Origin of the sequence: Baekduia sp., from assembly GCF_035685985.1 — a bacterium.
In the GTDB taxonomy this organism is placed as follows: domain Bacteria; phylum Actinomycetota; class Thermoleophilia; order Solirubrobacterales; family Solirubrobacteraceae; genus Baekduia.
This window is the reverse complement of sequence record NZ_DASRZV010000008.1, coordinates 1-55,614: the sequence shown is the minus strand read 5'-3', so window position 1 is coordinate 55,614 and position 55,614 is coordinate 1. Positions and strand designations below refer to the sequence as shown.

The following is a 55,614-nucleotide window of genomic DNA, read 5'->3' as shown; positions in this document are numbered from 1 at the left end:
TCGACTCCACGAGCAGCGCCGATCGCGCGCCGCAGCGCCGGGACGTCCGCGTTGGGCAGGCGCATGATCGCCGCGACGAGGTTGCGCAGCGCCTCACCGGACGGAGCAAGGCCCAGCACATGCAGCCCGTCGCGCACCTGCAGGTCCTTGACCTCGCACAGGTACGTGTCGAGGTGCTCGATGACCGTGTCGATCTCCTCGGCGTGGTCCTCGGTCAGCGACAGGTCGTGCTGGAGGTTGGCGGCGTTGACCGCCTCCCAGATCCGCCCGCCGAGCGCGGGCAGCTTCGACGGGTCCAGCGCCTCCATCCGCGCGTACTCGTCGAGCAGGTCCTCCAACACGGCCAGCTCGTCGTAGGTGCCCGCGCGCGCCATCGGCGGGATCAGGTGGTCGACGATCGTCGCGTGCATGCGGCGCTTGGCCTGCACGCCCTCGCCGGGATCGTTGACCACGAACGGGTAGACGACCGGCAGCGAGCCGAGGGCCGCGTCCGGCGCGCACGCCGCACCCAACCCCACCGCCTTGCCCGGCAGCCACTCCAGCGTGCCGTGCTTGCCGAGGTGCACGAGCGCGTCGGCGCCCCACACGCGCTCCAGCCACCAGTAGGAGGCGAGGTAGTGGTGCGACGGCGCCAGCTCGGGGTCGTGGTAGATCGCGCTCGGGTCCTCGCCATAGCCGCGCGGCGGCTGGATCGCGACGAAGACGCCGCCGAGGTCGACGCCCGCGAGCACGAGGTCCTCGCCGTCGCGCCACTGCGTGCCGGGCGGCGGGCCCCAGGTGTCGACGATCGACGCGCGCAGGGCCTCCGGCAGCTCCGCGAACCACGCCTCGTATTGCGCGACCGGCAGGCGCGCGACCGCCGCGGCCAGCTGCGCGTCGGTGAGGTGGTCGGGGTCGTAGCCGCCGGCGGCGATCAGGCCGTGGATCAGCGCGTCGCCGTCCTCCGCGATCTCGTCGATCCGGTAGCCCGCCTCGCGCATGGCCTCCAACAACGCGACGCCCGACGCCGGCGTGTCGAGGCCGACCGCGTTGCCGATCCGCCCGTGCTTGGTCGGGAAGGCGGAGAGCATCACCACCACCTTGCGATCGGCGGGCGGCGTCGTCCGCAGCTTCGCGATCCGCACCGTCAGCGACGCGACGTGCGCGCAGCGCTCGGTGTCGGCCGCGTAGAGCGAGACGCCCTCGAACTCCGCGTGCGGCTCCTTGAAGGACACCACGCCGCCGAGCAGGCGCCCGTCGAACTCGGGGATCGCGACCTGCATCGCGACGTCCATCGGGCTCAGGCCCGCGGGCGACTCCTCCCACGCGGCGCGCGAGCGGGTCACGCAGACGGCCTGGATCACCGGGACGCCGAGCGCGGCCAGCGCGTCGGCGCGCCACGCACCCTCGTCGGCGGCGGTCGAGCCGCCGCTCGCGAGCACCGTGACGATCAAGGCATCCACCTTGCCTCGCAACGCGCGCAGCACCGGCACGTCGTCGTCGGCGTCCGGCCGCAGCGACTGGGTCCAGACGCACTCCGGCCGGCCGCCCGCCTCCGCGACGGCGCGCGCCAGCGCGTCCACGAACGCCGTGTTCCCCGCCGCCAGGTGCGAGCGGTAGAAGACGATGCCGACGCGCGGGCCCTCGTCGGGCACCTCGACGCCGACCGGCTCGTAGCCGCCGTGGTCCTCCAGCGCGCGCGGGTCCTCGAAGCCGTAGCCCTCCAGCAGGAACGTGTCGGCGAGGAACTTGAGGAAGTTGGTGGCGTTGTCGACGCCGCCGTGGCGCAGGTACTCGAAGGCCTGCGCCAGCGCCCCCGCCGGCGCGTGGCTCAGCTCGGCCAGCTCGGCGTCGGGCTGGGGCTCGCCGCCGAGCAGGATCAGCGAGAAGCCGCCCTCCTCCGCGGTCGCGCGGGCGCGCAGCGCCTCCACCCCGTCCTCCCACGCGCGGCGGCCGCCGAGCAGCCGCACGACGACGACGCGCGCGCCGTCGAGGATCGGGTCGAGCGTGCCCGCGTCGAGCGCCGCCGGGTTCGCGACCCGCACCTCCGGGAAGCCGTCGGGCAGCTCGGACAGGGCGCGGGTGACCGCGAGCAGGTCGGTGTCGGCGTGGCTCAGGACGCGGAGCACGCGGTCCTCCGGAGGTCGAGGGTGGGAAGGCCTTCAGGAACGCCGTCGGCCAACAACGTGTCGAGGACGTCGCGGTCGACGTGCTCGTCGATCAGGTCGCCGAGCACGTCCAACCGCCGCTCGCGGACGTCGGCGAACGCGACGTCGCCGGGCCGCCAGTCGCGGCCGCGCTCGGCGGCGACCCAGGCCAGCAGCGCGCGGCGGAACGCGTCGCCTTCGAGCAGCCCGTGCCAGGACGTGCCGATCACGTTGCCCGTGACGCAGCCCTCGCCGTCGATCAGCGTCTCGGCGCCGTCGTCCGGGCGCGGGTCGCCGTGGCGGATCTCGTAGCCCGTCGCGGGCGCGTCGCCGAACCGCGCGGAGCGGCCGGACACGCGGCGCAGCAGCTTCTCCGGCGCGAACACGGTCTCCACCGGCAGCAGCCCGAGGCCGTCGACCACGCCCGCGCGCGACTCCACGTCGTCCTCGATCCGGCGCCCGAGCAGCTGGTAGCCGCCGCAGATGCCGAGGATCGGCGCGCCCGCGGCCGCGCGGCGCGCCAGCGCGACGTCGAGCCCGTCGCGGCGCAGGCGCTCGAGGTCGGCGACCGTCGCCTTCGTGCCGGGGACGACCACCAGGTCGGCGCGCTCGACGTCGACCGGCGAGCGCGTGAAGCGCACGCCGACGCCGGGCTCGGCGGCCAGCGCGTCGGCGTCGGTGAAGTTCGACATCCAGCGCAGGCGCAGCACCGCGACGTCGAGCGTGTCGCGGCCGACCGGCGGCGCGGGCGCCGGCGCCGGGGCCTCCAGCGCCAGCGAGTCCTCGGCGTCCAGCCACAGGCCCTCGCGCCACGGCAGCACGCCGATCGCGCGGCGCCCGGTCAGGTCGTACAACATGTCCAGGCCGGGCGCGAGCACGGTCGCGTCGCCGCGGAACTTGTTGATGAGGAACGCGGCGACGTGGCGCTGGTCGTCGGCGTCGAGGACCGCGAGCGTGCCGACCAACGACGCGAAGACGCCGCCGCGGTCGATGTCGCCGACGAGCAGAACCGGCAGGTCCGCCGCGCGCGCCAGCCCCATGTTCGCCAGGTCCCGCGCGCGCAGGTTGATCTCGGCGGGCGAGCCCGCGCCCTCGCAGATGACGGCGTCGAAGCGCTCGCGCAGCGCGGCGAGCGCGTCGAGCACCGGCTGCTCGAGCTTGGCCTTCAGGGCCTGGTAGGAGCGCGCGGTCGCGTCGGCGAACGGCTTGCCCATCAACAAGACCTGCGACGACGTGTCGCCCGCGGGCTTGATCAACACGGGGTTCATCGCCGCCTCGGGCTCGATCCCGCACGCCGCCGCCTGCATCGCCTGCGCGCGGCCGATCTCGGCGCCCGACGGCGTGACCGCCGAGTTGTTGGCCATGTTCTGGGCCTTGAACGGCGCGACCGACACGCCGCGCCGCGCCAGCGACCGGCACAGGCCGGCGGTGACCAAGGACTTGCCCGCGTCCGACGCGGTGCCGCAGACGAGGAGCGCGCCGCCCATCTACGACCACGCCCCGCTCAGCGCGACCAGCGCGAAGATCTCCACCAACTTGCCCGACGCCCCGAGCGTGTCGCCGGTTCGCCCGCCGAACGCGCGCCGCTGGACCGCGAGCGCGACGAGCAGCGCGACCGCCGCGGCGGCCGCCGCGACCCACGCGCCCAGGCCGACCGCGACCGCGACGGCGACAGCGATCGCGACGACCGCGGCGAGCGGCGCCACCGTGAGCGACCGCCCCAGCCCCTCGCCGACCCGCGCGTTCGGCAGCGCCGCCGCGACGACGACCATCGCCGCGCGCGACAGCACGTGCGCGACGATCAGCGCCTTCGCCGCGTGCTCGGCGTCCAGCGACGCCAGCGCCAACGCGGCCGGCAGCAGCGCGCACGCGATGGCCAGCGCGCCGTGGGCGCCGACGGCCGAGTCCTTCATCGCGGCCAGCCGCCGCTCGCGCGTGCCGTGCACGCCGAGCCCGTCGGCCGTGTCGGCCAGCCCGTCCTCGTGCAGCCCGCGCGTGACGACGATCGCGAAGACGATGGCCAACGCGCCGGCGACCGCGTGCGACAGCCCCGCCCAATCGCTCAGCAGCACGACGCCCGCCGCGCCGCCGCCGACCAGCGCGCCCACGGCCGGGAACCACACGGCCGCGCGCGACAGCCACGCGTCGCCCGAGGCGGTGCCGCCCGCAGGCACGATCGTGAGGAACGACAGCGCGAGCCGCGCGCCGTCGAGCGGGCCGCCGCCGGGCTCCGAGGACGCGGCCGCCGTGGCCTCGCCGCGCGCCGCGCTCACCGCGCCGCCCCCACCCGCTCCACGCGCGGCCGCGGGTCGCGGTACAGCGCCGGCTCCCAGTTGATCCGCGCCACGCGCCAGCGCGTGCCGCGGCGGCGCAGCTCGGTGACCGACGTCGGCGCGACGTCGATCGTCCAGAACGCCTCCTCCGGAACCTCCAGCCCGCAGACGACCGCGGCGCGGATCACCGACGGGTGCGTGACCGCGATGCGCACGCCGTCGCCGTCCAGCGACTCCAGCCACCCGCGCACGCGCGCCAGCAGCTCCCGCAGCGACTCGCCGCCGTGCGGCTTGCCCGCCGGGTCGGCGCGCCACGCGCGGATCGCCTCCGGCTCGTCGCTCTCGACGTCGCTCAGCGACCGCCCGCGCCAGCGCCCGAAGTCCCAGTCGGCCACGCCCGCGTCGACGGACGCGTCGTACCCCAGCCCCAGCGCGACCGCCGTCTCCAGCGTGCAACGCGCGTCGGAGCGCAGCACCGCGCGCGCCTTCGGCAGGTGAGCGGCCAGATCGCCCACGCGCCGCACGGCCCCGTCCAGCAGCGGGCCGTCGCCACCGAACGCGGCGCGACGGGTGTCGGCCGTCGCCGCGTGGCAGACGAAGAGGACCCGGAGGCTCACGCCGTCCGGCGCGAGAGGGGTGCTGCGGGGTCGACCAACGAAGGAACCTCCTCGGGATTTCGCGTCCCGGAGTCAAAGGGAAAAGGGGAGGCGAAGACCCGAGTTAAGTTCCTGGCTTCCGGAGTGCCTGACCAACATGTAGGCCTCCGGTCACAGTGGCGCGACCGCGTCGGAATCTCACCGACTTCCCGTGCCTTCGCGGCACGGCGCTGACAGTACCACGCACCGTGCTTCTGACAAGGTGCCGTTCCGATGAGCGAGCAGCGGCGGTATCCCCAGCGTGCGTGGTCCCTTCCCGACACCGCGACCGAGGTTCTCCTGGTGCGCCACGGCGCCTCGCAGGACGCGGTCCCGGGCGAGCCGTTCGAGCTGCTGGAGGGCCACTCCAACCCGCCCCTGTCGGAGATCGGACGGGATCAGGCCGAGAAGGTCGGCGCGCGGCTGGCGCAGTCGCCGCCCGACGCGCTGTTCATCACCACCTTGCGGCGCACGGCGCAGACCGCCGCGCCGCTGATCGCCGCCACCGGGCTGGAGGCGACGGTCGTCCCGGAGCTGGCCGAGGTCAACCTCGGCGAGTGGGAGGGCGGCGAGCTGCGCTTCCGCACCGCGCACGGCGACCCGCTCGTCGCGCGGATCTTCGAGGAGCAGCGCTGGGACGTCATCCCCGGCGCGGAGCCGGCCGAGGCGTTCGCCGCCCGCTGCCGCGCCGGATTGGAGCGCGTCGTGGCGCTGACGGGTCCGGGGAAGGTCGCCGCCGCCGTCGTCCACGGCGGCGTCATCGGCGAGCTGGCCCGCCAGGCGACCGACGCGCCCCGCCTCGCGTTCGTGCACGCGGAGAACACGTCGGTCACCCGGCTGGTCGTCTTCGCCGACGGCCGCTGGCTGCTGCGCGGCTTCAACGACACCGCGCACCTGTACGGCTAGTGTCGTGATTCACCAGCGCGCCTGCCGTCCGGGCTCAGCCGCGCAGCGTCTGCCCCGCGAGCACGCGGCCGTCCGCCGCGCGCTGGCGCAGGCGCACCGGCCCGGTCCCCTTGGCCGGCAGCGCGACGACGAAGATCCGGTGGCGCACGGCGAAGGACCGGTGCGGGCCGTGGCGGCCGTCGACGGTCACCCGCCGCGCGCCGGGCACCGCGATGCCGGTGGAGATCCCGTCGCTGCCGCCGGACACGACGCCGGTCGGCAGCGGGCGGCCGTCGAGCGGGATGCCCGTGCCGGGGCCGGCGAGGCCGGGCCCGGCGCGCAGGGTCATGATGTTGAGGGACTGCAGGCCGGGGATCGTGTCGCGGTAGCCGCGCACGATCGCCTCCGCCCGCGCGCGGCGCTCGCCGGAGGCGTGCGCGGCCAGCCACGCCAGCCGCGCCGAGAGGCACGCGCCGGGGTCGCGGAACGACAGCGGGCCGGCGCCGAGGGCCAAGAACACCAACACGCGCCGCCCGCCGGGCAGCGCGACGCGCCGCACGCTGCCGTCGACGATCGACCCCACGTAGCGGCGCGCCAGCAGCGCGCGCTGGGCGGCGGCGTCGGGCGCGGTCCCGGCCAGCAGCGGCCGCGCGGCGCGCGCGGGCTCGACGCGCACGGCGCGGACCGGCGTGTCGGCGTCGGTCAGGGCGCACGCGGGCTCGTGCAGCGTCGCGCGGACGGCGCGCGACGCGAGGCCGGCGGCGGTCCCGCCGCCGTCGTCGTGGCCGACGACCGGCAGGACGCCGGTGGCGGCGGTCGCCACGCCGCCGCCGACGACGACGGCGCCGGCCAAGGACAACAACAACCCGCGCCGCGCGCGGGCGCGCACGCTGTCGCGCAGCTGGTCGAGCAGGTGGTCGTGGGCGCTCATGCCGTTCCCTCCAGTCCGCTTCGCAGCCGCCGCAGCCCGCGGTGCACGCGCTGGCGCACCACGGCCTCCGAGCACGCCAGCTCGGCGGCGATCTCCTCGTAGGGCCGTTCGTCGACCACGCGCGCGAGCAGCGCCGCGCGCTGCTCGGCGGGCAGGTCCTCCAACAACGCGGTCAGCCGCCATTCGTCGGCGGCCGACGCCAGCGCCTCGACGCGCTCCAGGTCGGCGTCCTCGAGCGCGATCGGCTCGTGGCGCAGGCGCTCGCGCGCCGTGGCCTCGACGCGCCCGCGCCGCAGGCTGTCGCGCAGCTTGTGGGCGGCGATCGCGAACAGCCAGCCGGTCGCGCTCCCGCGCGCCGGGTCGAAGCCGCCGCAGGACACGACGACCGCCGCGAACGTCTCGGCGGTCAGGTCGAAGGCGACCTCCGGGCGGCCGGTCCGGCGCAGGTGGAAGCCCGTCACCGCCGCCAGGTGGCGGCGGTAGAAGGCCTCGAACGCCCGCTCGTCGCCGTCCGCCGCGGCGGCCAGCAGCGTGGCGTCGTCGCGTTCGCTCACCCGGCGCATCCTCGGTCATTCGCACGACCGGGGCGCCGTGTGACAGCGCCGCGGAGATCAGACGCGCTTGCGCAGGATCACGTCGCCGACGATCGACCCGACCGGGCCGCCGGTGACGAGCACGATCGCCGGGAACCACCAGCCCCAGAGCTTGCGCAGCGCGCCGTCGGCGGTGAGGAACAGCAGGGCCAGGAAGCCGAGGCCGTGGATCGGGCCGAGCACGTGCACGGCGTTGTCGGAGCGGTCGATCCACGCGAAGTACACGAGGACGACGAGCAGCACGGCGTCGGCGATCCCGACGGCCAGCACGCGGTTGAGGAGCTGCTTGGGGGACGTGGCGGTCACGCGCGGGATTCCACCAGGCCCGGGCGCCGCGCGGTGTGCGCTTGCTCCGCGGATCGATGGCAGCTGGAGGGCGCATGACGCCCCCGAGCTGCCATCGATGGTGAAGAGGCGCTTGGAGTCGTGCTCTAGAGTGGCGCTCCACTCCGTGCCCGCCGCCGACACCCGCACCGCCGTGCTCGACGCCGCCGCCCGCCTGTTCGACGCGCGCGGCTTCGCGGCGGTCTCGATCGGCGAGCTGACCGCGGCGTCGGGCGTCAGCAACGGGTCGATCTACCATCACTTCGGCTCCAAGGAGGGCGTGCTGGCGGAGGTCGTCGCGGGCGCGCTGGAGGGCTACCACCGGACCCTGCTGGCGGCGCTCGCCGCGCACGAGGGCGACGGCCCGGGCGGCGTCCGCGCCGCGGTCGCCCACGAGCTGGCGTGGTTCGCGCGGCACCCGCGCGAGGCGCGGCTGCTCCTCGCCCACCGCGACGCCGTCGCCGCCACCGGCCGCCTGCGCGCGCCCAACCGCGCGGTGCTGCGGGCCGTCGACGCGTGGGCGCGCGCCGCGATCGGCCCGGAGATCGACCTCGACCTGCTGCACGCCGTCGTCTTCTCCCCCGCGCGCTCGATCGGCGCGCTGTGGGTGGCCAAGCGCATCGAGAACGACCCCACCACCTACGCGGCGGCGCTCGGCGACGCCGCGTGGGCCGGACTGAAAGCGACCCGATGACCATGATCGTCGACGCCTGGATCCAGCACCCGACCGCGCGCTTCCTCGCGCACGACATGCTCGACTCGCTGCGCCGCTGGACCGGCGAAGCGATCCCCGAGGGCGAGATCCCGCTGAAGCTCACGCTCGACGCGCTGGCCGAGGCCGACGTCGACCGCGCGCTGATCGCCGCCTGGCACGGCCCGGCCGGCCCGCTGATCGCCAACGACGAGGTCGCGCGGTTCGTCGCGCAGGCGCCCGACCGGCTCGTCGGCCTCGCCTCGGTCGACCTGCGCCGCCCGATGCGCGCGATCCAGGAGCTGCGCCACCGCGTGGCCGACGAGGGCTTCAAGGGCCTGCGGCAGCTGCCGTGGCTGTGGGAGGTCCCGCCGACCGACCGCCGCTTCTACCCGCTGTACGCGGCCTGCGTGGAGCTGGGGGTGCCCTTCTGCACGCAGGTCGGCCACACCGGCCCGCTGCGCCCGTCCGAGGTCGGCCGCCCGATCCCCTACATCGACCAGGTCGCGATCGACTTCCCCGAGCTGACGATCGTCTGCGGCCACGTCGGGTACCCCTGGACCGAGGAGATGGTCGCCGTCGCGCGCAAGCACCCCAACGTGGTCATCGACACGTCCGCCTACACGACCAAGCGGCTCCCGCCCGAGCTGATCGCCTACATGAAGACCGGCTCCGGGCGCCACAAGGTCCTGTTTGGCTCCAACCACCCCATGATCCGCCCGGCGCACGCGCTCCAGGGCCTGGACGACCTCGGCCTCGACGACGAGACGCGGGCCCTGTACCTCGGCGGCAACGCCCAGCGGGTGTTCGGCCTGTGAGCGACGGGACCGTCCGCGTCACCGACGACGGCGCCGGCCTGCGGACGTTGACGCTCGACCGCCCCGAGAAGCGCAACGCGCTGTCGATCGCGCTGCGCGAGGCGCTGGCCACCGCGCTCGGCGAGGCCGTCGCCGACGACGCCGTCCACGCGATCCTGCTCACCGGCGCCGGCAGCGCGTTCTGCGCGGGCATGGACGTCACGCAGTTCGGCGGCGACCGCGAGCACAAGGAGCAGCTGCTGCACTCCAGCGCCGCGGCCTTCGGCGCGCTGGCCCGCTGCGCCAAGCCGACCGTCGCCTACCTCAACGGCCCCGCGATCGCCGGCGGCTTCGCGCTGGCGCTGCTGTGCGACGTGCGCGTCGCGGCGCCGACCGCGCGGATGGGCTTCCCCGAGCTGGGCCGCCACATCCCGCCGTCCTACGCGGCCGCCCGCGCCGCGCTGCCCGACGCGCTCGCGCGCGAGCTGTGCCTGACCGGCCGCGTGCTCGACGCGCCCGAGGCCGAGCGCCGCGGCGTCGTCACCCGCCTGGGCACGCTCGGCGACGGCATGGCACTCGCGGCCCAGATCGCCCAGGCGCCGCCCGCGGTCACGCGCGAGGTCAAGCGCCGCGCGCTGCTGGCGGGCGAGACGACGTGGCTGGCCCTGCTCGACGACGAGCTGGACCGGCTGCGCGCGGCGTTGTTGGGGTCCTAGATCGCCTGGCTCGGGACGGCCGCCGCCGCGTACATCGCGGTCAGCTCGTCGGGCGGCACCGGCCGGCTGAACAGGAAGCCCTGGCCGTGCACGGCGCCCAGCTCGCTCAGCGCGATCCGCTGCGCATGGGTCTCGACGCCCTCGACGACCACGTCGAGGTCCAGCGTGCGGGCCATGTCGAGCACCGCGCGGACGATCGACCAGCGCTGGGACTCCGGCCGGTGGTCGGCCAGGAACGCGCGGTCGAGCTTCAACGTGGACAACGGGAAGTCCGAGACCGACGACAGCGACGAGTAGCCGGTGCCGAAATCGTCCAAGGCGATGCGCACGCCGAGGTCGCGCAGCGCCTGCAGCGTCGCCTCGGCCGCGGCCGGGTCCTCCATCAGCGCGGTCTCGGTCACCTCGACCGTGAAGCGCCCGGGCGCGATCCCGTGCTCGCCGAGCACGCGCGCGACGTCGTCCACGAAGCCCGGCGCGCTCAGCTGCAGGCGCGACGCGTTGACGCCGACGATCAGCCCCGGCCAGCGCGCGGCCTCCCGCGCCGCCTCGCGCAGCACCCAGCGGCCCAGCTCGGCGATCCGGCCCGTGCGCTCGGCCAGCCCGATGAACTCGTCGGGCATGATCGTGCCGCGCTCGGGGTGGTGCCAGCGCACGAGCGCCTCGGCCGCGTGCAGCGCGCCGTCGCTCAGGCGGACGATCGGCTGGAAGACCAGCGCCAGCTCGTCCTGGGCGATCGCGCGGTCCAGGTCGTTCAACAACGCGACGCGGTCCAGCGCCAGCTCGCGCATCGCGTGCGCGAAGACCTCGTAGCGGCCCTTGCCCGCGAGCTTGGCGCGGTGCATCGCCAGGTCGGCGTCGCGCAGCAGCGCCTCGGCGTCGACGTCGGCCTCGGCGCCCTGGGAGAGCGCGATGCCGATCGACGCCGTCTGGCGGATCGTGTGCCCGGCCAGCGTGCACGGCGCCGCGGCGGCCTCCAGCAGCCGGTCGGCGACCGCCAGCGCCTCCTCGGGGTCGTCGAGGTCCTCGCAGACCACCACGAACTCGTCGGCGCCGAAGCGCGCGAGCGTGTCGTTGGCGCGCAGCGCGCCCTGCAGGCGCGGGCCCAACATCCGCAACAGCTCGTCGCCGCCCTCGTGGCCGTGGCGGTCGTTGACGTCCTTGAAGTCGTCGACGTCGATGAACAACGCGGCGACCGACCGGTGCTCGCGGCGCGCGCGGGTCAGCGCGTGGCGCAGGCGGTCGACCAGCAGCGCGCGGTTGGGCAGGCGCGTGATCGGGTCGTGCAGCGCGCGGTGGCGCAGCTCGCGCTCGGCGGCGTCGCGGCGCACCGCGGCGGTCAGGACGTGGCCCGCGGAGGCCAGGAACGCCAGCTCGCCGTGGTCGAAGCGGCGTGCGCCGACCGCGGCGTGGACGGTCAGCACGGCGAACGGCGCGTCGCCCTCCCCCGCGACGGCGACCGCGACGCCCGCGACCGCGCCGGCGTCGGTCAACGCGCGCGTGGGGAAGCGCAGCTCGGTCTCGGGGTCGTGCAGCTCCAGCGGCCCGACGCCGTCCAGCGCGGCGCGCGCGTGCTCGATCGCCGCCGCGCCGTCCCAGCCGTGGGCGGCCATGACCGCGCCGGAGTCGGCGCCGACGACCGTCGCGAACGGGACGCCGAGCGTCTGGGCGATCGCCCGGACCGCGGCGCCGAGCAGCTCCACCGGGTTGGTGGCCAACGCCAGGCGGCCCAGCTCGGCCAGCGCGGACTCGCGGCGCTGGGCGGCGTCGCGGTCGGTGACGTCGAGCAGCTGCAGGATCGCGTGGTCGACCGCGCCGGAGGCGTCGCGCACGACCGCGCCGGTCAGCGCGACGTGGATCTCGCGGCCGTCGTCGCGGACCATGCGGCCGTCGCGGTGGTAGGCGTCGTTGCCGTCGACCATCACCGAGCGGACCGCGGCCTCGCCGGCCTCGTGGTCGTCGGGATGGCGCCAGTCGCGGATGTCGGCGCCGAGCAGGCGCCGGAGCGTGGTGCCGAGGATCTCGGCGGCGGCCGGGTTGGCCTGCAGGACCTGGCCGCCCGCCGAGATGATGACCATGCCCACGCCGGCGTCGCGGAACATCCGCTCGAAGCGGCGCTCGCTGGTGCGCAGGCGCTCCTCGGCCTCGCGCTGGGCGGTGATGTCGGTGTACTCGGCGAAGAAGCCGGTCGGCATGCCGCGGTCGTGCAGGACGACGGCGTGGACGGTGGTCCAGCAGACCGTGCCGTCGGGCCGCACGAAGCGCTTGTCGTAGACCACCGTGTCGAGCTGGTCGGCCTCGGCGTCGGCGAGGTTCTCGTGGGCGGTCGCGTGGTCGCCGGGGTGCGTGACCTCGATGACCGGGCGGCCGACGAGCTGCTCGGGCGTGCGGCCGATCATCGCGGCGAACGCGCCGTTGACCTGCGTCCAGCGTCCGGAGAGGTCGATGAACGCCTGGCCGAGGAGGCCCTGCTCGAAGCCGGCGTCGAGCTGGCGCTGGGTGCGCTCCAGCGAGTCGAGGATGACGCGCGCGACCGCGCCGACGATCGCGGCGGTCGCGACCGCCGCCACCCACGACGAGACGTAGGTCCCGAACGGGAGCGGGTGGTCCACGCGCAGCGCCTGCAGGCCGAAGGCGACCGCGAGCGCGACGCCGGAGGCCAGCGTGTGGGCGATCCCGACGCGGCGGCCGGCGGCGTAGGCGAACGGCGCGGCCCAGGCCAGCGCGAAGCCCGAGCCCTCGGGCGTGTCGCGGCTGGCGGTGACGAAGGCGACGATGACCGTGGAGGCGACCGCGATCCAGCCGACCTGCGCGAAGCTCAGGCGCTCGCGCCGGGCGTGGATGCCGGCGCCGAGGGCGAAGGCGACGATCCCGCCGGCGGCGACGGGCACGGTGCTGCCGACCAGCGCGCCGCGGGTCAGCGTGATCGCGCCGGCGGCGACCAACATGATCCCGAACGCGGCGGTGAGGCGAGGGGGCGCGGACCGGTGCACCATCAGAAGGAAGCTCGGCCCCGAACCACCGGAACTTGAAGAACCCGCCGCGACCATGTCCGCGTCGGCACCGCGACCGACACCACCCGACCGGGTGTTTCACCCGGCCGCCGGGGTCGCGCGCGAGACGACCACCCATCAGGGTGGATTCCGGTGCCCGCTCACATGGGATCTGGTCAGGACTCCCGCCGGCCTCGGGACGCCGGCAGCCGTGAGCGCGTTCCTTCTCCTCTGGTGGGCCGGGCGATGGCGCCCGGCCCATCGACCCTCGCCTAGCCTGTTCTGCGATGAGCACCGTGGGGCCGCCCGAGCCGCAGCAGTTCTCGCCGATCTCGGCCCTGCACGTCTTCGTGTCGCTGCTCGGCGAGGTCGAGCAGGCCACGCCCGACGCGCCGGGCGCGTTCTACAACCGCCTGGCCGAGGCGGTCTGCCGGCTGGGCCAGATGCCGCGCGCGGTCGTGTTCATGTACGACGACGTCGCGCGCCGCGTGCGCGTCGTCGGCTCGCACGAGGTCGACATCGAGCTGTTCGACGGGCACATCCTGGCGATCGAGTCCGCGCCGATCGCGGGCCGCGCGCTGGACCTCGACACGGTCGTCGAGGGACCGTCGGCCGAGCTGACCGCGCCCTACGACACGCTGCTCGGCATCGACCACCTGGTGGTCGTGCCGCTGGCCGCGGGCGGGCGCGGGTTCGGCGTGATCTTCGCCGACGGGACCGACCGCCACCTGACCGACTCCGAGCGCGAGGTGCTGCGGTCGCTGGGCAAGGTGTGCGCCTTGGCGCTGAGCGCGCGGCTGGCGACCCGCCAGCAGGTCGACGGGCGCCACCTCGCCGACCGCATCGACCTCGCGCGCGACATCCACGAGCGCGTCGTGCAGCGCGTCTTCGGCGTCGTGATGGCCTTGCAGTCCGGCGCGCTGCTGGACGAGGTCGACCAGCGCCGCGCGGCCGCCGAGCTGGGCGCCGCGCTCGACGACCTGCGCGAGGCGATGGCGCGGCCGCTGGCCGCCACGCCCAAGTTGGTGACGTTCACGCTGCGCGAGGAGCTCGACCGCCTGGTCTCGCAGTCCGCGGAGGTCGACGTGCAGTGGCAGGACGACGTCGAGATCCCCGCCCTGTTCGAGCCCGTGACCCAGTCGGTGCTCGCGGAGGCGATCCGCAACGCGCGGCGCCACGCGGCGCCCGGCCGGATCGGGGTCGCGGTGCGCGGCGACGCCGATACGGTGGAGCTGGAGATCACCAACGACGGCGTCGGCCCCGCCCAGCGCGGGGGCGCGGGCATGGGCCTGCGCATCGCCGCCTTCGAAGCCCTACAACATGGGGCATCCTTGACCTTCGGGCCGGACGGCGCCGAGCACTGGCACGTCCGACTCGTCCTCCCACGACCAGAGCACGCCTGATGCAGCAGATGACCGATCGCAACCTCCGAGTCCTCGTCGTCGACGACCACCAGGTGGTCCACTGGGGGCTGCGGCTGATGTTGGGGCGGTTGGACTGGGTCGAGCGCGTGGTGCCGGCGGCCAGCGGCGACCAGGCCGCGGAGTTCGCGCGCCGCTACGAGCCGCACGTCGCGCTCGTCGACCTGTTCGTCGGCGAGGAGTCGGGCACCGAGATCGTGGGGATGATCCGCAGCGCGTCGCCGACGACGCGCGCGCTGCTGTACAGCGGCGCGGGGCGCCTGAGCGCGAAGGCCGCGCGGGCGGCGGGCGCGCACGGGTTCATCACCAAGGAGCGCGACGCGTCCGAGCTGGCCGACGCGATCCGCCGCGTGGGCCGCGGGCTGACGTTCTTCGACGAGGCGACGCCGAGCGGCATGGTCCTGACCGACCGCGAGCGGCAGGTGCTGGAGCGGGTGGCCGGCGGGATGACGAACGCCGAGATCGCGACCGAGCTGCACCTCTCGCCCAACACGGTCAAGCAGCACGCGTCGGGCATGTTCCGCAAGATCGGCGCGCGCAACCGCACCGAGGCCGTGCAGCGCGCGCAGCGGCTCGGGTTGATTTCCTGACAGCTCCCCCCACTCGGGTGCACTGAGCGCCGAATCGATGGTGGCCGGCCGGCCGGGTCGGGAAGGTCCGCTGCGATGCGCTACTCAGCCCTCTTCGCCATGGACGATCCCGAGCCGCTCGTCGGCGCGAGCCTCGCGTGCCCGTCCTGCCTGAGCGAGGCGACGCGCGTCGTGGTCGGCGCCGACCTCGACGGCCGCAGCCACTGCATGGCGTGCGGGACGCGCTGGTCGTTGACGCTGGAGCCCCAGCAGCTGCTGCGCCTGAGCCTCGATCCCCCGGTGACGGCCGACGTGCGCTTCAGCCGCGCGCTGCCGGAGTCGCTGCTGCCGCCGCCGGACTAGTGTCGTGATTCATTCATTCGGTCGCAGCATTCCGGGATGCTCGGCCCCGTCAGGCGGTCGTCGATGACCGCAGGCGACCCCTTGGGTCGTTGAGGATCAGCGACGAGCGCATGGCGGCGGCGAGTGCCCGGAGGCGGCCAGCGAATGAATGAATCACGGCACTAGGCCCCGAGGGCCTCGGAGCGCATGTAGGCGACGAGCAGGCGCGTGATCTGCCGGCGCGTGGCCTCGTAGTGCTCGTGGAAGCGGGCGGCCTCGCGGAAGCTCATCGTGTGGTCCTGCCAGTGGCCGCACGCGCCGCAGCGCAGGGTGAGGTGCACGTGGCCGGTGATGGTCTCCTCGCGCGTGGAGGCGATCGCGAACGCGTCGGCGTCGCACGCGTCGCACGTCACCGGGGCGTCGGGCTCGAGGCGGTCGTGCATCGCCGTGGGGTTCGACGCGGGTGCGCCGCCGCCTGCCCGCGTCTGCGACGCTGCATCGGCGCATGCCGAGCCGGACGACCATCATCGCCATCGCCGCCGTCCTGGCGATCCCGCTGATCTTCGCGGCGCTGGGCGCGACGCGGGCCGCCGGGCTGGTGCTCGGCGTCGTGCTGGTCGTCATCGGCCTCGGCTGGACGCTGCTGGGCTCCCGCACCAGCGATCCGGGCGACGACTAGCGAACGGCCACGGCCGCGAGACCTCGTCGGCCCGCGGTCCCCTGCCGACCCGCTGGTCGGCGTCCAGCTCCAGCACGCCCATCTCCACCATCCGCGCCAGCTCGGCGGCGAGCTCGCGGGCGTCGTCGGGGTCCAGCTCGGCGGTCAGCTCGTCGATGAGGTAGCCGGCCAGCTCGTCGTCTTCGGGGCGAAGCGGATCGGGCATCTCGATGGTCCTCTCGTTCTGCGTGAGATCGATGCCCGTTCTCGCCATAGCTTCTAGGGCGAGAACGGTGCGATGACGGTAGAGGCGACGCCGGACGGAACCGCGAAGCGAGAGCGAGGAGGCGGGTCCTCTCGCTCGCGCGGTTCCGTGCCCGACGCCCCGGAGAAGGACCGTGCGTTCCCGCGCCGATCTCGCACCGCGCGTGGAAGTTCGCTGTGGACAACGGAGAAGTCCCTGCACGTTGCGGGAGATTTCGCGGCGTGTGGACCGTCCTGTGGACAACTCGGCTACCGGATAGCGCTAGCGCTCGCGGGTTGTCCACAGCGCTCCACAGCCCGAACGGCCCGGGGCCGGCGATCCCTCCGGTCGGATGGCTATTGATAGAGCCCGATGGCGACCAGCACCCCACCCCACGCGTCACTCGTCCGGGCCGCGGCGGCCGAGGAGGAGCGCGTCGACCGCGCCCTCCAGCGGCTCGCGCACCGGCGCGACACGCTGGCGGCGGAGCTGAGCGACCTCGAGACGCAGATGGGCGAGCTGCACGAGCGCCGGCGGCTGCTGGCGATGCTCGTCGACGGGCCCGAGGCCGCCGAGGGCCTGGCGGCGTCCGCGTCGGCCGTGCCGTCGCCCCGCGCCGGGGTCACGGCCGTGCGCGGCCGCGAGCTGCGCCGGGTCGCCGCCCGGCTGCTGTGGGAGACGTCGGGCGACGGCGAGGTCCACTACCGCGAGTGGTTCGAGCGGCTGCTGGCCGCCGGATACGCGGTCGGCGGGCGCGATCCCCTGGCGAGCTTTTTGACCAACGTCCGCGACTCCCCCGCCGTCGTGCGCGGCGCGCAGCCCGGCTTCTACCGCCTGGACCCCTCACGACGCGCGGCGCTCGCCGCGCGGATCGACGAGCAGCTCGCGATCGTCGAGGACCTGGAGCGCGCACTGGCCGACGCCCGCGCCCTCGGCGACGACGACCGCGTCGAGACCCTCCGCGCCGAGCGCCGCGCCGCGACCGCCGCCCGCCGGCGCCTGGAGGCGCAGGCCGAGGAGCTGGCGGCGGTGTTCGGGGAGGACGACGGCGGCGCGGCCGCCGGCCTCTAGCCGTTCCGCTCGCGGACCCGCCGAACAGCCGGGTTCGCCGTCGACCCACGCTCCGGGCTGTCGCACCGGAGGTCCGTTCCGCTCAGGGCCCTCCCTGGTCGCCTCTCTTTGCACCAATGCCCTGACCTGCGCTAACGTGCGCAAACCTTGACACACGTGCGTGTTTGGAGCCGTGCCCCAGCGTGGGCCTCCAGCCGGCCGTTCCCACTTCCCGCGCACGCGTTCCTAGACGACTAGCTAGTTCTGCTCGATCAGCGATCCTGCAAACACACCACCTCTGTACGCTCCGCCGACATTGCTCTGAAACGCTGAGCTTCAATCGATCCGCACGGTAGAACGCCGCGTCCCCTTCCGCATCGGTTCGTTCGAGCGTTCGGCCTTGTTCTTGTCTGTGCCTACCGTTGGTCCAACCAGCGCCGCGCGTCGCGGCATTCGCATCGCCGCGCGCCTGCTCGTGATGGCGTATCTGCTGGCGATCGTCGTCGCGATCGTCGCCTACAAGATCGCGTTCCTGGACGCGGTCCTGGCCGACCCGTTCTTCGCGATCTACGGCCTGGTGGTCGTGGGCTACCTGGTGTCGCGCTTCGGCATCGCGTTGCTCTACCGGGCGCCCGCCGGGAGCGCCGCCGAGCTTCCGGCGGTCGCGATCGTCATGCCCGCGTTCAACGAGGAGGCGGCGATCGCCACGTCGCTGCGCTCCCTGCTCGCCGTCGACTACCCGGCCGCCCTGCTGGAGATCGTCGCGGTGAACGACGGCTCGACCGACCGCACCGCCGAGGAGCTGGACGCGGTGGCGGCCGCCGCGGGCGGCCGGATCAACGTCATCCACTTCGCGCGCAATCGCGGCAAGCGCGCGGCGATGGCCGCCGGCATCCGCGCGACCTCGGCGGAGGTCGTCGCCTTCGTGGACTCCGACTCGACGCTGGAGCCCGAGGCGCTCGCGCGGCTCGTGCGGTCCTTCGCCGACCCGGCGGTCGGCGCGGTCTGCGGCCATGCCGACGTGCAGAACGTCTCCGAGTCCTGGCTGACCAAGATGCAGGCCGTCCGCTACTTCGTCGCCTTCCGCATCGTCAAGGCGGCCGAGTCGGTCTTCGGCGCGGTCACGTGCTGCTCGGGCTGCTTCTCGGCCTACCGCCGGACGGCCATCCTTCCGCACCTGGAGTGGTGGGAGAGCCAGCGCTTCCTGGGGCGCCTCTCGACCTTCGGCGACGACCGGTCGCTGACCAACTGCGTGCTGCGCGACTGGAGCGTCGTCTACGACGCCACGGCGGTCTCGCACACGATCGTCCCGACGCGCCTCAAGCAGTTCATCAAGCAGCAGACCCGCTGGAAGCGCTCGTGGACGCGCGAGTCGCTGATCGTCGCGCGGTTCATCTGGCGCAAGCACCCGCTGGCGGCGCTCGCCGTCTACACGGGGATCGTCCTGCCGCTGATCGCGCCGATCACGGTGCTCCGGGCGACCGTCTGGCATCCGCTCGTGGGCGGGCTCGGCATGCCGGTCCTCTACGTCGTCGGCGTCTACGCGATGGCCTTGGTCTACAGCCTCACCTACGCGGTGATGAAGCGCCGCTTCGACGCGCTGTGGCTCTACGGCGTCGCGTTCGTCTTCTTCTACCTCGGCTTCCTCGTGTGGCAGACCTACTACGCGATCCTGACCGCGCGCTCGTCGTCGTGGGGCACGCGACCGGCGACCGCGGGCGCCGCCACGGCGTTCGAGCGCGCCGCGTCCCCGGCCCGGGAGGCCGCCTGATGCGCGCGCCGCTCACCGCGGCGTTCCGCGGCGGCCTGATCTGCCTCTCGGTCGTCCCCTTCGCGCTCGTCGGGCCCGCCGTCCTCAGCGCCTATCGCGCCGCCCATCGCGAGACGCCCGCTGCCGCGACCGCCCGCCCCGCGTCCGCCGCGCGCTGGCCGGCGCCGCGGGACGCGTCCCCCTTCCGTCCACTGAACACGCCCCGACACAACCAGAGGTGAAGATGAAACTCCGCCCCCTGAGCCTGCCCGTGGGCATGGCCAGCCTCGCGCTGCTCGTGCCTGCGGCCGCTCACGCGACCACCGACGTCGTCGCCAACCCGGCCCCCGGCCTGGCCTCCGTCCGCCTGTCCGACGAGGACCAAGCCGGCACGATCAGCGTGCGCGTCACGCCGAGCAGCCCGATCGCCGACGGCGACTTCAGCGCGGTCCTGTTCGACACCAACAACGACGGTGCCGGCGATCGCGCCATCGTCGCGACCCGCGCCGCGGGCACCACGACGGTGACCGTCCTGAGGACCACGCAGAGCACGTCCAGCTGCCAGCAGCTGCGCGGCAGCGGCGCGACGGCCATCTCCGGCGCGACCAAGAACGTCGCATCCGACGGCTCCAGCTACACCGTGACGGTGCCCGTGGCGGCCCTGCCCGGGACGTTCCGGTGGAAGGCGCTGGGCACCGAGCCCGACAGCTGCGGCGGGACCGACGCCGCGATCCTGACCGCCGACGTCACGCTCTCCGGCGCCCACAGCTTCGCCGGCAGCGGCGTCGACACGCCCGACACGACGGCCCCGGCCGCGCCCGCCGGCCTGACGGTCGTCGGCGGCGACAAGACGGCGACGCTCGACTGGGCCGACAACACCGAGGACGACCTCGCCGGCTACCTCGTCTATCGCCGCGTGCAGGGCGGCGCGTTCTCGCTCGTCGCCCAGCCGACGGACTCGGCGCTGACCGACACGGGCCTGCTCAACGGCACGACCTACGAGTACTACGTCCGCGCCAAGGACGCCTCCGGCAACCTCTCGCCGGAGTCGGTGAAGGTCGCCGTCACGCCGGCGGCGCCGGTCCCCCCGGGCGGCGGCACCAACAACGGCGGGACGAACAACGGTGGCACCAACAACGGTGGCACCAACAACGGCGGGGGGACCTCCAAGGTCCCGGCCGCGCCCGGTCGCCCCAAGGTCAAGAAGGTCACGTCCAAGCTCGTCGTCCTGACCTGGGCGTCGCGCAAGGGCGTGTCCAAGTACCGCGTGTTCCGCCGGCTGAAGGGCCACCGCTGGTCGAAGACCGCCCTGGCGGTCGTCAAGCGCACCGGGTACACCGACAAGCACGTCAAGCCCGGCACGACCTACCAGTACCGGATCGTCGGCGTCACGGCCGACGGGAAGGCGACCCAGCCGTCGCCGGCCGTGACCGTGACGACCAAGCGGGCCAAGGCCAAGGCCAAGAAGAAGAGCCACCGCTAGCCCGATGCGCGTGCCGCGGCCGATCGTCGCCATGGCCGGTCTGGTGGCGGGCATCCTCGCGATGCCCGCCACCGGCGTGGCCTGCCCCAAGCCCGGACCGGTGACGGTCCGCCAGCACGCGCTGGGCAGCGTCACGGCGGCGTGGCGGCCGCGCGCCGCGCTTCGCAAGGCCCGGACGTCCTACCGCGTGCTGCGCGGCAAGGCCGTCGTCGGCCAGACGCAGCGCACGTCGATGCTCGTCCGGGGCCTCCCGGGCCGCAAGATCACCATCAAGGTCGGCGTGGTCGGCGCCGGCGGCCGTGCCCCGCGATGCTGGACCGCCCGCCAGGTCCGCGTCGCCCTGCCCGCCACCCTCCCGGCGCCGGCGGACCTGGCCGCCCAGGCGGCCGGAGACACCCGGATCACGCTCTCGTGGCGGCCCGTCGTGGGCGCTCGCGGCTACCGCGTCCTCAAGGACGATCGCCCGGTGGGGCAGACCGCCGGCACGACCCTCGCCGCGTCGGTCACGCCCGGGCGCGGCGCACGGTTCGCGGTCGCCGCCGTCGGCCTTCGCGGTCGTATCGGACCGGCCGCGTCGCTGACCTGGGCCGCGGGCACGCGCCCTCCGGGAGCACCGTCGCAGCTGGCCGCGCCGGTCGTCACCACCCGCCAGGTCCGCCTCTCGTGGGCGGCCGCGCCCGCCGGGACCGCGCCGGTGCGCGCCTATCGGGTCTTCCGCAACGGCCAGGTCGTCGGCCAGTTCACCGGGACCCAGGCCACCGTCGACGGCCTCGGCCAGGACCGTCAGTACGACGTCGCCGTCGCCGCCGTCGACACGCAGGGCGTGCTCGGACCGAGCGCGACCCTCACCTTCCGCACCGCGCTGCCGCCCGCGAGCACCGGCCGGCTGCACGCCTACGTCCTCGCCTCGACCGACGACTCCTTCCGCGACCTCCAGAGCCACTACGACCAGGTCGGCACCGCCTACCCCACCTACTTCAACTGCAGCACGGCCGACATGGGCGCGATCGAGGGCCAGGACGACCCGCTCATCACCCAGTGGATCCGCGACCGCCGGATCGCGCTGATGCCGCGGCTCAACTGCCAGCGGCCCAAGGTCCTCGGCGTCATCCTCACCGACCCGGCCGTCCGCTCGCGCGTGATCAACGACCTCGTGTCGCTCGCCCTGACCTACGACTACGACGGCATCAACCTCGACTTCGAGGCGATGCCGCCGAGCTCGCGCGACGGCTACACCGCGTTCGTCCGGGACCTCGCGACGGCCCTGCACGCCGCCGGCCGCCGGCTGTCCGTCGACGTCTCCCCGAAGTACCGCGACGACCTCACGCACCCGCGCTCGGGCGCGTTCGACTACCCGGCGCTGGCGGACTACGCCGACACGCTGTTCGTCATGGGCTGGGGCCTGCACTGGTCGACGTCCCCGCCCGGGGCGATCGCGCCGGCCGACTGGCTGACCAAGGTCTACACCTACGTGGGCGCGCAGCTCAACGTCCGCAAGTTCGTCATGGGCATGCCGATGTACGGCTTCGACTGGGCGGGCAACGGCGGAGCCGCCAGCCCCGCGACGGCGGTCTCGTACGCCGACGTGCAGGCGCTCCTGGCCAAGTACGGCGTCCAGCCGCACGTCGACCCGACGGCGGCCGAGCTCACGTTCTCCTACACCGACGAGCGCGGCGTGCCGCACCAGGTCTGGTACCAGGACGGCGCGACGCTCGACCAGCGCTTCCACATCGCCCTCGACCGCGGCCTCGGCGGCGTCGGCGTGTGGCGCCTCGGCCAGGAGGACCCGGCCTTCTGGAGCCAACCGACGGTCACGGGCTGATCACGGCATGTCCTCCAACATGATCTCCCGGGCCGTCGTCCCCGCGCCGTCCGTCGCCGGTCCCGCCGTCGCGTCCGGCGGCACGGTCGCCGTCGTCGGCCTCGGCTACGTCGGCCTGCCGACCGCGCTGGCGTTCGCCGCGGCGGGCACGCGCGTCCTCGGCGTCGACGTGTCGCCCCGCCGCCTCGCCGAGATCGCCACCGGCGACGTCGATCTCCTCGCGACCGACCGTGCCCGCCTGGCCACGCACCGCTCCGCCGAGCTGACCTGCGGAAGCGACCCGTCCGTGCTCGCCGAGGCCGAGGCCGTGATCGTCTGCGTCCCCACCCCGACCGATGACCGGCGCCGGCCGGATCTGGGGCCGCTGCGGGCGGCCTGCGAGACGGTGCTGACGCACGTCGTCCCCGGACAGCTGATCGTGCTGACCTCCACGACCTACGTCGGCTGCACGCGCGAGCTGCTCGTCGAGCCGCTCCGGCGGCGGGGCCTGGTGGTCGGCGAGGACGTCTTCGTCGCGTTCGCTCCCGAGCGGATCGACCCCGGCAACGAGCGCCATCCGCAGGAGCGCGTCCCGCGGGTCGTCGGCGGCGCCACGGCCGCCTGCGCGCAGCGCGCGGCGCAGGCGCTCGGCGTGGTCGCGCCGGTCCACCGCGTCACCAGCCCCGAGGCGGCCGAGCTGACCAAGCTGCACGAGAACACGTTCCGCGCCGTCAACATCGCGCTGGCCTACGAGCTGGCCGACATCGCCCGCAGCCACGGCCTCGACGTCGCCGAGGTCGTCGACGCCGCGGCCTCCAAGCCGTTCGGGTTCCTGCCGTTCAGCCCGGGCCCGGGCGTGGGCGGCCACTGCATCCCCTGCGATCCCCACTACCTGCTCCACCCGCTGGCGGCGCGCGGCGTCGAGGCGCCCCTCGTCGCGGCCGCGATGCGCGCGATCGACGCGCGCCCCGAGCGGATGGTCCACCGCGCCCTCGAAGCGGTCACGAGCACCGCGCCGGACCGCCGGGCGCCGCGCATCCTCATCGTCGGCGTGGCCTACAAGTCCGGCGTCGCGGACATCCGCGAGTCGCCCGGCATCGAGATCCTGAACGGCCTGCGCGAACGCGGCGCGAACGTCGCCTATCACGACCCGCTCGTGCCGACGGTGGCGTTGGGCGACGGCGAGACGACGCTGACCTCGGCCGCGCCCACGGCCGCGGAGCACGACCTGATCGTGATCGCGTGCGTGCATCCCGGCACGGTGCCGTTCTGGCTGGACGGGACGACCCCCGTGCTCGACTGCACCTACCGCCACATCGCCCCGAGCGACCCGCGCCGCGTGTCGGTCTGAGGCTCCCCCCTCGCGACGCCCGCTAGCTCAGCCGCGCCGCCAGGCCCGAGGCGCGGGCGGCCGGCCGGTCGATCGCCGCGCGGATGGCGTCCTCGGTGCCCGCGACGATCAGCCGGTCGCGGGCGCGGGTGACCGCGGTGTAGAGCAGCTCGCGGGTGAGGATCCGCGAGGCGCCGGGCGGCAGGATCACCGCGGCGGTGCCGAACTGCGAGCCCTGGGCCTTGTGGACGGTCATGGCGTACATCGTCTCGACCGACCCGAGTTGGTTGGGTCGGGCGGTGCGGTCCTCGAAGGCCGCGACGAGCCGGTCGCCGTCGGCGACGACGACGCCGGTGTCGCCGTTGAACAGGTTGAGGTCGTAGTCGTTGGCGGTGACCAGCAGCGGGCGGCCCGGGTAGTCGCGCAGGCGGCCGCCCGCGGCATCGATCTCGCCGGCCAGCCAGCGCTCGGCGGCGAACGTCCAGGTGCTCACGCCGTAGGGCCCGCGACGGTGCGCGCAGAGCAGCCGGAAGCCGTTGAGGCCCTCGAGCGCGGTGGCGGCGTCGCCGGCGCGGGCGGCGGCGATCACCGCGCGGCCGGTGGCGGTCGCGGCGTCGCGCACGGGCGCCAGGTCGTCCGCGTCCGCGTCCGCCGCGTCGACGGGCAGCCAGACGACGTGCTCGCCGCCGTCGCGCAGCGCGGCGATCGCGGCGTCGGCGTCGGCGCGGCGGATCGCGTCGGCCAGCGCCGCGATCGCGCCGCCGAAGCGGTGCACGCGTTCGAGGACGACGACGCGGTCGGACAGCCGCGGCGCGCCGACGACGTCGCCGAGCACCGCGCCCGCCTCGATCGACGACAGCTGGTGCGGGTCGCCGACGAGCACGAGCCGCGCGTCGTCGCGGACCGCGTCGAGCAACCGCGACATCATGGTCAGCGAGACCATCGAGGTCTCGTCGACGACCACCACGTCGTGCGGCAGCCGGTTGCCCGCGTGGTGCAGGAAGCGGCTGCGCGAGTCGCCGCGCCGGCCCAGCAGCCGGTGCAGCGTCGAGGCCCGCAGGTCCCGCAGTCGCGCGCGGACCGCCTCGTCGACCGGCAGCGCGCCCGCCTCCTCGTGGACGGCCTCGCGCAGCCGAACGGCGGCCTTCGCGGTCGGCGCGGCGAGCGCGACGAGCAGGTCGGGGTCCCGCTCGGCGAGCGCCGCGACCAGGCGCGCGACGAGCGTGGTCTTGCCGGTCCCCGGGCCGCCGGCGATGACCGCCAGGCGCCCGTGCGCGACCGGCACGGCGGCGGTGGCGTCGAGCCGGGCGAGCGCGGCGTCCAAGGTGGGGTCCGCGTCGGCGGGCGCGCCGGCGCGCCGGGCCAGCGCGGCCGCGACCGCGCGCTCCTCGCGCCAGTGGCGATCCAGGTAGAGGTGGTCGCCCTCCAGCCGCAGCGGGCGGTCGTCGGCGTCGCCGACCAGCGGGCAGGCCGCGACCGCCGCGCGCCACGTCGCCGCGTCCGGCCACGGCAGCGCGGCGAGGTCGATCGGCTCCTCCGTGTCGACCGCGACGGTCGCGCGGATCGTCGCGAGATCCACCAGCACATGGCCCAGCCGCGGCGCCCGGGCGGCGAGCGCGAGCGCGAGCAGGATCGCGTCGTCGCCCTCGCAGCCGCCCAGGCGCGCGAGCCGCCGCGCGACGTGGACGTCAGCCGCCGACAGGACGCCCGCGTCGTTGAACGCGCGCAGCGGGCCGGGCGCGTCGCGGGCGAGGCGGACGTCGAAGGGGTCCCGATCGCGCAGCGAGGTCACGCGGCACCACCTCCGAGATCCAGCACATCGCTCAACGCCTCCAACAACCCGTCCGGCGGCCGCCAGGCGAAGACGCCGCAGGGCGCACCGTCCTCGCGCGGCGTGTCGGCGCCGAGCATCCCGCGCAGGAACAGGTAGGCGACGGCGATCGGCGGCGCCGTCGCGCCGGGCGCGCGCCAGCGCAGGTAGCGGCGCAGGGCCACCCCGTACAACAACGCCTGCAGCGCGTAGTGCGAGCGCCGCATCTCCTCGGCCAGCAGCGCCGGGCGGTGGTGGGCGGCGGTCAGCGGCTCGCCCGGCCCCGCCAGCCGGTTGGTCTTGTAGTCGACGACCGCGAACGTGCCGTCGTCCCAGCGCGCGACGAGGTCGATCGTCCCGGTCAGGTAGCCGCGCAGGTCGGCCTTCAACATGGGGTCGCTCAGCCGGTCCGCGTAGCCGGCCAGCGGGTCGCCGGCGGGGACGAACGCCCGCAGCGTCGCGGCGATCGCGCCGAGCGTCAGCGCGCCGGACGGGTCGTCGCCGCCGGCCAGCGGCAGCTCGAACGTCAGCTCGTCGAGGCGGTCGCGCGCGCCGAGGTCGCGCAGCCGCCGCTCCCCCAGCAGCGGTCCCAGCGGCGTCTCGATCGCCCGCGCCAGCCCGTCGGCCAAGATGATGGGGTCGCCGACGTCGACCGGGCGCCGGCGCTGGGCGGCCGCGATCTCCAGCGCGAGGCCGCCGGCGAGGTCCTCGGCCGCGAAGTCCGCCGCCTCCAGCACCGCGTGCACGAACGTGCCGAAGCGCGTGCCCGCCGGGGCGTCGGCCAGCGGGACGACCGGCGACGCGCCGTCGGCACCGTCCGGCGCCTCGGGCAGCGGCGCCTCGGTCGCCGCGTCGTCGGCGCCCGCCGCCTCCTCGACCTCGCTGGCCACCCGCGCCTCGTAGGCGCCCGCGGTGATCGAGCTGTAGGACAACCGCCGCCAGCGCTCGTCCAGCGTGCGGTCGAAGACCGCCGCCTCCAGCTCCGCGGCGACCGGCGCGGCCGCCGACCACCGCGCCTTGGCGTCGACCAGCGACCGCTCCAGCCCGATCGCCTCCGGCGCGCGCGCCGCCAGCGCCGCGAAGCGCTCGCGCGCCTCGGCCGCGGTCTCCTCGGCGCCCGGGCCGCGGCGCTCGTCGGCCGGGCGCGGCTCCAGCACCAGGCGGCCCAGCGCCGACTCGCGGCTGCTGAACGTCGAGGCCCACCACACGACCGCCTGGTGCTTGGCGCGCGTCAGCGCCACGTAGGCCAGCCGCAGCTCCTCGCCGCGCTGCTCGGCGCGGTCCTGCGCCGCGTGCGCCGCGAACGCGGCGTCGCGCGGGTCCAAGGACACGTCGATGGTCCGCGCGTCCCCCCGCGCGGCGTCGTGGTAGATCGCGGGCGCCGGATCGTCGGAGATCCAGAACGGGTCCCACAGGAACGGGCAGTAGACGACGCCGAACTCCAGGCCCTTGGAGCGGTGGATCGTCAGCACCTGCACGGCCTCGGCGTCGGACTCCAGCCGCCGCGCGCGGTCCTCGGCGCCCGCGTCGCGCTCGTCGGCCGCCATCCGCCGTCGCAGCCAGCCGGCCAGCGCGGTGATCCCCAGCCGGCCGTCGACCGCGGCCGCGTGCAGCAGCTCCCCGACATGGCGAAGGTCGGTCAGCTCGCGCTCGCCGCCCAACACGGACAACAACCGCTCGGGCAGGCGCTCGCCCTGCGTGACGTGCTCCATCAGCGTCGCGACGCCCGCCGCGCGCAGCACCGCCGCCCACCCGTGGAGCCGCTGCTGCAACACGTCCCAGTCGTCGTCGGGCGCGTCGGCGATCGCCTCGGTCGACCAGCCCACGAACGCGGTCAGCGCCGCCGCGCGCGCCCGCGCCAACGACTCCGGCCGCTCCAAGGCCTCCAACAACCGCAGCCAGTCGCGCGCCGCCTCGGTCGCGAACACGCTGCCCGCGCCGTTGACGACCGCCGGGACCCCGGCCGCCTCCAGCGCCGCCTTCACCGCCCGCGCCTGGTCGTTCTTGCGCACGAGCACCGCGACGTCGCCGGGCCCGAGCGCGCGGTCGCCCACGCGGGCCCGCGCCGCGAGCAGCCGCGCGACGTCGGCCGCGACGTCGCGCGCCACGTGCTCCCGCGCGCCGACGGCCGACGACCAACCGGTAGGCGTTCGCCGCACGTCCGGGTCGTGGCGCGCGACCACCCGGATCCGCAGCGGCGTCGGCACCGGCGCGCCGTCCAGCCGCGTGGCCTCGTGCTCGGGCGCGGCGACGACCGTGCTGTAGGCGATCTCCGGATGGCCGAGCGTCCGGCCGCCGAACAGCGCGTCGAGCGCCGCGACCAGGCCGCCGTCCGAGCGCCAGTTGACGCCGAGCGTCTCGGAGCGCCGCGCCGCGCGCCGCGCCTCCAGGTAGGCGTACACGTCGGCGCCGCGGAAGGCGTACACCGCCTGCTTGGGGTCGCCGATCAACACCAACGTGGTCCCCGAGCCCTCGCCGAACGCCGTCCGCATGATCGCCCACTGATCGGGGTCGGTGTCCTGGAACTCGTCGACCAGCGCGACGCGGTACCGCGTCCGCAGCCGGGCCGCGACGGCGGGCCCGCCCGGCCCCTCGAGCGTCGCGCGCAGCCGCGTGACGAGGTCGTCGTAGGTCATCAGCGCCAGCGCGCGCTTGCGGCGATCCAGCTCCTCGCGCGCGTCGAGCGCCAGGTCGTGGCGTCGCCGCGCGGCGTCCTCGTGCGGCGGCGAGGCCAACGGCGCCGTCGGGTTGGCGATCGCCGCCCGCACGACCTCGCGCGCCTCGTCGCGGCCGAACTGCGGCGCGTGGTTCAGGAACTCCTTGACGTACAGGTCGTCGACCACGTCGTCGGCGAGGTCGCGCGCGTCCTCGCTGAAGCGGTGGCCGCGATCGACGTCGCCGGCGACGCCCAGCCCGCCGAGCACCTCCTGGCAGAAGCCGTGCGTGGTGGTGATCGTCGCCGCGTCGAAGTCCGCCAGCGCGACCGCGAGCCGGTCGCGGCGCCGCTCGATCTCGACCGGCGTTCCCTCGGCCAGCAGCGCCTCGACGCGATCGGTGGGCGCCGGCCCGCCGTCCAGCACGGTCTCCAGCGCCTGGCGCGCCGCGGTCAGCCGCCCGCGCACGCGGTCGCGCAGCTCGCCGGTCGCCAACCGCGTGAACGTCACCAGCAGCAGCTGCTCCAGCGGGACGCCGTCGGCGACGTAGCGCGTCGCGAGCGCGGCGATGGTGTAGGTCTTGCCGGTCCCCGCGCTGGCCTCCAGCACGGTGACGCCGGTCGGCAGCTCGCCGCAGACGTCGAAGCTCACCGGTCGCGCACCTCCTCCCGCACGTCCGCCCAGAGGCGGTGCGCGTACACGCCCAGCCGCGAGCGGTCGTCGGCCCAGGAGGCCTCCTCCGCGTCCCGCGGCGGCTCGAGGAGCAGCTCCTCGAACGGCACGCGCGCGCCGAGGACCAGCACATGCTCCTCGTCGCGGTCCTCGAAGGCCACGCCGCCGAAGGGCGTCGTCCAGGCCTTGCGCGCCAGCGCCTGGCCCGCCCGGCCGCCGGACGCGTAGGCCGCCGACGTCTCGGCGTAGATCGGCAGCGGCTCGCGCATGCCGCGGTCGTAGAGGTCGAGGAGGACCGCGAGCAAGGCAATGGCATTGTCCCGCCGCTCCTCCGCGGTCGCGTCGGGCAGGAGCGCCGGGACCGTCGCGATCGTCGCGTGCCGCGTCCGCGGCGCTCCCCGGCGCGGACGCCCGACCGTCACCGCGCGAAACGGCCGCTCCGGGTCGGTGGCCGTGAGCGCAAGGACCTGCGCCCACGCGCGCAGGCGGCGGCCCGCGGTGACGCGCGAGAACGTCACCACCCGCACGACGTCGCCGACGAGGCCCGGCACCGTCCCGCCCAGCGTGCGGCCGTCGGGCAGCGCCACGCGGACGTCCAGCGACGCCGGCGCGTCGTCATCGGCCGCGGGCAGCTCCCGGCGCGCCTCGGCGACGACCGCCCGCGCGCGCTCGTCGAGGGCCGCGAGGGCCCGCTCGCCGATCGCGCCCGGCGGGAGGTCGCCGCGGGCGCGCTCGGCGCCCAGCGCGTCGTGGCCGCCGAGGTGCGCGGCGAGCAGGCGGTCGCCGACCCGCCACTGCTCCAGGAAGCCCAGCTCGACCGGCAACGCGTCGGCGGTGTCGCGCGCCTTGCTCGTCGCGCCGACCCCGAGGCGCTGGTCCAGGAACGCGCGCACCGGATGGTCGAGGAAGGCGATCAGGTCCCGGACCTCGATCAGGTCGCCGCGCCGCGGCGGCAGCGGCCCCGCCAGGAACGGCGGCCGCGGCAGGCGCTCGCCGACCAGCGCGCGGGCGCCGAGCAGGCTGATGGGGTCGAACGACCACGGGCCGCCCGCGGCGAAGTTGTCCGGGTCGAACGGCTGCAGCGGGTGGCGGCGCACGACCGCGTCGCGGTCGCCGGTCATGCGACCGACCACGTCGAGCAGCTCGCCCACCGGCACCGCGGGCGCGCGCCGGGCGTTGGTGCGCTCGTCGTTGCCGGTGTAGGTGATGATCAACCGGTCGGTCGCGGCCATCAGCGCGTCGAGCAGGATCTGGCGGTCCTCGGCGCGCGCGTCGCGGTCGCCGACGTGCGGGGCCATCAACAGCAGGTCGTCGCCGTCGCGCGGGGAACGGCGCGGGAAGATCGTGTCGTCGAGCCCCAGCAGGGCGATGACGCGATGCGGGACCGACCGCATCGGCCGCAGCGTGCAGACCGTCAGGTGGCCGGTGCGGAAGTTCGCGCGCGTCGGGCGGCCGGCCAGGCGCGGCTCCAGCAGCGCGGCGACGTCCGCGGCGTCCAGGAGCGCGGCGCTGCCCGCGGCCTCGTCGGCGACCTCGGCCAGCACGCGCGCCAGCTCCGCGCGCTGCCACTGGTCGCGCGGGGCGGGCGCGGTGAGCGCGTCGGCGGCCGCGCCGATCGCCTCGACCCACGCGTCGGCGCTGCGCGGCGCGCCGGCGAAGTCCCGCAGCGTCGCGCCGAGCCGGTCGACGTACTCCGCAAAGCGCCCGGCGAGGTCGATCGCCGCGCTGTCGACGTCGTCCAGCGGCAGCACGCCGGCGATCAGCCGCGGGCCCTCCTCGTCCATCGCGACGCCGGCGAGGAGCCGGTCCAGCGCGGCGTCCCAGGTGCCCTGCCGTACCTCGGCGAGGCCGTAGGGCGCGCGGTGCTCCGCGTCCAGGCCCCAGCGCGCGCCGGTTGCGGCGACCCACTCCTCCAACCGCGACATGTCGTCGGTGCCGATCCGGAAGCGGCGGCGGACCGGCTCGCGGTCGGCGAGGTCGAGCACCTCGGAGGCGGTCACGCGCGCGGCGGTCAGCTCCAGCAGCCGGGCGACGACGCCGAGCACCGGGTTGGTCTCGCGCAGCGCGCGGTCGGCGAGGCGGACGCGCAGGCGCGGACGGTCGTCGGCGCCGTCGTCGTCCTCGTCGCGCTCGATCTCCGCGCCCGCGCCGAACGTCGCCTGGATCAGCGGCGCGAACGTCTCGATGTCGGGGCACATGACGATGACGTCGCGGGGCTCGAGCGTCGGATCGTCCTGGAGGGCGTGGAGGATCGCGTCGTGGAGGACCTCGACCTGGCGGCCGGCGCCGTGGCAGGCGTGGACCTGGAGGGAGGCGTCGCCCCCGGGGTCCGGCGCGGACGCCGGCGCCGGCGCCGGCGCGCGGTCGGCGCGGACGTCGTCCTGGAGGCGCTGGAGCAGCGAGGCGCGCGGCGCGGCGGCCTCGTCGCCTCCGTGGTGCACGTCGACCGGATCGGCGACCGTCGCCAGCGCCATCTGCAGCTCGCGCGCGTCGCGGCCCCAGGAGGCCAGCAGCGGATGGCGCGGCAGGAACGTCCGCGGCAGCCGCGCGCGCGTGCGCTCGGGACCGGAGCGCTCGATCTCCTTCGCCAGCGCGCGCCACGCGGCGTCGGAGGGCTGCAGCAGGAAGAGATGGACGTCGCGCGCGTCGGCCAGCGCGCGCAGCACCTCGAGGTGGCGCGCGGGCAGCGCGGTCAGCCCGAACAGCGCGACGCGCTCGGGCAGGTCGCTGAGGTCCGGGTCGGCCAGCAGGCGGTCGCACGCGCCGGCGAGGCGCTCGGCCGGCCCGGGCGCGGCGATCCGCGCGCGCAGCGCCCGCCACAGCTCGGCCTGCCACGCGTCCTGCGCGGCCAGCGTCCCGGCGGGGTCGGCACCGTCGAGGTCGATCCCGTCGCGCCAGGCCTCCAGCAGCGCCGGGCGGTAGAGCGCGTAGCGGTCGTAGAGCGTCGCGAGGTGCGCGACCGTCCGCAGCCGCCGCGAGCGGTCGCCGCGCTCCGGGTCCAGATGCGCGGCCAGGCGCGCCAGCCACGGCTCGTCCAGGTGCGCGTCGACGACCTCCAGCAGCGGCCAGACCATCCGCTCCGGCTGCCAGGGGTCGACGTCGGCGTCGAAGCCCGACGCGGCCGCCACGACCGCGTCGACCAGGCGCCGCGGCGCCGGGAACGCGACGTTCGCGCACACGCCGTCGGCGCGGTCCTCGGCGCTGACCCCGAGGTGGGACGACAGCCGCTGGGTCAGCCAGCGCTCGACGCCGCGCGTCGGAACCGCCACGACCTCCGGCGCGAACGGGTCGCGCGCGGGCACCGCGAGAACCCCGGCGAGCGCGCCGATCAGGCGATCTGCGCGGTCGGCGCGATGGACGTGCAGCACGGCGCCGCGGAGCATACGCCCTGGACAGATACCGCTCCGTTCCTAGAATGCTCCGCCGTGAGCATCGAGGGGGTCGTCATCGCCGCCATCCATGGTCGGGCGCCGTTGTTGTTCAGCTACGAGGGCGATGAGCTGCCCGAGCGGCTCGGGCATCCGCATGCGCTGTTCCTCACGCCGGAGGGCCGGGCGGAGGTCGACGTCTACCAGGTGTCGGGCTTCACGCGGACGGCGACGCTGCCCGCGTGGCGGACGTTCCGGCTGGACCGGATCGTCACGGCCGAGCGGCTGGAGACGACGTTCGAGCCGGCGCCCGGCTGGGATCCGCTGGGCGAGAAGTACTCGGGCGGCATCGTGGCTATGGTCTGACGGGCCGATGGGCCATCAGATCGACGGACAGCTCGCGCCCTGGGAGGCGGTCGCCGACGCGCACCCCTGGCGCAACCTCCTGGCGGGCAACGGGCTCAGCCGCCAGGTCTGGCCGTCGTTCGCCTACACGTCGCTCTACGAGCGCGCGTGCGAGACCAAGGCCTTGACGAAGAAGGACCGCGCGCTGTTCGAGGCGCGCGGCACCGAGAACTTCGAGTTGGTGTTGTCGGCGCTGGCCACGTCGATCGAGACGCTCGCCGCGCTGGGGCGCGGGACCGACGCGCTGGAGAAGCGCTACGCCAGCGTCCAGGGCGCGCTGGGCCGCGCGGTCCGCGACGTCCACGCGCCGATGTCCGACGTGCCCGAGGAGCGCCGCGCGGCGCTGCGCGCGGCGCTGCTGGAGTACCGCTACGTCTTCACCACGTCCTATGACCTGTTGGTCTACTGGGCCGCGGCGCCGGACTTCGCCGACTTCGCCGACTTCTTCTGGTCGGACGGGCGCAACGCGTTCGACCCGGGCCGGACGCGCGTGTCGCCGACCGTCCCGACGCGGATCGCCTACCTCCACGGCGCGCTGCACCTCGTCGTCGACGGCGCGGGCGTGACCACCAAGCGACGCAGCGGCGAGCAGACGTTGTTGGAGCAGTTCGACGACCAGCCGCCGCCCTCGCGACCGCTGCTGATCACCGAGGGCTCGTCGGCCGACAAGCTCAAGGTCATCGTCAACAACGAGTACCTCAACTTCGCGCTGACGCGGCTCCGCCGCCAGAAGCCGCCGCTCGTGGTCTTCGGCCACGCGCTCGGCCCACAGGACCAGCACTTGGTCGACGCCCTCAACGTCCAGCCCGAGCGACCGATCGCCGTCGGGCTCCTACCGGGCCCGGTCGCCGAGGTCCGTGCCCGCCAGGGCGAGCTGCGCGGCGCGCTCACGGCGCACGAGCTGTACTTCTACGACGCCACGACGCACCCGCTGGGGCGGGTGTAGGGGCGGATCTAGAGGCCCCGCGCCCAGGTCACCGCGCGCCGTTCGAGCGCCGTGACGTAGGCGTCCTTGCCGTCGATGTAGGCCAGACGGTCCCGCGGGTGGCGCGCGACGACCTCGCGCTTGAGCGCCGCGTAGCTCGCCGCCTCGTCGGGATGGGCGCGCAGGAAGTCCCGGACGGCGACGTGGTCGACCTCGTGGTCGCTTCCGGTCCGGCAGACGTGCAGGTGATGCGTGCGAGGCCGCTCGGGCGGCTTGGCGAAGAAGTGGTACCCCGGTGACTCCGGCGCCGGCGCGAACAGGTAGCCCAGCCGCTCCAGCGGCGCGACGTAGAGCTCGCGGGGCTCCATGGTGGCGACGGAGAGCTGCAGGTCGATGATCGGCTTGGCCGCGAGGCCGGGCACGGCGGTCGAGCCGACGTGCTCCAACCGCACGGCCACGTCGCCGAGGGCATCCCCGATGCGGCGCAGCTCCGCGGCGGCCATCGCCGGCCACGCGCTGTCGTACTCGACGATGCGCACGGCCGGGTCGAAGCGGTCGTCCAGCGACGGGTGCCGCCGCAACGGGCCTGACGTCGAACGGCGGTCCGGCTCCTCGGCGCTCATCGCTCTCTGACCGTAGCTCGAACGCCTAGCTCAGCCCGCTGAGCCCGGCGGCGACCGCGAAGCCGAGCACGGTCACCAGGCCCGAGACGTCGCCGCCCTTGCGGACGGCCTCCGGGATCATCGAGTCGATCAACATGACCAACAGCGCGCCGGCGGCGAAGCCGTCGACCCAGGCGTGGACGTTGCCGGTGACGTTGTCGGCGATCGCGTAGCCGGCGACGGTCGCCAGCGCGCAGACGACCGCGACGCCGATCCACAGGCGGCGGATCGCGCCCGGCGAGCGGTGCTCCGCGGCCAGCTCGGTCGATGAGCCGATCGCCTCGGGCAGGTTGGACACGAAGATCGCGACGAGCAGGCCGATCGAGACGCCGTCCCCCGCCGCGATGCCGATGCCGAGCACGAGCTGCTCGGGGATGCCGTCCAGGAACGCGCCGAGCGCGAGCGCGGTGCCGGCGTCGCCGCTGCCACCGCCGCCACTGCGCCGGCCCGCGCCGCGCCGGCCGATCAGGCGGTCGAGGCCGAAGTAGGTGAGCGCGCCGACCGCCAGGCCGAAGGCCATCACGCCGGCGTCGCCGAGCTTCGAGCCCTCCTCGGCGAGGTCGAAGCTGACCGCGCTGATGAGCGCGCCGGCGCCGAACGCGAGCACGAGGCCGACCGCGCGGTCCGGCCACGTCCGCGCCACGCCCAGCAGCGCGCCGATGACCAGCGAGGAGGCGGCCAACGCGCCCCATCCGATCGCCGAGCCCATGATGGGCGGACGATATTGGAGGGGCGCGCCGGCCGGGGGATCGGAGGACGGCTAGGAGGCGGGGACCTCGACGACCGCGATGTTGTTGCCGTCGGGGTCGCGCATCATGAACAGCGTCGGGGCGCCGGGCGCGTCCATGATCGGATCGACGTCGATGCCGCCGATCGCCGTCAGGCGCGCGTGCTCGGCCTTGATGTCGACCGTCTCGACGCCGATCCCGCCGCCGCCGGGCTGGTACGGGCCCATCGGCGGGTTCAGCGCCAGGCGCGCGGTCGAGCCGGGCGGCGCGACCTCGAGCCAGCGGTTCGCGCCGTTCTCGCCGAAGCTGACGTCGGCGCGCACCTCGAAGCCGAGCTTCCCGGTGTAGAACGCGAGGGCCGCGTCCTGGTCGGCGACCGTGAACATCGCGACGCCGAGGTTGTTGAGGGTGGTGGAGGCCTGGGTGGGGTTGCTCATGCCCTCTGGACGGGGCGGGTTGCGAGAACTCATCGGTCCGTCCAGATGAGACCAAGCTGACACTGTGGGGCGGCGGACCGCGCAGCAGGATGGCGCCCGTGCGGAGAACGTTCTTGGCCTTGTCGATGCTGGTCGTGGTCGCCGTCGCGCCGTCGTGGGCGTCCGCCGCGGGCTGGGCGCCGGACCCGGTCGGGTTGGTCGCGCCGGGCCCGACGCTGGTCTTCCCCGCCGGCCTCGCCTTCGGCCCCGGCGGCGCGCTGACCGCCGCGTGGCTGTCGGGCGGCGCGGCGGCGGACCTGGTCGTCGCCGACCGGCCCGCGGGCGGGCCGTGGGGCGCGCCGGCGACGCTCTCGGGCGGCGCGAGCGTGTCGGGCGTGACGCTCGCCACCAACCCGTCGGGCGCCCAGGCGGTCGCGTGGCTGGAGGGCGGGTACGTGCGCGCGGCGACGCGGCCGGCGGGCGGCCCGTGGCAGCCGGTGGCGGTGCCGCTGTCGGGATCCGGGGTCGGCGGGGCGCCGGTGCTGGCGATCGCGCCGAACGGGACGGTCGCGGTCGCGTGGGTGGAGGGCGGCCAGGTGAAGGTCTCGGTCCGCGGGACGGCCGGCGCGTTCTCGTCGCCGACGACGATCGCCGGCGGCACCGACCCGCACGCGCCGGCGATCGCGGCGGGGCCGGCCTCGGACATCCTGCTGGCCTGGGCCGACAGCAGCGGCGCACAGGGCCGGCTGATGACCGCCTACCGCGCGGCGGGCGCGTTCTCGTTCGCGTCGCCGGTGGCCGCGTGGACCGTCACGCCCGCGGCCAACCAGTCCGTCTACTTCAACGTGCCGAAGGTCGTCTTCGACGCCGCGGGCGAGGCGTCGGTCGTGTGGCTGCGAGCGCTCACCGACAGCGCGCAGAACAAGACCCTGACGGTCTGGGAAGGCCGGTGGCGGACCGCGGGCCCGAGCGGGACGTTCCCCGGCGCCATCCCGCACGACTTCGAGGCCAACACGGTGAACAACACGCTGCCGGCGCCGCTGAACGACGGCGCGCTGGTCGCCGACGCGTCGGGGCGGACGTCGTTCGCCTGGCCGACGCTGGCGCAGGGCGCCGGGCTGAGCATGGCGTCGCGAGCCGGCGCCGGGACGGGCTTCGGAGCGACCGCGGCGGTGGGACCGTCGGGCATGGCGCCGCGCCTGACGGCGAGCGCGGTGGGGACGTCGCTGCTGGTGGTCGACGACAAGTCGCTGACCGCGGCGTTCGCGCCCGCCGGAGCGTTGTTGGGGTCCTTCGACGAGGTGTTGTCGCCGACCGCGGCGACCACGCAGAACCGCTCCGTGCCGGCGGGCGATGGCGACGGCGACGCCGCGGTGCTGTGGAGCGCGCGGGACGCGACGAGCGCGGCGCTGCGGCTGTCGGTCTGGGACGCGGGCGCGCCGGAGGCGCGGGACGTGGCGGTGCCCGCTTCGGTCACGGCGGGGGCTTCGGTGGGGATGTCGGTGGCGCCCTGGGACGCGCTGACCGGCGCGAGCGCGACCTGGGACTTCGGGGACGGGAGCCCGGTCGAGGATGGCGCGAGCGTGTCGCACGTGTACGCGGGCGCGGGCGCGCGGACGGTGACGATCACGGTGGTCGACGGGGTCGGGAACGCGACGGTGGTGACGCGGGACGTGGTGGTGTCCCCCACGCCGGCGCCGCCGGCGGGTGGGGGCGGTGGAGGCGGCGGGAGCGGTGCAGGCGGCGGCGGGGGCACGCCCAGCCCGCCCGCGCCGGTCGTCCCGCGGATCACGGGGCTCAAGCTCTCGCCCGCGACGTTCCGGGCCAAGACGGGTACGAAGGTGAGCTACACCATCACCATGCCCGCGACCGTGCGCTTCACCGTCGAGCGCGCCGGGCCCGGCCGCTCGGCCGGCGGGACGTGCGTGAAGCCGACCAAGGCCAACCAGCAGCGCAAGGCGTGCGTGAGGTGGGTGAAGGTCCCGGGCAGCGTCACCCGGACGGTCAAGGCCGGCACCGACCGCTTCACCTTCAAGGCCCGTCTCGGCTCGACGCGCCTGAAGCCGGGCTCCTATCGCCTGGTCGCCACGCCGACCGGCTCCGGGACGCCGGCGCGCAAGGCGTTCAAGATCGTCCGATGACGTCCTTCGACACCCTGATCGGCCACTGGTCCACCGAGTCCACCCACCCCAAGCTCGACGCCGCCGTCACCGGCCACACCACCTTCGAGTGGCTCCCCGGCGATCGGTACCTCATCCAGCGCGCCCACAACGACCACGAGTCGTTCCCCGACTCGATCTCCGTGATCGGCCCGCGGGAGTCGGGCGACAGCCTGTTGATGGAGTACTTCGACTCCCGCGGCGTCCGGCGCACCTACGACATCTCCTGCGACGCCGGCACCCTGCACATCTGGCGCGACGCTCCCGGCTTCGACCAGCGCTACACCGCCGCCCTCGACGACGAGTCCTTCACCGGCCTCTGGCAACTCGCCGAGTCCCCCGGCGCCTGGCACGACGACGTCGCGGTGAGCTACCACCGCATCTTGGAGACGCCCTCCTGAGCGGTGATACCCACCGTCATCCGCCCCTGGGAGCCACGCGACCGCGACGCTGTCCAACCGTTGTTGAAGCTCTTCGTCCCGGACTCCGAGGTCTCCCCCGGGCGACTCCCCGACCCACGCGGCGGTCCAGGACACGCACGTCCTCGGCATGGTCACGCGCACGCTGACCGGCCCCAAGGCCTACCTCGGCCCCCTCATGGCCGACCCCCAATTCGCGACGCCCGCGGCATCGGTCGCACCCTCGTCCACCACGACACCGCCCAAGCCCGCGCTGCTGGCGCCATCCGCCTCGACCTCACCGCCGGCGACCAGAAGATCGCCGGCCGCGCGCTGTACACCTCGCTCGGGTTCCGCGAGCGCGATACGCGGGTCCTTCGCCTGCTGCTGTGAGGACGTGCGCACGCCGCGAGGCGCCCGACTGCCTCTCCACGCGCGCACTGCTCTGGCCCACCCGCGCGCAACCCGCACCGCCCGGCGGATCCGCCAAGCTCGGGGCGATCGCCCTCACGCGGCCCAGAACGACGAAAGCCCCGCGATCTGTAGGGCCTTCGAACAAGAGAGGAGGACGGGGGTCGAACTCGCGACCTTCGGCTTGGGAATGGCCCCTGAGCAGGGGTTTTACGGTTGTGTCCGGAGTTTACGGGGCAGGTGGCATGGGCGCCAGGGGTCACTTTTGCGGGGTCGGGGACACGGTTGGGGACAGGGTTACGATCTCCCCATGGCATCGCCAGTGATCGTGAGTTTCCACGCTGCGGTCGCAGCACGGCTGGCTCCGGATGATCGAGAGCTGTTACGGAACGCGGTTGGCAGCGGACCTGCGACCCGCGACATGCACCGACCTCTGATTCCGGCGACCCGCGCGGCCGAGTGGGCCGATGCCGCCGCGCAGGCCCGCCGGCGGGGCGCGCCAGTCGATACGGGAAGGTCGGCGTGATCGGCAGGCCGGAAAGCGCAGACGAGGCGCTGTGGCCAGCGGCTCACGACGAGCGCTCGTGGGCCCTCTCGATCGGCGACGAGGATCTGCACGCCCTAGCCGAGCAGATCATGGACTTGCCTGGCGCGGTATCGGATATCGACACCGAGGCCAGCTACGCCGATAGCCTCGATCCCTTCATGACAGCCGCCGACCTCGCCGGGCAAATTCTAATCAAGGCCGGTGCGATCAAACGGGACCCAGCCTGGACGGTCGGTCGAGCGAACGAGATGCTGATTGAGTTGATCGGCCTGGGCAGCTGGGTGAACCAGCTCGGCCCACGGTTCGAAGAGACGTAGCGGCTCGTATTAGCAGCCGCGGTGAGCGCCGCGTGGCCCTCCGCTAGAGCGTCAGCACGCGTAACGCAAATGGCCGGGCGTAAGTTCTCCGACGAACTTAGGGATCGTCGTGAGGGCCCGGCGACCCGCGAACAGCAAGTCCCGCGCTTTAGTCGCCAGGTTCGGCTTCTTCGATACCGCATCTGGCGTCGTCGACGGAGAGCGCCGCCGGAGGCCATTCAGGCGGAGCGAGGAGATCGACCCACTCGCGCTGAGGATCGAGGACGGGGTCATGGCCCGAGCGAGCCCCAGGGACTAATCGGTCCGACGATGGCCGTTGGCGGCTGGCGCATCAGCCGGTCTTCGCGGACCTCGCACGTCCGGCTCCAACCGAACACCGCGAGTACGCCGCCGGTCTGGTGTGTTGCCAGTCGCCGAGAAATCGTCGCTCCGCTGGAGGCCTTTTGAGCGTTGATTCCTAGCAAAATATGCGCGCTGTACGGACGTATATTTCGCCCAGGAGCCCACGCTTTCGCGACACGTTTGCCTACCGTGTTCAGGGAAGAAGACAGATCTTTCTAAGAGAATATCCCTGCATATCTGCACCTTGTTGAGATAGTGAACCGCTCGCCCTCGCGTCGCCGTTTGCGTTCTTCGCTCGTAATTCGCTAGTCTTTCTACAACATCAACGAAAGGACGGGCCCGTGGCCCCTCGTTCCAGGACGGCGCATCCGTCCGTTTCCCAGCAGATCGAGCAGATGCTCAAGGCGCGCAGCATTGACTTCGATTTCGAGCCCAACGTCCAAATCGCGGAAATCCGCGACGCCGAGGGCAACCAGGTCCGCCTCACCGAGCATCGAGCCCCTAAGGAGCAGGTCGAGAAGTACGCGGTGGCCATGAAGCACGGCGCCACCTTCCCGGCGATCGTCCTCAATGACCGCCTGGAGCGCATCGATGGCAACACCCGTCTAGAGGCGCGGATCAAGAACGGCGACGAGACGATCGCGGCCTACATCTGCCACGGCCTCACACCTCTCGAGGCCCGGTCGCTGTCGGTCGAGCTGAACCAGTCCAATGGCCTCGCGATGACCGAAGAAGAGATCCGGCGCTTCGTCGACGGAGCTGTCCGCGAGGGCCAGCACGCCGATCTCCGCACGCTGTCGCGTATGACCGGCGTGAAGGACAGCAAGATCGCGCGCTGGGTGGCCGAATCGCAGTTCGGAACGCGCGCCGAGCGCGAGCACATCGACGAGCGCCACGTCAGCGTGCTCGCCCCCAGCACCCGGGCCGCGCTGCAGCCCGCGCGCCTGGCCGCCGTGTTCCGTGGCGCCACCGAGCTTGCCGCCGACGCACGGATGAAGGTCGCCGACGTCAAGAAGCTTGTGGCTAAGGCCAACGCGGCCTCCTCGGAGTCGGAGGCCCTCGCCGTCGTCGACGCCGAGCGCGAGCTGCGCATCGACGAGATCCGTGCGGTCGCTTCCGGGTTCAGTCCCCGTGATGATCGACGCTCGAAGGGCTCGGCCCAGCACCTCGGCGGGCTCGCGCGCTTCGCCGTCGAGGACCTGCTCGACGTCGCACCCGAGAAGCAGTTTGACACCTACACGCGGATGAAGCTGCTGCGTGACCGGCTCGACGAGGTCGTCGCCCGTGCAGAGCGGGAGTGGGACCTCACCCCGCGCGCCGATGCGGGCGACGCCGCCGAGGCCCAAGCGGACGACACCCTCACCGCGCCGGCCACCGCGGCCGTCGCGAGCTAGGAGACGCAACGATGGCTCGCACACCGTCCACCGACGCTCGGGCATTGCATCCGTGCGCGTCACCGCAGATCGAGAGCCGCTTGGAGGCCCGGCACATCGAATTCGCGTTCGAGCCTAACCTTCGTGTTGACGCGATTCGCGACGTCGAGGGCAACCAGGTTCGCCTGACCGAACACCGCGCGCCGAAGGACATGGTCGATCGGTACGCGGAGCAGATGAAGCGCGGCGCTGTGTTCCCCGCGATCGTCGTCAATGACCAGCACGAACTGATCGACGGCAACACGCGCACGGCCGCTGCCCGGCGTAACGACCGCGAGACGATCGCCGCCTACGTATGCCGCGGCGTCTCGGCGCTGGAGGCGCGGTCCCTGTCAGTCGAGCTAAACCAGACCCACGGGCTGTCGATGACCGAAGCGGAGCTGCGGGCCTTCGTGCGCGGCGCCGTGCAGGAGGGTCAGACGCTCGACGCAAAGGCCTACGCCCGTATGACCGGCGTCAAGGCCGCCACGCTGGCGCGCTGGGTCGGAGCGATGCACTGCCGGGTCCGCGCCGACCGCGAAGGGGTCACGCCGGACGTCCTGGAGGACATGTCCGACAGCGTTCTCGCCGCGATCAACGTCGCGAAGCTCCGAAGCGTGTTCGTCGCCATCGCCAGCCTGGCTGCCGATGCCCGCATGCCCACCTCGCAGATCAAGCTGCTCGTCACCCAGGCCAACGCCGCGGCCTCCGAAGATGCCGCCCTGCAGATCGTAGCCAGCGCCCGCGACGCGAGGGCCGACGACATCAAGACGATCGCCGGCGGCTTCCGGCACGCCAAGCGTCGTAGCGCTGGGGCGGCACTCCACATTGGAGGTCTGCTGCGCTTCGATGTCGCCGACCTGCTGGACGTGGCGCCCGAGAAGCAGGGCGAGACCTACCAGCGCCTCAGCACGCTGCGCAGCCGTCTTGACGGCGTGCTGAACCGCGCTCAGCAGGAGTGGGACCTCGACGCGGATCACGACTTCGTCGAGGTGGCCTGAGATGACGCTGACGCACGCAGACAAGGCCATCGACCTCCCGCCCGACAACGCCTCGCGACTGGCGATCTTCGACGCCTTCTATGACGTCGGAAGCTCGAGCACACCGCAATCGCTGACCGAGAATGAGTTGTTCGAGCGCGTCATCGGCCGACTGCGCGTTCTGGTTCCACGTGAGCTGCACCTCGCAGGGGAAGCGACCTACGTGCACAACAAGCTGGAAGCTTGTGCCGAGGCAGGCCTGATCTCAATGGGCTCACTCGACGGCGACGCGATCCTCGCGTTGACCGGGCAGGCGCCGCTGATCCGTTACCCGGACGGAGAGCTCCGGGACTACACCCCCGGCCTTGAGCTCGCCCGAGAGCGGCTCGACGGCGACAATGCTCGCCTCCGCGCCGCCGAGTTCGATGTGCGAGCGCTGATCCCCAGCAGCGCGGATGAACCGAACGGCCCGGAGTTTCAGGCGCTACTGGCATCAATGCGCGAGCACGGATTCCTGCGGCAGTTCTGGATCGCCGCGCTCGCCGACGACGTTGTCATCGACGGTCGCGCCCGCAAACGCGCCGCGGAGATGCTTGGTCTCGAGGTGGAGTACGTCCAGTACCGCTCCGACCGCGACCGCAACGCAGCACGTCGGCGTGACACACCGCTCAACCGGGTGATGCTCGCCATCCAGAGCAACCTGCACCGGCTCGACCCCGAGACCGTCCAGGCAGTCCACGAGGCCGTCGCAAAAGTCACCAAGCGCGTATGGGCGGACACGGCGGCCGACCTGGAGCTGACCGCGGAGTGGCGCCTGGCGGTACCCGCTGAGTACGTGCCGCATTTCGAGGCGCGCAAGGTCGCGTTTCGTCCCGGAGCTGAGCCCAAGATCCAAGTTACGCCGGACGACAAGGTTATGGTGCGGTCGCTGCTGGAGGTGGCGGGTATCCTCCGAAGTGATCGGATCAAGACGTTGAACGAGTTCGTCGCGTTCGAGAAGGCGCGGAGCCCGTACACCGGCGGCAAGAAGGCTGACTTCGCTAGGGCCGACGACCTGATCGCCGGCATCGCCGCGATGCAAGAGGCGCGGCGGGCCGCCAAGCGCAAGATCGACCCTGAATGGGACGACATCCGCGAATGGCTGGTTGCGAGCTTCGACTCCCGATCGACGTAGCAAGCAGGGGACCCGGTGGTTGACCTCGCCGGTCGGCGGCTGCGCGCGACGCCGGGCCCGAAGATATCGTTGCTTCGATGCCGCGACGGTCGTCGAAGTGATCGAGGACATCACCCCCAAGTCCCCTGTCGACAGACTCACCAGGGACTACAGTAAGAAGGAGAAGCAGCGCGAGTTCGACGCTGAGCTGGTCGCTGCAGTCGTGGGCATGAGCCGCGCATTTATCGCCCGTGCCCTCGACCGCCCGGGCACGCGACCGCAGACCTTCACGCTTGCGGAAGTCCTGACCCTGCTCGATGTCGATGGGTTTCAGGAGACATTCATCCCGCGCAGCAAGATCCCCAAGTTCCTCCTAGAGGGCGCACAAGCCCCACCAACCGATCTCCCCGCTCTTAGGCGATCGGAGCGCAAGATCGACGACGTCACCTTGGTCGTCGGCAACGCACTCGAACTGCTGCCGCGACTCGAGCCTGGCTCGATCCAGTGCGTCACGACGTCATCGCCGTACTGGGGGATGCGCGTCTACGAGAACGAACGCAACGTCCGGTGGGCCGACGGCGAAAGCTGCCCGTATGGCTTTGAGCAGACACCGGAAGGGTTCATCCGCCACACCATCGAGCTGCTCGTCCTGCTTAAGCCCGCGATTGCCCAGCACGGCTCGGTGTGGTGGAACATCATGGACACCTACAACACGCGCACCCCGATCCGCGGCAACGCGCGTGAACGCCTTGACGAGATGTCGGCCAAGCCGGGCAGCCGTCGCGGCTGGACCGAACACGGCGCCGTGCGCCACAGCGCCGGCCACATGTACCTAGACGACACGGAGCTGAGCTCTATCCCATCGCGCATCGCCGAGCGCGCATCGCGTGCCGGCTACAAGCTCAAGAGCTTCATCACCTGGCGGAAGGACACGTCGACGCCGGAGCCGGTCAAGAGCCGGGTGTCGCGACAGGCCGAATACGTCCTCCATCTATCAGTCGACCGCACGCCGTATTTCAACAAAGCTGCCTGGAAGGATCTCGACCCGCGACTCGGAGGACCCAATACGAACTTCGAGTCTGCCAAACGCCCTACAGACGTGTGGTGTCTGCCGACCTCAAACGGGAAGAACGGCCACGGCGCGGAGTTCTCGCTACCGCTCGCAGGTCGCTGCATCGCCCTGACGTCAAAGCCCGGAGACCTCGTGCTCGACCCATTCGTCGGCTCGGGCACCAGCGCAGTCGCAGCTGTCGAGCTCGAACGACGGTTTATCGGCTACGACATCAACGAACCCTACGTCGATGTAGCAGAGCGACGAGTGAAGGCCGCACTGCGTACTCAACTGAAGCTCGACGAGAAGCCAAGCGTCAGCGAGATCGTGCCACGACCGGCCGTCGGGGACGACTGAGTTCAACGACCCGCAACGGCCGAAGGAGCCCGACCCTATCCGAGCGGTCGTCATCACCCGCGCCATGGAGTTCGCTGGCTCTCGGGACCTGGCCGCGAAGGCGCTCAGCTCGCACGCTGTGGTGCTGCGTTGCGGTCGAGAGGGCATCGGGGGAGGAGAGGTTGGTGGCGGCGCGGCCGCTGGTGCCGTGTCTCGGCCCCGTGTCGGGACTCGTGTCTCCGTGACATGGGTTGGGCTGCCGCCCGGCTTGTGGTTGGTGGGTTGTGGCGCCTCGGGCGTGCTTGACCACCCGCTCACACCATGTACTTCGTAGCGATGGCGAGAGCGGGTGGTCAAGCCCGTCCGAGGCTGAGGTTGTTGGTGGGGTTGCCGGGCGGCAGCCCGGTGGGGTCTTCAGGTGCCGGAAGGTGGGTCGTATTGCGCCTTGGTGGTCATGGAGCCTGGGGAGTTGGTGTGGAGGGCGCGGCATGGGTCGCGGGAGGCCGCGCGGGATCGGGAGTTCGTGAAGTGGATCGATCGGTTCCGGTACACGAGCGTCGCGCTGCTGGCGATGCGGTTCGGCATCGCGGTGCAGAACGTGAGGGTGCGGCTCAAGCGATTGGAGGCCAGCGGGTTGGTGCGCTTGGAGCGGCGGTCGGTGGTGGAGCCGTGGATCGTGTCGTTGACGCCGGCGGGTGCGAAGGCGATCGGGCATCGGCCGAGACGGGCGCCGAAAGCGGAGCTGCATCAGACGCATGGGCTGGCGATCGGGTGGCTGTGCGCGCTCGTCGAGACGAGCGCGAGGTACGCCGGCGCGCAAGTGCCCACGGAGCAGGAGGCGCGAGCGCTGGAAGGTGAGCGGCAGCGGCTTGGTGAGGCGCCGAGGTACAGCGTGCGACTAGACGGTGCGCCGCGGGGTCAGCAGACGCGGTGGCCGGATCTTCTGCTGGAGCGGGGCGTCAAGGTGTCGGCGTTGGAGATCGAGTTCACGCAGAAGACGGACGAGCGTCTGGAGCGGATCATCGACGCCTATGCCTACAGCGACTTCGCGCTGGTGACCTACCTCACGGCCGATCCGGACTTGGCGGCGAAGCTGACCAAGATGATTGGCTTGCCGCGCGTCCCGGAGGTTCGGGTGCGGCCGTGGCTGCGGCTGGACGACGCGGAGCGGGCGAAGGTGCGGGCGGCGGTGGACGCCGCCCGCGCGTCCTTCGTCTAGACCTGGGCCAGGAGCCGGTCGAGGGTGATGGCGGCTTCGCGGTCGCGGTCGACGACCGCCTGGTCCCAGGTCTCCTGCGACACGCGGTCGATGTTGGTGTGGCCGAGGTCGTAGCGCCGGCGGTGGAGCTGCTCGATGAAGCCGGCGGTGAACGGGACGTCGACGGCCACGGGTTCGTCGGGGCGGCGCCAGCCGATCGCGTCGAGGACGGCGAAGGCGTCGCGGTAGATGACCGAGAGCGCATGCTGCGCCTCGGGACCGAATTCGAGGATCTCCTCGAAGTAGTAGTGGTTGGCCTCCAGGACCGTGAGGGTCTGGCGGCGGAGGACGTCGGCCGTGGACGGGTCGACGGCGACCAGGCAGGCGCTATTACGCTGCTGGGTGCTCATGGAGGTTCTGTCTCCTTGGGCCGTGCCCCCGGCCGTTCCAGCGGCGCGGGGGCGATTTGTTAAGGATGTTGCTCTACTGGTTGAGGATACTGCGGGGTCCGGCGGACTGGCAAGCCGTCAGCCAGGCTTCGAGGGCGCTGCGGTGGAAGCGGCGGTAGCGGCCGACGGGAATCGACGGCAGCGGGTTGTGCTGGTGGCGGGTGTACTCGTAGACGCTGGATCGAGGGATCGAGAGGAGTTCGGCGACGTCGTCGGCGGTGAGGAGCGGTTCGGCGAGGGCAACACTGGTGGGTGCGGTCAACGCGGGTGGGTGCGGTCATAGGCGTGAGGGCGCGGGCCGGGTCGTGCTCCGGCACGTCAGCCGGCGATCGGGGCGTCGTCCATCAGCGCGGGCGTCCAGGTGCCGGAGGAGGCTTCGTCGTTTGCGAGCCGGACCGCTTTCGCCACAAGCTCCGCGTCTTCCGGGCGCGGCGCGAAGTGCAGGTTGCGCGTCGTCGTCTCGATGTCGGCGTGGCCCATCCACTCCTTCACGCGCACGATGTCGGCGACGGCGATCATGCGGGTGCCGAACGTGTGGCGGAGGTCGTGGAAGCGGAGCGCCTTGATGCCTGCGAGCTGCTGGGCCACGGTGTAGCGGCGGCGGAGTGCGGAGACGTCGAGGAAGTGGCCGGTCTCGCCGGGGGAAGACGAGGTCTTCTTCGCCGGTCCAGAGCGGTCGGGTCGACAGGCGGGCGAGCGCTTGGGCGACCTCGGGGGCGAGCGGCACGGCGCGGGCTTTCCCGACTTCGGCACGGTCAGCGCGCCGTACGAGTGCGCGCGGCGAATGCGGATCACCCGAGGCGGGGAAGTCGACATCCCGTCAGCGGAGAGCGATCAGCTCGCCGCGTCGTAGGCCGGTCAAGGCGGCGGTGAGGAAGATCGCGGCGTCTTGCTCGGAAGGCGAAGCGGGGACGGCCGCGAGGACTTCTTCGGGTGGGTAGGCCTCGAAGTCGACGCGCGGTCGCTCGCGGAGGGGGTTCGACTTCGAGAACCGGGCTGAGTGGGAGGCCCCAGGTTTTCTTGGCCCGCTTGCAGATGCCGCGGAGTTCCGTCGGAAGCTTGTTCTTGGTGCGGACCGAGAGGCGGCCGGGCAGGCCGGAGCGCCGGCGCTCGATGTCGCGGGTGGTCACGGGCTCCAACGGCATCTCGTCGAAGGCCGGCAGAAGGTGCGCCCGTACCTCGGAGCGGCGGCCGCGCATCGTGCCCGGCGAGCAGCCGCGCTCCTCGGCGGAGCAGCGACGCCATCCGAAACAGGCGTCGGCGACGGGTCGCGTTGGTACGGACCATCCCCGCCAAAGTGCCGGCGCGGGCCTGGTCCCGGACATCGCGCAGCCACGCCTCAGCCGTCCGCTCGGCGAAGAAGCCGCAAGCCGGTCTCCCCGCTCCGTCCACGCCGGCCCGATCTTCGCTGGACCTGACGCCCGTCCGGCAGCCGATATTTCGCGTACCAAACCGGACCTGAGCGCTCGCCTTCGCGCCGGAAGACGCGGCCGCTGACTTCGCGGAAATCACCCATCGCGCGCATGAACCACTGCTCCAGAGAGCGCGACCAAGCCGAAAGTCCGGCAACTCCAGGGACTCTCGAAAAGCGGGCGACGGGGGTCGAACCCACGACCTTCGGCTTGAGAAATCTGATGGACGTGTCTGGTACGCGACAGACCCACAGATTCATTGCAATCAAAGGGCTTAGTGGGCCTTGTTAACCTCCCCAGTGTGTGGGATGTTCGGTGGGATGAGCTTCCGGTTTACGGATAACAAGGTCTGAGGCGTGGCGACGCTGCGCGTCAAGGACCAGGGCGCGGGACCGCGGATCTATGCCCGTTGGCGTGACGGCTCGCGGTATGTCGAGCGCCTGCTCGGGCCGGGTTGGCTGGTGCGCGTTGACGATGCCGGGGCCAAGCCGAACGGGAAGACGATCGGCGACTGGCGCGAGCGGCGCGGCCGCCCGGCCGAGGGCTTCCTCACGGTCGATGCCGCGACGCAGGCGGTCCCGGCCGCCATCGAGGCATGGCGCGAGACGTCCGAGCTGGACGAGACGCAGGCGACGGCCACTCGGCTCCGCGCGCAAAGCGCTCGCGCTGGAGCAGCAGGCGCGACTGCTCGAAGGCGATCGCGTCGTCACCTTCGGCCAGGCGGCGGAAGCCTGGTACTCGCACCGGCGCGACGTGAAGCGGATCAAGGCGTCGAGCCTCCGTGACTACCGGTCAGCGCTCGACGGGCGCATCCTCCCCGCGCTCGGCCCGATGCGGCTGGTCGACGTCGGGGTCGGCGCGCTCACGAACTTCCGCGATGACTTGGCCGCTCTCCGCGACGAGGACGACGAGCCCGAGCTGTCGCCCCGGACCATCAACAAGCAGTTGACGATCATCGGCGGCATCCTCGGCCACGCCTGCCGCCCCGCCGACGCCGGAGGCTCGGCCTCCCTGCGAACCGGCATCGCACGTCGACAAGCTCGGCGAGGAGCGCGACGACTCGACGGACTACCTGATGCCCGCGGAGATCATCGCCGTCGCGGCGGCCATGCGCCGCGGAGCGCACCGCGACACGGACGGCGTCATGCCCGCGGGCGGCGCGTTCGCGAAGGACGTCCACCGCCTGGCGCGCGAGGCCGACGACGTGCGCGACGCGGCGGCGGTCCTCGTTTCCGGCTTCGCCGGGCTGCGGCGCGGCGAGATCGTCGGCCTCCGCTGGGGCGACGTGTCGTTGATGGACGCCCGCATCGACGTCCGCCGCGCGGTCGTGCTCGGCAAGGAGGTCACGCCGAAGAGCGGCAAGGCCCGGACCGTGCCGATGGCGCGACAGGTCGCCCAGGCGCTTGCCGACCTCGACGCTGCGCGGCGCGCACACGCCTCCGCTGCCGGATTCCCTCCGGCGCTCCGCGACGCCGATCCCGTCTTTGGCACCACTGCGGGCGACACGCTCGACGCTTCCGCGCTGACCAGGCGCTACAAGAAGGCGTGCGAGGCGATCGGGATGCGCGTCGTGCGCTGGCACGGGCTACGGCACAGCTTCGTGACCGCCGCGCGCGAGGGCTTCGGTGCCGATCGCGTCCAGCAGATGGCCGGGCACGAGGACGCGCGGACGGCGCAGAGGTACGCGCACGCGCGAAGCGCGGCCGACGACGCCGACCGGCTGACGGCAGCGCTGGAAGCGCAGCTGCCCACGGTCGCTGTCGAGGACGGGGCCCGATGAGGCGCGGGCATGGCACCGAGAGGGGCGATCACGGATCGTCTCGCCGAGCGGTCGTCTGCGTGCGTAACGGCGCTGAGGCCCGAGCCGTGCGACCTCGGCGCCCGCGGAGCTCGGCAGCGGTCGCGCCGCCTCGACGCCTTCCCCCTCGGTGCCCCTTCGTCGCGCCGAAGGGCGCTCGCTGAGGGTTGCTCCGCCGATCACCCATGCGAGGGACCACCAAGCAGCACCAACTACATAAATCGCCCCCGCGCCGCGCGAACGGCCGGGGGCATGGCCCAAGGAGCTAGCACTCCATGAGCAGCAAGCAGCGTAACGACGTGCGCGTCGTGCACGTCGACGCCTCCCAGCGGGCAACCCTGCGTCACCAGACGCTGGAGATCCTTGAACTCGAACACCACCGGTTCGACGCCTTCGCCGACCGGACCCCGGCGGAGCAGATGGCCGCAGCGGAGATCTTCCGTGACGCCTTCGACGTCTTGGACGCCACCGGCTGGGACGCCGGTGACTCCGAGTCGCCTGGCGACGTCCCGCTCACGGCAGGTCACGTCGAGCTGCTGAAGGCGCGCCGCTGCGACCTGGTGCTCGCCATCGCTGATCGGCTGGTTGAGCGCGATCAGCTCCCCGCGCCCGCCGAGATCGCCGCCCTCCACACAGCGAACCTCTTGGACCGCGCCGTGATCCGCGACCTGGCCGAGGTCATCGCACGCTTCCACGGCGCCGAGCGCCCCAGCCTGTGATCGACGCGACCCGGCGGTTCGCCGACAACGTCCGTGCGCGACGCAAGGCGCTAGAGCTGACGCAGGAAGCGGCGGCTCTCAGCGTTCAGATGGACATGTCCTACTGGAGCCGCATCGAGCGCGCGAAAGTCGATCCCGGCGTGCGGACGGTCGCGCGCATCGTGACGGCGCTCGAGACGACGCCAGCCGCGCTGATGGCTGACGTGGTCATTGACCCCGGCGACGCCCGAGCCGATCGCCGCGACCTGCCGCAATCCCGCTCGTCCATTGCCGCCACTCCCGCGACCCGATGCAACCCCTTGACGTGATCGTCCCGCCACCTCTGCCCCTCGCCGTCGACCCGTCTTGCCGACAGATCGGCCGTCATCTACTTCCCCACCAACTTCTTCTCTTCCTGCGCTCCTGCGCACACGACGCCGCCCCGCACCGCACTCCCTCCCATCAACCTCATCGCTGTTGTCCTCTCCCCTTCCACACCACCTGTCCCGCCCTTCGTCCCTCCACTCACGTAGCCCGCTGCGCCCGCCTTGCTGGCTTTCAACCGAAGTGCTTCCGACCACCCGCACACCCCCGGTCTGTGCTCTCATCATGTGTGCGGGTGGTCGGAAGCGCTGAAGGGCCGAAATGCCTGCAAGGCGGGCGCAGCGGGCGTGAACCCTCGATCCACGGTCAAGTCCACCGTCAGATCAACCGCCAACGGCGAACAGCCTTGCCAGGCGACGTGCTCCCTGCCCCGAGTGTGACCTGTCCGACTGCTTGAAGAGACTCACCGCCATGAGGCCTACGCAGTTTTACGAGACGACGATCTACAACCGGGATCGTGCCGGGCAGTCGTTCTCGTTCGTCACCATCCCCGCACGGAGCTTTCCGGACGGACAGACCCCAGAGATTGAACAGGTGGCGAGCGCTCTCGGGGCGTTCTTCATGGAAGACGGACCGCGCGCGTTCCGGCGCAACCTGCGACCTTGGGGTCTCCCGTTCTTGATCGACGGTGCACTCGGACGCAGGCAATCGTTCCGGTTCTACTTCGACCCCGATGTTCCCTTCGGGGAGAAGATCGGACCGTCTCGCTTTGCCGAGTACCTGGCATTCGAGGCGATCATCCCCTTCGAGTCCTCGCCACTCGGCGCTAAGGCGCTGGCTTCCCTAATAGGCGCAACGACAGGCACGACAGGCGCAGCGCTGGGATATGCGGCGACGGGCGAACCCCTCGTGCTCGTGACGGTGCCCGCAGGCATCGTCATCGCAGGTGTCGCCCTCGGGATAGGGGTTGGTACCGCGACCGGGTTAGCAGAAGGAATCCACCACCGCATCACGCGATTGATGGGGGTGCCTGATCTCCCGCAGCCTCCAGAGTCGGCGCCAGGCCACGACGACTGACGGAAGCCTGCATCCCGCATGGACCGAGCGACGTCGGTCTCAGGCGCCAAGCACGAAGCTGACTTGCTCCGCTCGCAGCATCGCGAACGGGTTGATGCACCGAACCCCCAGCGCGTTGCACGCGTCCGGGATTTTGATGCGCTTCTGGCTGTTCGGCGCCGCAATCTCGTGGGTCACGACGACATGCCCTTGGGCGTGAGCGTGAGCAACCAGGTAGTAGTCCGCCGATGCAAGGAACTCGTTCCGCGCGGCGCCTGTGTATTGGCTCGCGCCCATCGCCCAGCCGCTGAGCACGCGCGCGCTGGTGATTACTCCGTCATCAGGCTCGAAAAAGAAGGCCGTGCGCGCCGACGCCCAGCCCACCAGCTCGTCCCCGCCTGCCTTTAGCTCGTCACCGACCTTGACCACACTGGCCACCCGGCCAGCAGCGTTCGCGACGTCCAGCCAATCCCAGAATGCGGGACAGAAGTCAAAGCCGTAGTGCTGGTTCTTGGCCTGCATGAACACGTTGGAGTCCAGGAGGTACATCAAGACACCTCCAACGCCTGGCCGAGCTTCTCGAAGGTTTCGGTCTTTCTGAGGCCGAGAAGGCGAAACGCGTCGCGGTACAACGTCCGTCCTTCCAGGGTGCTGGCGATGATTGCTCGGGAGAAGCGCCGGCTAGCACGTAGCGGCTGGGTGTTATAGAAGTCGCCGCCCTTACCCTCCTGACCCACGATCTCCATGACGCGATCCAACTCCGCCTTGTAAGCGTCGCGGTAGGCATCCCAGGTCAAGAAACCCGCGTCATAAGCACGCCGCAAGATGACGAGGGTGCTGACCTTGTACTCGCGCGCAAGCCGCTGGAGTTCGCCGTCGAGCGCTACCCGGGGATTGAACCGCTCCTGAAAGCTCCGGACCGGGACCAGCACCTCCGCCGCCACGGAGTCGCACCAGCGCTCCGTCTCGTTGCTCTCGTTGGGACGGTCGAGTCGCGGATTGGAAACCGCAGACTGACCGAGCCACACATGCGCGACCTCGTGAGCAAGGGTGAAGATCTGAGCGGCCTTGGTGTCGACGCCGTTGATGAAGATCAACGGCGCGATGTCGTCGACAAGCGCGAAGCCTCGGAACTCCGCCGGATCGAGCTTGCGGTGCGTGTTCGCACCGACGATCCCACTGACCATGACCAGAATCCCGATGTTCTCGGTCAAGTCGATCAGGGCACGCAGCGCCTCCGTCCACGTGGGGTGACTGCGTCGCTGCTCGACCTGGAATCCCAGCGCTGCGCGGATGCTGTCGGCAACGACAACCGGATCGCTTCCCAGACCCACAGACCCGACGAAGGCACGGGGATCTTCGCCTACGCTCAGCGCGTAATCCCGGTACCAGTCCTGCCGCTGTTCACATAGGAAGACCGCGTCCAGCAGGTCCGCCGAAGGCTCTCGTACGCCAGCGTCCCCGAAGGTCCGATAGTCCGGGACGGGCAACTCGTCACGGGGCGGCGTCGGGAGCAGGAGCATCCCAACCGGTGTGTGCGTGCGCTGGGCAAAGCTCTCCAGCTGGCGAAGCGTCGGCCCAGGCCCATCGCGTCCAACCCATTTGTCGAACCTCGGGAAGTGACGCAGGATTTCCTCGCGGTCAAGCCCAGACCGCGCGGTTGCCCACTCCAGAACCTCAGGCTCTATGTCGACCCGGACGGTCACGTTCATTCATTCTCGACCATCAAGCGGTCGTCTGCTGACCATGCACACCGAAGTGGCACGCCGCCGGGAGGTTCGTGCCGTTCCTCGCGCAATCCTGCCGCCGTCGGTGGGATGAACTAGTGGGATGAGCGTCGATAGATCGGTTCCGTCCCGGCGCCCGGAACGACGAAAGCCCTGGGATTCCAGGGCTTTCGTTCTAAGCGGGCGACGGGGGTCGAACCCGCGACCTTCGGCTTGGGAAGCCGACGCTCTGCCAACTGAGCTACACCCGCGCGGGTGGGGAAAGTCTAGCGGAGGGATGATGGAGGTGGAACGGTCGCCGGAGGGGCGACCGGATTACCCTGTGGGCCGTGACCGAGAAGCGTCAGCGGGGTTTGGTGCCGATCGTCGTCGGGGTTTTGGCGCTGGCGTTGGTCGGGTTGCTCGTGTACGGGGTCGTGCACGGTGGGGATGACACGTCGTTGGACGATGCGGTCAAGAAGGGCGAGCTGCCGGTCGCGCCGGGTCGGACGCTGGAGCGGCCGCTGTTGGACGGCAGCGGCCAGAAGTCGCTGGCCGACTACAGCGGCAAGGTCGTCGTCCTGAACTTCTGGGCGTCGTGGTGTGAGCCGTGCATCGACGAGGCGTCGGTGCTGGAGAAGGCGCAGAAGGCGCTCACCGCGTCCGGGGACGGCACGGTCTTCGGCGCGACCTACCAGGACGTCTCCGACAAGTCCGTGCAGTTCGAGCGCGAGCACGGGATCACGTACCCGTCGGTGCGCGACATGGAGACCAAGCTGGCCCAGAAGTACGGGACCTCCAAGCTCCCGGAGACCTTCGTCCTGGACCGCAAGGGCCGGATCGTCGCGATCTCGCGCGGCCAGATCTCGCAGAAGTTCCTCGACAGCGCGATCGAGAAGGCGAAGGCGTCGGCATGATCCGCAAGCTGGCGACGCTCCTGGCAGCGCTGCTGCTCGCCGCGCTGCCCATCGCGACGACGGCGGCCACCGCCACCGCCGCCACCCCCAAGACCTCCGTCACCGACGTCGAGGACGAGGTCATGTGCGTCGCCTGCGGCGTCCCGCTCGACATCGCCGAGTCGCCCCAGGCCGCCCAGGAGCGGTCCTACATCCGCCAGCTCGTCGCCCAGGGCAAGACCAAGCAGGAGATCAAGGACGAGCTCGTCGCCCAGTACGGCGACCGCGTCCTCGCGCTCCCGAAGGACAAGGGCTTTGGCGCCGCCGCGTACCTCGTCCCGATCGCGATCGTCGTGATCGCGCTCGCCGCCGGCCTCTACTTCGTGCCGAAGTGGCGCAAGAAGCGCGGCGGGGCCGGCGACGATCTCGACCAAGGCCCGGCCCTGACCGACGCGGACGCGCGCCGCTTGGAGGAAGATCTCGCTCGCTACGAGGTCTAGCTCCCTGATGATCATCGCCGCCGGACAGGTCGACACCACGGTCTTCGCCGCCTTCGCGGTCGGCTTCGTGTCGTTCATCTCCCCCTGCGTCCTGCCGCTCGTGCCCGGCTACCTCTCCGCCATCTCCGGGGTGAGCCTCGAGGAGATCCGCGGCCAGGAGCGCCCGCTGGGCAAGATCCTCGGCCCGGCGATCATCTTCTGCCTGTCGTTCACGGTGATGTTCGTCGCGCTGGGCATGAGCGCGACCGGCATCGGCTCCACGCTGCACGACCACCAGACGACGCTGAACCGCATCGCCGGCTGGCTGATCGTCGTGCTCGGCGTCTTCTTCGTCTGCACGCTGTTCGTCCCGCGCCTGAACCGCGAGTGGCGCCCCGAGGCGCTGATCACCCGCGCCGGCGCCGGCGGGCCGGTCATCGCAGGCCTGGCCTTCGCGGTCGCGTGGACGCCGTGCGTCGGCCCGACGCTCGCGTCGATCCTGGCCGCCGCCTCCACGTCCGACACCGTCGGCAAGGGCGGGCTGCTGCTGGCCTTCTACAGCCTCGGCCTGGCGATCCCGTTCCTGGTCACCGCCGTCGCCTTCGACCGCGCCACCTCCGCGTTCCGCTGGCTGCGCGACCGCCACGTCCTGGTGACCGCGGTCTCCGGCGCGATCCTCATCGCGATGGGCGTGCTGATCCTCAGCGGCGAGCTGACGGTCCTGAACTCCAAGGCCCAGGCGGCGCTGTCGCACCTGGGCCTGGACTTCATCTACAACCTGTAGCGGCGCCGGGCGCTACATCTCCTCGGGCGCCGAGACGCCGAGGAGATCCAGCGCCCGCGCGATCGTCCGCCGCGTCACGACGCACAGCGCGATCCGGAACGTCTCCAGCTCCTCGGGCTCCACGCCCACGACCTGGCAGTCGCGGTAGAAGGCCGAGAACGCCTGCGACAGCTCCAGCGCGTAGGCGGCCACGCGATGGACCGCGCGGCGGTCGGCGGCCTCGGTCGCCTCGGCCGGCCACGCCAGCAGCTTGGCGATCAGCGCGCGCTCGCTCGGATGCAGCGACAGGCCCGCCGCCGGGAAGCCCTCGGCCAGCGCGTCCGCGACCCGCTCGACGCCCGCCTTGCGCAGCACCGCGCTGATCCGCGCGTGGGCGTACTGCACGTAGTAGACGGGGTTGTCGCTGGTCTCGGACTTCGCCAGCTCCAGGTCGACCTCGATCGTCGTGTCGTGCGAGCG

General features: G+C 72.7%; 55 protein-coding genes, 1 tRNA gene, 1 pseudogene and 1 riboswitch (1 of these 58 only partly in view). Of the genes and pseudogenes, 33 read left to right on the top strand and 24 right to left on the bottom strand.

Annotated elements, in window-relative coordinates; genetic code table 11:
• The 4 genes in view from cobN to VFG42_RS02585 are tightly spaced (each overlapping or abutting the next) and all read right to left on the bottom strand, a layout consistent with a single transcriptional unit that may run on beyond the window.
• A protein-coding gene (gene cobN, locus VFG42_RS02600) for a cobaltochelatase subunit CobN (RefSeq protein ID WP_324904948.1) crosses the window boundary here: on the bottom strand, positions 1-2,108 show its 5' portion. The gene continues 1,528 nt to the left of window position 1, outside the view; 2,108 of the gene's 3,636 nt are visible here — the first part of the coding sequence; the start codon lies at positions 2,106-2,108; its stop codon lies off the left edge, out of view.
• A complete protein-coding gene (locus VFG42_RS02595; RefSeq protein WP_324904946.1) occupies positions 2,093-3,613 on the bottom strand; it encodes a cobyric acid synthase in 1,521 nt (506 codons plus the stop codon). Before VFG42_RS02595 ends, cobN begins: the two co-directional genes overlap by 16 nt.
• Positions 3,614-4,399 (bottom strand): adenosylcobinamide-GDP ribazoletransferase, encoded by a 786-nt coding sequence (locus tag VFG42_RS02590; protein ID WP_324904945.1) that lies wholly within the window; start codon positions 4,397-4,399, stop codon positions 3,614-3,616.
• Positions 4,396-5,016, bottom strand: a complete 621-nt coding sequence (locus VFG42_RS02585) for a histidine phosphatase family protein (protein WP_324904943.1) — start codon at positions 5,014-5,016, stop codon at positions 4,396-4,398. Before VFG42_RS02585 ends, VFG42_RS02590 begins: the two co-directional genes overlap by 4 nt.
• 107 nt (positions 5,017-5,123) lie before the next feature.
• Positions 5,124-5,205, bottom strand: a riboswitch (cobalamin riboswitch).
• Between the two features lie 63 nt (positions 5,206-5,268).
• On the opposite strand from VFG42_RS02585, the gene VFG42_RS02580 reads away from it, so the two are divergent.
• Positions 5,269-5,940, top strand: coding sequence for a histidine phosphatase family protein (locus tag VFG42_RS02580; RefSeq protein WP_324904941.1), 672 nt, complete (start codon positions 5,269-5,271; stop codon positions 5,938-5,940).
• A 34-nt stretch (positions 5,941-5,974) separates the two neighbouring features.
• Here VFG42_RS02580 and VFG42_RS02575 read toward each other — a convergent pair whose 3' ends face one another.
• The 3 genes from VFG42_RS02575 to VFG42_RS02565 are packed head-to-tail and all read right to left on the bottom strand — an operon-like array spanning position 5,975 to position 7,749.
• Positions 5,975-6,850 (bottom strand): hypothetical protein, encoded by an 876-nt coding sequence (locus VFG42_RS02575; RefSeq protein ID WP_324904939.1) that lies wholly within the window; start codon positions 6,848-6,850, stop codon positions 5,975-5,977.
• Positions 6,847-7,404, bottom strand: coding sequence for an RNA polymerase sigma factor (locus VFG42_RS02570; protein WP_324904937.1), 558 nt, complete (start codon positions 7,402-7,404; stop codon positions 6,847-6,849). Before VFG42_RS02570 ends, VFG42_RS02575 begins: the two co-directional genes overlap by 4 nt.
• A 57-nt stretch (positions 7,405-7,461) precedes the next feature.
• A complete protein-coding gene (locus tag VFG42_RS02565; protein ID WP_324904935.1) occupies positions 7,462-7,749 on the bottom strand; it encodes a DUF3817 domain-containing protein in 288 nt (95 codons plus the stop codon).
• Positions 7,750-7,894: 145 nt separating this feature from the next.
• On the opposite strand from VFG42_RS02565, the gene VFG42_RS02560 reads away from it, so the two are divergent.
• Genes VFG42_RS02560 through VFG42_RS02550 form a run of 3 tightly spaced genes read left to right on the top strand, consistent with a single transcriptional unit; the run spans position 7,895 to position 9,971 of the window.
• Complete coding sequence (locus tag VFG42_RS02560; protein ID WP_324904933.1) at positions 7,895-8,461, top strand: TetR/AcrR family transcriptional regulator; 567 nt, start codon at positions 7,895-7,897, stop codon at positions 8,459-8,461.
• A 2-nt stretch (positions 8,462-8,463) separates the two neighbouring features.
• Positions 8,464-9,276 carry an amidohydrolase family protein gene (locus tag VFG42_RS02555; RefSeq protein ID WP_349260375.1) on the top strand — a complete coding sequence of 271 codons (813 nt, stop codon included), beginning with the start codon at positions 8,464-8,466 and terminating at the stop codon, positions 9,274-9,276.
• A complete protein-coding gene (locus VFG42_RS02550) occupies positions 9,273-9,971 on the top strand; it encodes an enoyl-CoA hydratase/isomerase family protein (protein WP_324904930.1) in 699 nt (232 codons plus the stop codon). The genes VFG42_RS02555 and VFG42_RS02550 overlap by 4 nt, the downstream gene beginning before the upstream one ends.
• Here VFG42_RS02550 and VFG42_RS02545 read toward each other — a convergent pair.
• On the bottom strand, positions 9,968-12,964 hold the full coding sequence (locus tag VFG42_RS02545; protein WP_324904928.1) for a sensor domain-containing protein: 2,997 nt from the start codon (positions 12,962-12,964) through the stop codon (positions 9,968-9,970). The two genes, VFG42_RS02550 and VFG42_RS02545, sit on opposite strands and share 4 nt — an antisense overlap.
• Before the next feature lie 284 nt (positions 12,965-13,248).
• Here VFG42_RS02545 and VFG42_RS02540 point away from each other — a divergent pair, with 284 nt between their 5' ends.
• The 3 genes from VFG42_RS02540 to VFG42_RS02530 all read left to right on the top strand — a co-directional run bounded on the left by VFG42_RS02540 (position 13,249) and on the right by VFG42_RS02530 (position 15,314).
• Positions 13,249-14,364 (top strand): GAF domain-containing sensor histidine kinase, encoded by a 1,116-nt coding sequence (locus VFG42_RS02540; protein WP_324904926.1) that lies wholly within the window; start codon positions 13,249-13,251, stop codon positions 14,362-14,364.
• Positions 14,364-14,972, top strand: a complete 609-nt coding sequence (locus tag VFG42_RS02535; protein WP_324904924.1) for a response regulator transcription factor — start codon at positions 14,364-14,366, stop codon at positions 14,970-14,972. The genes VFG42_RS02540 and VFG42_RS02535 overlap by 1 nt, the downstream gene beginning before the upstream one ends.
• Positions 14,973-15,047: 75 nt before the next feature.
• Complete coding sequence (locus VFG42_RS02530; protein ID WP_324904922.1) at positions 15,048-15,314, top strand: hypothetical protein; 267 nt, start codon at positions 15,048-15,050, stop codon at positions 15,312-15,314.
• Positions 15,315-15,475: 161 nt separating this feature from the next.
• Here VFG42_RS02530 and VFG42_RS02525 read toward each other — a convergent pair whose 3' ends face one another.
• On the bottom strand, positions 15,476-15,736 hold the full coding sequence (locus VFG42_RS02525) for a hypothetical protein (RefSeq protein ID WP_324904920.1): 261 nt from the start codon (positions 15,734-15,736) through the stop codon (positions 15,476-15,478).
• A 62-nt stretch (positions 15,737-15,798) separates the two neighbouring features.
• On the opposite strand from VFG42_RS02525, the gene VFG42_RS02520 reads away from it, so the two are divergent.
• Positions 15,799-15,972, top strand: a complete 174-nt coding sequence (locus tag VFG42_RS02520) for a hypothetical protein (protein ID WP_324904918.1) — start codon at positions 15,799-15,801, stop codon at positions 15,970-15,972.
• On the opposite strand, the gene VFG42_RS02515 is transcribed toward VFG42_RS02520, so the two are convergent.
• Complete coding sequence (locus tag VFG42_RS02515; RefSeq protein ID WP_324904916.1) at positions 15,914-16,177, bottom strand: hypothetical protein; 264 nt, start codon at positions 16,175-16,177, stop codon at positions 15,914-15,916. The two genes, VFG42_RS02520 and VFG42_RS02515, sit on opposite strands and share 59 nt — an antisense overlap.
• Positions 16,178-16,567: 390 nt before the next feature.
• On the opposite strand from VFG42_RS02515, the gene VFG42_RS02510 reads away from it, so the two are divergent.
• From VFG42_RS02510 to VFG42_RS02485, 6 genes are all read left to right on the top strand, one after another.
• Entirely contained in the window at positions 16,568-17,266 is a 699-nt protein-coding gene (locus VFG42_RS02510; protein WP_324904914.1) for a hypothetical protein, read from the top strand.
• Positions 17,267-17,723: 457 nt separating this feature from the next.
• On the top strand, positions 17,724-19,016 hold the full coding sequence (locus tag VFG42_RS02505) for a glycosyltransferase family 2 protein (RefSeq protein ID WP_324904912.1): 1,293 nt from the start codon (positions 17,724-17,726) through the stop codon (positions 19,014-19,016).
• Positions 19,016-19,237, top strand: coding sequence for a hypothetical protein (locus tag VFG42_RS02500; RefSeq protein ID WP_324904910.1), 222 nt, complete (start codon positions 19,016-19,018; stop codon positions 19,235-19,237). Before VFG42_RS02505 ends, VFG42_RS02500 begins: the two co-directional genes overlap by 1 nt.
• 2 nt (positions 19,238-19,239) lie before the next feature.
• Entirely contained in the window at positions 19,240-20,478 is a 1,239-nt protein-coding gene (locus VFG42_RS02495; protein ID WP_324904908.1) for a fibronectin type III domain-containing protein, read from the top strand.
• Positions 20,479-20,488: 10 nt separating this feature from the next.
• Complete coding sequence (locus VFG42_RS02490) at positions 20,489-22,300, top strand: glycosyl hydrolase family 18 protein (protein WP_324904906.1); 1,812 nt, start codon at positions 20,489-20,491, stop codon at positions 22,298-22,300.
• 7 nt (positions 22,301-22,307) lie between these two features.
• Complete coding sequence (locus VFG42_RS02485; protein ID WP_324904904.1) at positions 22,308-23,630, top strand: nucleotide sugar dehydrogenase; 1,323 nt, start codon at positions 22,308-22,310, stop codon at positions 23,628-23,630.
• A 22-nt stretch (positions 23,631-23,652) separates the two neighbouring features.
• Here the strand turns inward: VFG42_RS02485 and recD are convergent, their stop codons facing one another.
• The 3 genes from recD to recC are packed head-to-tail and all read right to left on the bottom strand — an operon-like array spanning position 23,653 to position 32,128.
• The gene (recD, locus tag VFG42_RS02480; RefSeq protein WP_324904902.1) at positions 23,653-25,401 is read right to left on the bottom strand and encodes an exodeoxyribonuclease V subunit alpha; all 1,749 of its coding nucleotides are present in this window, start codon (positions 25,399-25,401) and stop codon (positions 23,653-23,655) included.
• Positions 25,398-28,724, bottom strand: coding sequence for a UvrD-helicase domain-containing protein (locus VFG42_RS02475; protein ID WP_324904900.1), 3,327 nt, complete (start codon positions 28,722-28,724; stop codon positions 25,398-25,400). The genes recD and VFG42_RS02475 overlap by 4 nt, the downstream gene beginning before the upstream one ends.
• Positions 28,721-32,128 (bottom strand): exodeoxyribonuclease V subunit gamma, encoded by a 3,408-nt coding sequence (gene recC / locus VFG42_RS02470; RefSeq protein ID WP_324904898.1) that lies wholly within the window; start codon positions 32,126-32,128, stop codon positions 28,721-28,723. The genes VFG42_RS02475 and recC overlap by 4 nt, the downstream gene beginning before the upstream one ends.
• A 42-nt stretch (positions 32,129-32,170) precedes the next feature.
• Between recC and VFG42_RS02465 the strand changes: the two genes are divergently transcribed.
• The gene (locus tag VFG42_RS02465; protein ID WP_324904895.1) at positions 32,171-32,479 is read left to right on the top strand and encodes a WYL domain-containing protein; all 309 of its coding nucleotides are present in this window, start codon (positions 32,171-32,173) and stop codon (positions 32,477-32,479) included.
• Between the two features lie 7 nt (positions 32,480-32,486).
• Entirely contained in the window at positions 32,487-33,464 is a 978-nt protein-coding gene (locus tag VFG42_RS02460) for a DUF4917 family protein (protein WP_324904893.1), read from the top strand.
• Between the two features lie 8 nt (positions 33,465-33,472).
• Here the strand turns inward: VFG42_RS02460 and VFG42_RS02455 are convergent, their stop codons facing one another.
• The 3 genes from VFG42_RS02455 to VFG42_RS02445 are packed head-to-tail and all read right to left on the bottom strand — an operon-like array spanning position 33,473 to position 35,270.
• A complete protein-coding gene (locus tag VFG42_RS02455) occupies positions 33,473-34,066 on the bottom strand; it encodes a GrpB family protein (RefSeq protein WP_324904891.1) in 594 nt (197 codons plus the stop codon).
• 25 nt (positions 34,067-34,091) lie between these two features.
• Positions 34,092-34,814, bottom strand: coding sequence for a hypothetical protein (locus VFG42_RS02450; protein ID WP_324904889.1), 723 nt, complete (start codon positions 34,812-34,814; stop codon positions 34,092-34,094).
• Between the two features lie 51 nt (positions 34,815-34,865).
• A complete protein-coding gene (locus tag VFG42_RS02445; RefSeq protein ID WP_324904887.1) occupies positions 34,866-35,270 on the bottom strand; it encodes a VOC family protein in 405 nt (134 codons plus the stop codon).
• Between the two features lie 98 nt (positions 35,271-35,368).
• Between VFG42_RS02445 and VFG42_RS02440 the strand changes: the two genes are divergently transcribed.
• The 8 genes from VFG42_RS02440 to VFG42_RS02405 all read left to right on the top strand — a co-directional run bounded on the left by VFG42_RS02440 (position 35,369) and on the right by VFG42_RS02405 (position 45,574).
• The gene (locus tag VFG42_RS02440; protein ID WP_324904885.1) at positions 35,369-37,390 is read left to right on the top strand and encodes a PKD domain-containing protein; all 2,022 of its coding nucleotides are present in this window, start codon (positions 35,369-35,371) and stop codon (positions 37,388-37,390) included.
• A complete protein-coding gene (locus VFG42_RS02435) occupies positions 37,387-37,809 on the top strand; it encodes a hypothetical protein (RefSeq protein WP_324904883.1) in 423 nt (140 codons plus the stop codon). Before VFG42_RS02440 ends, VFG42_RS02435 begins: the two co-directional genes overlap by 4 nt.
• Before the next feature lie 930 nt (positions 37,810-38,739).
• On the top strand, positions 38,740-39,081 hold the full coding sequence (locus tag VFG42_RS02430) for a hypothetical protein (RefSeq protein WP_324904881.1): 342 nt from the start codon (positions 38,740-38,742) through the stop codon (positions 39,079-39,081).
• A gap of 683 nt (positions 39,082-39,764) precedes the next feature.
• Positions 39,765-40,817, top strand: a complete 1,053-nt coding sequence (locus VFG42_RS02425; protein ID WP_324904879.1) for a hypothetical protein — start codon at positions 39,765-39,767, stop codon at positions 40,815-40,817.
• Positions 40,818-40,828: 11 nt separating this feature from the next.
• Complete coding sequence (locus tag VFG42_RS02420; protein ID WP_324904877.1) at positions 40,829-41,836, top strand: hypothetical protein; 1,008 nt, start codon at positions 40,829-40,831, stop codon at positions 41,834-41,836.
• Between the two features lies 1 nt (position 41,837).
• Positions 41,838-42,989, top strand: a complete 1,152-nt coding sequence (locus VFG42_RS02415) for a hypothetical protein (protein ID WP_324904875.1) — start codon at positions 41,838-41,840, stop codon at positions 42,987-42,989.
• 19 nt (positions 42,990-43,008) lie between these two features.
• A complete protein-coding gene (locus VFG42_RS02410) occupies positions 43,009-44,376 on the top strand; it encodes a site-specific DNA-methyltransferase (protein ID WP_324904873.1) in 1,368 nt (455 codons plus the stop codon).
• Positions 44,377-44,878: 502 nt separating this feature from the next.
• Positions 44,879-45,574, top strand: coding sequence for a hypothetical protein (locus VFG42_RS02405; RefSeq protein WP_324904871.1), 696 nt, complete (start codon positions 44,879-44,881; stop codon positions 45,572-45,574).
• On the opposite strand, the gene VFG42_RS02400 is transcribed toward VFG42_RS02405, so the two are convergent.
• From VFG42_RS02400 to VFG42_RS02390, 3 genes are all read right to left on the bottom strand, one after another.
• Complete coding sequence (locus VFG42_RS02400) at positions 45,571-45,963, bottom strand: hypothetical protein (RefSeq protein ID WP_324904870.1); 393 nt, start codon at positions 45,961-45,963, stop codon at positions 45,571-45,573. The two genes, VFG42_RS02405 and VFG42_RS02400, sit on opposite strands and share 4 nt — an antisense overlap.
• A 73-nt stretch (positions 45,964-46,036) precedes the next feature.
• Positions 46,037-46,264, bottom strand: coding sequence for a helix-turn-helix domain-containing protein (locus VFG42_RS02395; RefSeq protein WP_324904869.1), 228 nt, complete (start codon positions 46,262-46,264; stop codon positions 46,037-46,039).
• A gap of 56 nt (positions 46,265-46,320) precedes the next feature.
• A complete protein-coding gene (locus VFG42_RS02390; RefSeq protein WP_324904867.1) occupies positions 46,321-46,818 on the bottom strand; it encodes a tyrosine-type recombinase/integrase in 498 nt (165 codons plus the stop codon).
• A gap of 952 nt (positions 46,819-47,770) precedes the next feature.
• On the opposite strand from VFG42_RS02390, the gene VFG42_RS02385 reads away from it, so the two are divergent.
• Positions 47,771-48,199, top strand: a complete 429-nt coding sequence (locus tag VFG42_RS02385; RefSeq protein WP_324904864.1) for a hypothetical protein — start codon at positions 47,771-47,773, stop codon at positions 48,197-48,199.
• Positions 48,168-48,239, top strand: a pseudogene (locus tag VFG42_RS27475) (hypothetical protein); the annotation flags it as partial. The gene VFG42_RS02385 and the pseudogene VFG42_RS27475, both read left to right, overlap by 32 nt.
• Here VFG42_RS27475 and VFG42_RS02380 read toward each other — a convergent pair.
• Positions 48,207-48,389, bottom strand: a complete 183-nt coding sequence (locus VFG42_RS02380) for a hypothetical protein (protein WP_324904861.1) — start codon at positions 48,387-48,389, stop codon at positions 48,207-48,209. The pseudogene VFG42_RS27475 and the gene VFG42_RS02380 sit on opposite strands and share 33 nt — an antisense overlap.
• A gap of 169 nt (positions 48,390-48,558) precedes the next feature.
• Here VFG42_RS02380 and VFG42_RS02375 point away from each other — a divergent pair, with 169 nt between their 5' ends.
• The 4 genes from VFG42_RS02375 (at position 48,559) to VFG42_RS02360 (ending at position 51,311) form a co-directional block, all read left to right on the top strand.
• The gene (locus VFG42_RS02375) at positions 48,559-49,194 is read left to right on the top strand and encodes a site-specific integrase (protein ID WP_324904859.1); all 636 of its coding nucleotides are present in this window, start codon (positions 48,559-48,561) and stop codon (positions 49,192-49,194) included.
• Between the two features lie 293 nt (positions 49,195-49,487).
• Positions 49,488-49,931 carry a hypothetical protein gene (locus VFG42_RS02370; RefSeq protein ID WP_324904857.1) on the top strand — a complete coding sequence of 148 codons (444 nt, stop codon included), beginning with the start codon at positions 49,488-49,490 and terminating at the stop codon, positions 49,929-49,931.
• Positions 49,928-50,239 (top strand): helix-turn-helix transcriptional regulator, encoded by a 312-nt coding sequence (locus tag VFG42_RS02365; RefSeq protein ID WP_324904855.1) that lies wholly within the window; start codon positions 49,928-49,930, stop codon positions 50,237-50,239. Before VFG42_RS02370 ends, VFG42_RS02365 begins: the two co-directional genes overlap by 4 nt.
• A gap of 466 nt (positions 50,240-50,705) precedes the next feature.
• Positions 50,706-51,311 (top strand): hypothetical protein, encoded by a 606-nt coding sequence (locus tag VFG42_RS02360; RefSeq protein WP_324904853.1) that lies wholly within the window; start codon positions 50,706-50,708, stop codon positions 51,309-51,311.
• Between the two features lie 39 nt (positions 51,312-51,350).
• Here the strand turns inward: VFG42_RS02360 and VFG42_RS02355 are convergent, their stop codons facing one another.
• From VFG42_RS02355 to VFG42_RS02345, 3 genes are all read right to left on the bottom strand, one after another.
• Positions 51,351-51,839: a DUF4411 family protein gene (locus VFG42_RS02355; protein ID WP_324904851.1), complete on the bottom strand. Its 489-nt coding sequence runs from the start codon at positions 51,837-51,839 to the stop codon at positions 51,351-51,353.
• Positions 51,839-53,002, bottom strand: a complete 1,164-nt coding sequence (locus VFG42_RS02350) for an ImmA/IrrE family metallo-endopeptidase (RefSeq protein WP_324904849.1) — start codon at positions 53,000-53,002, stop codon at positions 51,839-51,841. Before VFG42_RS02350 ends, VFG42_RS02355 begins: the two co-directional genes overlap by 1 nt.
• 193 nt (positions 53,003-53,195) lie before the next feature.
• Positions 53,196-53,268, bottom strand: a tRNA-Gly gene (locus tag VFG42_RS02345).
• Between the two features lie 78 nt (positions 53,269-53,346).
• Between VFG42_RS02345 and VFG42_RS02340 the strand changes: the two genes are divergently transcribed.
• The 3 genes from VFG42_RS02340 to VFG42_RS02330 are packed head-to-tail and all read left to right on the top strand — an operon-like array spanning position 53,347 to position 55,155.
• Positions 53,347-53,913: a TlpA disulfide reductase family protein gene (locus VFG42_RS02340; RefSeq protein ID WP_324904847.1), complete on the top strand. Its 567-nt coding sequence runs from the start codon at positions 53,347-53,349 to the stop codon at positions 53,911-53,913.
• Positions 53,910-54,392: a cytochrome c-type biogenesis protein gene (locus VFG42_RS02335; RefSeq protein ID WP_324904845.1), complete on the top strand. Its 483-nt coding sequence runs from the start codon at positions 53,910-53,912 to the stop codon at positions 54,390-54,392. Before VFG42_RS02340 ends, VFG42_RS02335 begins: the two co-directional genes overlap by 4 nt.
• A gap of 7 nt (positions 54,393-54,399) precedes the next feature.
• Positions 54,400-55,155, top strand: coding sequence for a cytochrome c biogenesis CcdA family protein (locus VFG42_RS02330; RefSeq protein WP_324904843.1), 756 nt, complete (start codon positions 54,400-54,402; stop codon positions 55,153-55,155).
• Between the two features lie 12 nt (positions 55,156-55,167).
• Here the strand turns inward: VFG42_RS02330 and VFG42_RS02325 are convergent.
• A partial coding sequence (locus tag VFG42_RS02325) for a DALR anticodon-binding domain-containing protein (protein ID WP_324904841.1) occupies positions 55,168-55,614 on the bottom strand: 447 nt, incomplete at its 5' end.

Bases quoted from the DNA above. Each gene is read 5' to 3' on its own strand.
- VFG42_RS02510 (WP_324904914.1), top strand. From the start codon at position 16,568: ATGGCGACCAGCACCCCACCCCACGCGTCACTCGTCCGGGCCGCGGCG.
- VFG42_RS02335 (WP_324904845.1), top strand. From the start codon at position 53,910: ATGATCCGCAAGCTGGCGACGCTCCTGGCAGCGCTGCTGCTCGCCGCG.
- recC (WP_324904898.1), bottom strand. From the start codon at position 32,128: ATGCTCCGCGGCGCCGTGCTGCACGTCCATCGCGCCGACCGCGCAGAT.
- VFG42_RS02575 (WP_324904939.1), bottom strand. From the start codon at position 6,850: ATGAGCGCCCACGACCACCTGCTCGACCAGCTGCGCGACAGCGTGCGC.
- VFG42_RS02530 (WP_324904922.1), top strand. From the start codon at position 15,048: ATGCGCTACTCAGCCCTCTTCGCCATGGACGATCCCGAGCCGCTCGTC.
- VFG42_RS02505 (WP_324904912.1), top strand. From the start codon at position 17,724: ATGGCGTATCTGCTGGCGATCGTCGTCGCGATCGTCGCCTACAAGATC.
- VFG42_RS02415 (WP_324904875.1), top strand. From the start codon at position 41,838: ATGACGCTGACGCACGCAGACAAGGCCATCGACCTCCCGCCCGACAAC.
- VFG42_RS02525 (WP_324904920.1), bottom strand. From the start codon at position 15,736: ATGCACGACCGCCTCGAGCCCGACGCCCCGGTGACGTGCGACGCGTGC.
- VFG42_RS02360 (WP_324904853.1), top strand. From the start codon at position 50,706: ATGAGGCCTACGCAGTTTTACGAGACGACGATCTACAACCGGGATCGT.
- VFG42_RS02595 (WP_324904946.1), bottom strand. From the start codon at position 3,613: ATGGGCGGCGCGCTCCTCGTCTGCGGCACCGCGTCGGACGCGGGCAAG.
- VFG42_RS02545 (WP_324904928.1), bottom strand. From the start codon at position 12,964: ATGGTGCACCGGTCCGCGCCCCCTCGCCTCACCGCCGCGTTCGGGATC.
- VFG42_RS02515 (WP_324904916.1), bottom strand. From the start codon at position 16,177: ATGCCCGATCCGCTTCGCCCCGAAGACGACGAGCTGGCCGGCTACCTC.
- VFG42_RS02445 (WP_324904887.1), bottom strand. From the start codon at position 35,270: ATGAGCAACCCCACCCAGGCCTCCACCACCCTCAACAACCTCGGCGTC.
- VFG42_RS02455 (WP_324904891.1), bottom strand. From the start codon at position 34,066: ATGAGCGCCGAGGAGCCGGACCGCCGTTCGACGTCAGGCCCGTTGCGG.
- VFG42_RS02485 (WP_324904904.1), top strand. From the start codon at position 22,308: ATGTCCTCCAACATGATCTCCCGGGCCGTCGTCCCCGCGCCGTCCGTC.
- VFG42_RS02460 (WP_324904893.1), top strand. From the start codon at position 32,487: ATGGGCCATCAGATCGACGGACAGCTCGCGCCCTGGGAGGCGGTCGCC.
- VFG42_RS02535 (WP_324904924.1), top strand. From the start codon at position 14,364: ATGCAGCAGATGACCGATCGCAACCTCCGAGTCCTCGTCGTCGACGAC.
- VFG42_RS02420 (WP_324904877.1), top strand. From the start codon at position 40,829: ATGGCTCGCACACCGTCCACCGACGCTCGGGCATTGCATCCGTGCGCG.
- VFG42_RS02495 (WP_324904908.1), top strand. From the start codon at position 19,240: ATGAAACTCCGCCCCCTGAGCCTGCCCGTGGGCATGGCCAGCCTCGCG.
- VFG42_RS02520 (WP_324904918.1), top strand. From the start codon at position 15,799: ATGCCGAGCCGGACGACCATCATCGCCATCGCCGCCGTCCTGGCGATC.
- VFG42_RS02350 (WP_324904849.1), bottom strand. From the start codon at position 53,002: ATGAACGTGACCGTCCGGGTCGACATAGAGCCTGAGGTTCTGGAGTGG.
- VFG42_RS02370 (WP_324904857.1), top strand. From the start codon at position 49,488: ATGAGCAGCAAGCAGCGTAACGACGTGCGCGTCGTGCACGTCGACGCC.
- VFG42_RS02400 (WP_324904870.1), bottom strand. From the start codon at position 45,963: ATGAGCACCCAGCAGCGTAATAGCGCCTGCCTGGTCGCCGTCGACCCG.
- VFG42_RS02540 (WP_324904926.1), top strand. From the start codon at position 13,249: ATGAGCACCGTGGGGCCGCCCGAGCCGCAGCAGTTCTCGCCGATCTCG.
- VFG42_RS02555 (WP_349260375.1), top strand. From the start codon at position 8,464: ATGATCGTCGACGCCTGGATCCAGCACCCGACCGCGCGCTTCCTCGCG.
- VFG42_RS02375 (WP_324904859.1), top strand. From the start codon at position 48,559: ATGCCCGCGGGCGGCGCGTTCGCGAAGGACGTCCACCGCCTGGCGCGC.
- VFG42_RS02580 (WP_324904941.1), top strand. From the start codon at position 5,269: ATGAGCGAGCAGCGGCGGTATCCCCAGCGTGCGTGGTCCCTTCCCGAC.
- VFG42_RS02500 (WP_324904910.1), top strand. From the start codon at position 19,016: ATGCGCGCGCCGCTCACCGCGGCGTTCCGCGGCGGCCTGATCTGCCTC.
- VFG42_RS02450 (WP_324904889.1), bottom strand. From the start codon at position 34,814: ATGGGCTCGGCGATCGGATGGGGCGCGTTGGCCGCCTCCTCGCTGGTC.
- VFG42_RS02330 (WP_324904843.1), top strand. From the start codon at position 54,400: ATGATCATCGCCGCCGGACAGGTCGACACCACGGTCTTCGCCGCCTTC.
- VFG42_RS02355 (WP_324904851.1), bottom strand. From the start codon at position 51,839: ATGTACCTCCTGGACTCCAACGTGTTCATGCAGGCCAAGAACCAGCAC.
- VFG42_RS02390 (WP_324904867.1), bottom strand. From the start codon at position 46,818: ATGTCGACTTCCCCGCCTCGGGTGATCCGCATTCGCCGCGCGCACTCG.
- VFG42_RS02435 (WP_324904883.1), top strand. From the start codon at position 37,387: ATGACGTCCTTCGACACCCTGATCGGCCACTGGTCCACCGAGTCCACC.